Source organism: Nonomuraea monospora (assembly GCF_039531895.1).
Classification (GTDB): Bacteria; Actinomycetota; Actinomycetes; order Streptosporangiales; family Streptosporangiaceae; genus Nonomuraea; species Nonomuraea monospora.
On record NZ_BAAAQX010000017.1, the window covers coordinates 1 to 55,372 of the forward strand.

The window sequence follows — 55,372 nt, forward strand, 5'->3', positions numbered from 1 at the left end:
CAGGATCCGGGCCTTGTAGGCGGCGGAGTAGGAACGCGGACGTCCCCGTTCCCGCACCTGAGGATCAGGGACCTCCGGATCCGGCTTGCTTGCTCCCACGAAGGGATGTCTCCTTCCCCACCCTCAGCACAGAGTTTCATGCCTGTTTGCTACCTCTGTCCATTTTGACAGGGAGGGAAGCGTCTCCCTGGCTAGAACCATGCTGCCCGGACCTGCACAATCCCTCTGGACAACTCGCAGGTCCACCTGATCAACTTCGAAACCCTGAACGCAGCGAGCCGAAAGACGCCCCCGCGAGCCCATGACTCTGATCACTTTGCGGCAAGCCGCCGTCCGCTTCGGCCTCTCCTTGGACGCCCTCCAGAGGATCGCGGCCGCGAATCTGCTTCCGGCGGCCAGTCAACACGGCGGCAAGCTGATCATCCCTACGGACGTGGCGCAACGGATCCACGCCCGCTCCGCCGCAGACCTACGTCACCTGCTCCCGACGGCAACCGGCGCCTCCACGATGGCCGTGTTACGCGTCGATGTGGCGAAGCGAGTCTCGAACGAAGATCGCCCGTATATCGGCTTTCACGCTGACCTGCCGCCTGCGGACCTGTTGGAGGCGCTGCGCGGATGGTGGGTGGGCAAACCGGAGAAGATAGCCCAGTCCGGCATTCTCCCGATCACGCTTGGCGGATTCGTCGTCGCCGTACTGACGGGACTGAGCGACTGGGACACCAAAGTGACCGACACTGGCGTGACCCGTCATCGATTCGACGCGAGGCTGGCCGGCTATATCAGCGACCTCGAGGCGCCCACCAACATGATCACCACTGGCACGTCCGACGACCTGCGGATCGCCGAACTCCTTCTCGGCCAACGGCTTACGTCCACGGCCGGTGGCCCGATCGCCTATTTGAGCGCTCCACCCCTCGAACATCGTTGAAGATGTGACAGGAGCACTCCAGGGAGCTTTCGCCCCGGCTCGCGGATCGTCTTCGTCGTCGATCCGGACGAGCCAGCCCACACCGCGAAGTTGGAGGACGAAATGTGCTCAGGACGCAACTGGCGTGAGGTCAAGGCCGAAGCACACCGGTTGTACCCCGAACTGGCCAACCCACAGCGGCAGGCCGCCGCCGATGCGCAACTGGATGCCTACGTCGCCGACCACCGCCCCGAGGACCTGCGCGAGTCTGTCGGTAAGACACAATCCGAGGTTGACGTGGAGAGAAGTTGCTTTCCGGTCTAGCCGTTGACAAAACTGCACCTGCTGCTGATCTCGCCAGGCGAGATGGTGGGCCTACCGTACGTGGCCCTGTAGTAATGCCTGCCAGAGGATGTTTCCTTCGCGGATGCGCATGCGATGGGTCTCGTGAACCTCGTCGGCGGCACGGTCTGTGCGGCGCAAGAAGGACTGTCCTCCCACGGCGCATAGTTCGTGGACGATCACGTCGCAGTGGCAGGTCCAGGCGAGCGTTCGCCGTCGTGAATCCTTGCAGTCTTTGAACCATGTCAGCCGCGTGTGGTTCGGCTGTGGCTCGGGAAGGTGCGGGGACAGGCAGTCGCTCATGCGGTCCGGCCGAGCGGAATGAGCGCCCATACGGTGCGCCCGCTCTCGTCGCCGTGGACGCCCCACCGAGTCGTCAGGCTCTCCACCAGGTGCAGCCCTCGTCCGCTTTGGTCTGTGTTCTCGGCTTGGCATAGGCGCGGAGTGGAGGGGCCGCCTTCGTCGTGGACGGCGAGGATGAGCAGGGTGGTGCCTGCATGGAGGGTGACGCCGAATCGGCCAGCGGCCTGGCCGCTGTGGGTGTGGCGGATGGCGTTGGTGGCGAGTTCGGAGATGACGACTTCGGCGGTGTAGGTCTCGGGGCGGTCGCCGAGGTAACTGGCGACGAATCGGCGCGCTTCGCTGATCTGGGCCTTGGTGCCAGGAAAGTTGCGACACCACCGGTGAATATCCAGGCGACTGTTCAGCATGGGGCACATCGCCGTTCCCTTGCGTTCATGCAGGTCAACGCCCTGCAATCCGCTATCGGTACTTAAAGTACTAGCGCTATACTCTGAGTACAAGCGACTTGACGTACTTGTGCCGCACAATAAGTACTGGTCAAGCGAAGACACCCCCAGCCCATCACGGTGACCCAGGAGGCGCGCATGTTCGGACTAATGGTGCGATTCACCTGCAAGGACGAGGACAGCGCTACGGCGTTCGACACCCTCGTCGGTGAGACAATCGAGGCCATCCGCCGGCACGAGCCGGGAACGATCGTGTACGCCTCACACCGAGTGGACGGTCAGCCGCTCCAGCGGATCTTCTACGAGCTGTACCGGGACCGCGACGCCTTCGACGCCCACGAGCAGACCGAGCACACCAGGCGCTTCCTGGCCGTCCGGGAAGAGCTGCTGGCCTCGGTTGAGGTCGACTGGCTGGATCTGCAGAGCGGAAAGGGCACGACGTCGTGAGCATGGAGTATCAACGGGCACTCGGACGGCGCATCGCCCAGGAACGCAAACGCCGCGGCCTGTCCCAGGCGGAGCTGGCCCGGCTGGTGGACCGGTCGGTCGCCTGGATCTCGCAGGTGGAGCGGGGCGTGCGCAAGGTCGATCGCATGTCCGTGCTGGAGAAGGTCGCCGAGACACTGGACGTACCGCTGTCGGAGCTGGCCGCCGAAGCGCCGGTGGTGGCGGCCACCACTGAGGAGATGCCGGGAGCGGCCGGGCTGCGGCTGGTGCTGTCCGGGGCACACTCGCTGCAGGCCATGTTGCAGGCCGCGCCGGCGCCGCCGGCCGACCAGCTCAAGCCGCGCGTGGATCACGCCTGGGAGCTGACGCATCAGAGCCGCTACGTCGAGCTGACGGAGCTGCTGCAGGGTCTCGTCCCGACGCTGGAGAACGCGATACGGTCCGCGCCCGCCGAGCACCAAGCCGAGTTGTTCGAACTGCTGGCCATCATCTATCAGGCGTGTTCAGCGTCGCTGGCGAAACTGGGCGAGCCAGAAGCGGCGTGGATCGCGGCGGACCGGGCCATCAACGCGGCCGAGCGCGCCGGGAACCCGTTGATGATGGCGGCCGGGATCTTCCGGCTGGGCTTCGTCTTCCTCGGAGCACGTCAGTTCGATCAGGTGGAGGAGTCGGCTCGCACCGCCGCCGAGGCACTGGGCTCACTGATCGACGCCGGCGAGGTGGGAGCGATGTCGCTGCAGGGCGGGCTCACCCTGCAGCGAGCAGTGGCCGCCGCGCAGCTCAACCAGGCAGAGACCGCCTACGAGCACCTCTCACGAGCCCGCGAGATGGCGGCGCGGGTCGGTGAGGGCCGCAACGACTACAACACCGAGTTCGGGCCGGCCAACGTGGCGCTGCACGAAGTGGCCGTGGCGGTGGAGGTCGGCGATGCCGGGCACGCGTTGCGAGCCGGGACCACGGTGGACGCCTCCACGCTGTCGACGGAACGGCGAGCGCGGCTGGCGGTGGATCTCGCCAGGGCGCATGCGCAGCGTCGCCAGGTGAACGAGGCGGTGGCGCGGCTGCTGGAGGCCGAGAGCATCACTCCGGAGCAGATCCGCAACCACCGGGTGGTGCGGCAACTCGTCTCCGACCTGCTCTCGATGCAGGATCCCGCCTCGGCTGAGCTGCGAGGGCTGGCCGATCGAGTGGGGTGTTAGGTGATTACTTGGCCCACGAGACGGCGCCAGCGGGGTTTGAGCTGGGGGTTTGGGGGGCCGCGCCCCCCAATGTCACAGCCCGAACCGCATGGCGCGAAGCGCCCGAAGCGGGAGGACCTCGCTTTTGGATTGGGGGCTTGGGGGGCGGTGCCCCCCAATCGTCACAGCCTGAGCTTCCCTGCGCGAAGCGCCTCCCTTGCGAAGACCATGCGTCTCCCCCGGACCCCCTAGGACTACTTGAGGAGCTGGCGGGCCATGACCATGCGCTGGATCTGGTTGGTGCCCTCGTAGATCTGGGTGATCTTGGCGTCGCGCATCATGCGTTCCACCGGGAAGTCCTTCGTGTAGCCGTAGCCGCCCAGCAGCTGCACCGCATCCGTAGTGATCTCCATGGCCGCGTCGGAAGCCGCGCACTTGGCCGCGCTCGACAGGAACGTGAGGTCCTTCTGCGGCTCGCCGTGCATGGCAAGCTCCGACTTCGCAGCCGCGTGGTACGTGAGCTGCCGCGCCGCCTCGAGCTTCATCGCCATGTCGGCGATCATGAACTGCAGGCCCTGGAAGTCGGCCACGGCGCGGCCGAACTGCTTGCGTTCCTTGACGTAGCCGATGGCGTAGTCGAGGGCGCCCTGGGCGATGCCGAGGGCCTGGGCGGCGATGGTGATGCGGGTGTGGTCGAGGGTGGCGAGGGCTGTTTTGAAGCCGGTGCCGGGGGCGCCGATCATGCGGGAGGCCGGGATGCGGACGTTGTCGAGGATGACCTGGCGGGTGGGCGAGCCCTTGATGCCGAGTTTCTTCTCCTTGGGGCCGAACGAGACGCCTTCGTCCGACTTCTCGACGACGAAGGCGGAGATGCCGCGCGCGCCGGCCGAGGGGTCGGTGACGGCCATCAGGGTGTAGTACTCGGAGACGCCGGCGTTGGTGATCCACATCTTGACGCCGTTGAGGACGTACGAGTCGCCGTCCGCCACCGCGCGGGTCTTCATGGCGGCGGCGTCGGAGCCCGCTTCGGGCTCGGACAGCGCGTACGAGAACATCGCCTCACCCCTGGCGACCGGCGCGAGGTAGCGGGACTTGAGCTCCTCGGAGGCGGAGAGCAGGAGCGGCACCGTGCCGAGCTTGTTGACGGCCGGGATGAGGGAGGAGGACGCGCAGGCGCGGGCCACCTCCTCGATGACGATGACCGTGGCCAGAGCGTCCGCCCCGGCTCCGCCGTACTGTTCTGGCACGTGTACGGCGTGCAGGTCAGCCGCGACGAGCGCCTTGTAGACGTCCCAGGAGAACTCCTCGGTCTCGTCGATCTCGGCGGCGTGCGGTGCGATCTTCTCGTCGGCCAGGGCGCGGACCGTCTCCCTGAGCATGTCGTGCTCTTCGGCGGGCGCGTACAGAGGGAAGCTCATGGAATAGATACTAGGACGTCCGACCATCTTGTTACCAGTCAGTACGGTTTGCGGGGAGATGCAGGTGGCACGTAGGAGGTAGCGGGGGCCGGTAGCATGCCTGCGCGATCGAAAGGAGCTCCCTCGTGCCATATCGCCTCACGGTGATCGGGACCGGATATCTGGGTGTCACCCATGCGGCCTGCATGGCTGATCTCGGGTTCGAGGTCCTGGGCCTGGACGTCGACGCGGACAAGATCAACCGGCTCAACGCGGGCGAGCTCCCCATCCACGAACCCGGCATGGAGCCCGTGCTCCGCCGCGGCCTCGACTCCGGCAGGCTCCGCTTCACCACCTCCTACGAGGAGGTCGCCGCCTTCGGCGACGTGCACTTCGTCTGCGTCGGCACCCCGCAGAAGCGCGGCGAGTACGCCGCCGATGTGACGTACGTGGACGCCGCCATCGAATCCCTCGCCCCGCTCCTCGATCGCGAGTGCCTGATCGTCGGCAAGTCCACGGTGCCCGTCGGCACGGCCGAGCGGCTCGCCGACAAGCTGGCCAGGCTCGCCCCCGCCGGCGCCGAGGCCGAGCTGGCCTGGAACCCCGAGTTCCTGCGCGAGGGCTTCGCCGTCCAGGACACCCTGCACCCCGACCGCATCGTCCTCGGCGTGCGCAGCGAGCGGGCGGAAAAGATGCTGCGCGAGGTGTACGAGCCGCTGGGCGAGGTGCCGATCGTGGTCACCGACTTCGCCACGGCCGAGCTGGTCAAGACGGCCGCCAACGCGTTCCTGGCCACCAAGATCTCCTTCATCAACGCCATGGCCGAGGTCTGCGAGGCCGCGCACGCCGACGTGGAGCTGCTGTCGGAGGCGCTGTCGTACGACGACCGCATCGGCGGCCGGTACCTCAACGCCGGGCTCGGGTTCGGCGGCGGCTGCCTGCCCAAGGACATCAGGGCGTTCATGGCGCGGGCCGGCGAGCTGGGCGCCGACCAGGCGCTGACGTTCCTGCGCGAGGTGGACGCGATCAACATGCGGCGCCGCGCCCGCATGGTGGACCTGGCCAGAGAGCTGGCCGGCGGCTCCTTCCACGGGTGCACCGTGGGCGTGCTGGGGGCGGCCTTCAAGCCGAACTCCGACGACATCCGCGACTCGCCCGCCCTCGACGTCGCCGTCACGATCGGGCATCAAGGCGGGCAGGTCACCGTGTACGACCCGATCGCCCTCGACAACGCCCGTAAGGCGCATCCGGAGCTGAACTACGGCACGTCGGCCATCGAGGCGGTTCGTGGGGCGCATGTGGTGTTGCTGCTTACGGAGTGGCAGGAGTTTCTGCAGCTCGATCCGGTGGAGCTGGGGGGTGTGGTGGCTACGCGGCGCATCGTGGACGGCAGGAACGCGCTCAACGCCGAGATGTGGCGCTCCGCCGGATGGCACTACCGCGCCCTCGGCCGTCCATGACGGCTGCTCATGACGGCTGCTCACGACGACTGCTCATGACGGCTGTTGCAGGTGGCGGACCCACTGCGTCATGAGCGGGCGGTAGCCGCGCCGCGCCCAGAAGGGCGTCGAGAGCGGGTTCGGCAGTGCGTGGTGCAGCAGCATGGTGGTCGCGCCCTGCGCCGCCGCCGCGGCGTGCGCGGCGTCCGTGAGCGCCGCGCCGACGCCGCGTCCCCGTACTGACGGCTCCACGTACATGACCCCCAGGTACGTCACCGGCGCGTCGTTCACGGCGTGCGAGATCCATCCGGAACGGCCCGGCGGCTCCACGATGACGCACCCCACGGGATGCCCCTCCGCCTCGGCCACCCAGCACCAGTTCAGCGGCAGGACCTCGCGCTCCACCGACTCCCTGAGCCGCTCGCTGGTGGATGATCGCACGGTCACCCAGCCCCACTGCGCGTCGTACGCCACCAGGCGCTCGTACATCGCCGTCACCACGTCCACGTCGTCCGGCCGGGCTCGACGGATGGCCACGCCGTCGCCGGGAGCGGCACCTGGACGGCCGTGGCGGGCGGCAGACGAAGCGTCGGGCGCGAGCCGGTCGGCGGCCGGTGACACAACGGGAGCGACCCCGCCGAAGGCCGGTGACGCGACAGGAGCGCGCCCGGCGGTAGGTGCGAGCCCGCCGACGGGAGCGAGCCCCCGGACGGCCAGCGAGGTGATGGGTGCGAAGCCGCGTACGGCCAGTGCCCGGACCGGGGCGGTGTCGCGGCTCGGCCACAGCACGCTGAGCGCCTGCCCCGGCTGCCCGCCGCGCGGCATCGCCAGCCACCGGTCGAGCAGCGCCCCCAGTGCCGCCTCAGGGTCGGGTCCGGCGGCGCGGGCGCGCAGCCGGTGGACGACCAGGGGGGACCAGCAGGCCGGCAAGGTGTCGGGGTGCAGCCGGTCCACGGCGGCCAGGCCGATGGCGTCGGCCGTTTCGAGCCACTCCTCGCCCCGCTTGGCGGTCAGCTCGTCCTGGCCGGACAGGAGGGGGTCGGCGGCGTACACGCGGGCCGCGTGCGCCTTGCTCGGGTCGTCCATGGCCGCACCCTAGCCGCCTGGATCCCCAGGAAAAAAGCTTTGCCCGCAACTCGGCCGCTTCCACCCGAAGCCATCGGACAATCGCGCCCAGCTCCACCGAAGGCACCGGCAATCGCACCCAAACGACGCGCGAAGCCACCGGCAATCGCACCCAAACGACGCGCGAAGCCACCGGCAATCGCACCTGAACGACGCGCGAAGCCACCGGACAACCGCGCCTAAATTCCGCGCGCAGCCGCCGCAAAAACCCTCGCCTACAGCTCGGCGGCCTCCGCGCGGAGCCGCTCGCCCTTGGCGTACGCCTGCTCCTTCAACTCCCCCTGAAACCGCACCATCTTCTCCCGCAACCCAGCATCAGAGGCGCCAAGAATCCGCACGGCGAGCAGCCCGGCGTTGCGAGCCCCACCAACGGCCACGGTGGCGACCGGCACCCCGGCGGGCATCTGCACGATCGACAGCAGCGAGTCCATGCCGTCGAGGTACTTCAGCGGCACCGGCACCCCGATCACAGGCAGCGGGGTGACGGAGGCGAGCATGCCGGGCAGGTGGGCGGCCCCGCCCGCGCCGGCGATGATCACCTGGATGCCCCGGCCGGCGGCCTCGCGGCCGTAGTCGATCATCTCGGTGGGCATGCGGTGCGCGGAGACCACGTCGGCCTCGAAGGGCACCCCGAACTCGGCGACCGCTTCGGCGGCGGCCTTCATGACCGGCCAGTCGGAGTCGCTGCCCATGACAATGCCGATCATGTGTACTCCCCGGTCATGAGGTAGACGGCGGCGTGGCGGGCGCGGGCGCGGACCTCGTCGAGGTTGGAGCCGAGGGCGGTCACGTGGCCGATCTTGCGCCCCGGCCGCACCTCCTTGCCGTAGAAGTGCAGCTTGATGCCGGGGTCGTGGGCCAGCACGTGCTCGTACCGCTTGAACAGGTCGGGGTCGTCGCCGCCGAGCAGGTTGGCCATGACGACGTGCTGGGCGGTCATCCTGGGCGTGCCGAGCGGCAGGTCGAGCACGGCCCTCAGGTGCTGCTCGAACTGGGAGGTGGTGGAGCCCTCGATCGTCCAGTGGCCGCTGTTGTGGGGGCGCATGGCCAGCTCGTTGACGATCATCCCGGTCTCGGTCTGGAACAGCTCCACCGCCAGCAGCCCGGTCACGCCGAGCTCGTTGGCGATCGTCAGGGCGATGCGCTGGGCCTGCGCGGACTGTTCCTGGTCGAGGCCGGACGCCGGGGCGATGACCTCGACGCAGATGCCGTCCTGCTGCACGGTCTCCACGACGGGGTAGCTCACGCCCTGCCCGTGCGGCGAGCGGGCGACGAGGACCGCGAGTTCCCGTTCGAACGGCACGAAGGCCTCGGCCATGAGTTCGACCCCGGTCGCGAAGGCCTCGGCGACGTCCTCGGGGGTGCGGCAGACCCACACGCCGCGGCCGTCGTAGCCGCCGCGTACGGCCTTCAGCACGACGGGCCAGCCGTGCTCGGCGGCGAAGCGGGCGGCGTCGTCGGCGGTGGGGACCCGGGCCCAGGCGGGGCAGGGGGCGCCGATCCTGGTCAGGCTCTCGCGCATGACGGCCTTGTCCTGGGCGTGCACGAGGGCGTCGGCGCCGGGGTGCACGACGTAGCCGTTGGCGGCCAGGGCGCGGATGTGCTCGGTGGGCACGTGCTCGTGGTCGAAGGTGATGACGTCGCAGCCCTTGGCGAACTCGCGCAGATCACCGAGATCTCGGTAGTCTCCGATGCGCGTGTCGACGATGACCCGGGCGGCGCTCTCCTCGGGGTTGTTGGCCAGCACCCGCAGCTCCACGCCGAGCGCGATGGCGGGCGGCTGCGACATCCTGGCCAGCTGGCCCGCGCCGACGATGCCGACGACCGGTCCGATGGGGCTGTAGGAACTCACGCCAGGTGAGCTTACCGGGACGGAACGACTGTTCAGAAAGCCGCCCACCCCGTGACGAGGGCTGGACGGCCGTTCCGGGTCGCCCGGCGGGCAATGCCGCCCGGCGGGCACGACCGCCCAGCGTTCGCGTGCCCTCGAACTGGTCAGCAGCGTAAACCCTTCAAAGCGGGTATGTCGGATATCAGATGAAGTTTCTGAAAGCCTATTTTCTGGGCTTTGTTCATCCCTCTGACACCCGTGCTCCAACATGGCCGGTACGCTGGGGGCGCAAGCTCGACTAGGGAAGGGACCGAGCAGAGACGTGGATTTCGCCAGGCGCCTCTACCAGCGGTTCTCGTCCCTCGTGCACGAGCTGGCCAAGTTCGGCAGCATCGGCGCCGTCGCCTTCCTCCTCGACACGGGCCTGCTCAACCTCTTCAACGTGGTCTTCGGCTTCGGCCCCCTGACCTCGAAGGTCATCGCGACGACGATCTCCACCACGTTCGCGTACGCGGGTAACAGGTTCTGGACGTTCCGGCACCGCGAGCAGAGCGGCCTGCGCCGGGAATACTTCCTGTTCTTCCTGCTCAACGGCATCGCCCTACTGTTCGGCATGCTGACGATCGGCTTCGCCACCTACACGCTCAACCTGCACGACGCGCTCAGCTTCAACATCGCCAACATCGTGGGCGTGGGGCTCGGCACGCTGTTCAGGTACTGGTCGTACAAGAAGTGGGTGTTCCTGGAGGCCACCGACCCGATCCCGGTCGAGCTGCCCGAGGGCGGCGTCAAGCAGGACCGCTGACCACCCGGTTCCTGCCCTCGTCCTCCGCCGGGCGCAGGAAGATGGCGAACGTCGCCGGGCGGCGCCGTACCAGCTCCAACCGGCCGCCGTCGGCGGCGGCCAGCGCGCGGGCCAGCGTCAGCCCGAGCCCGGTGCCTCCGCCGCCGCTGACGTTCCTGTCGAAGATCTTGGGGGCGATCTCGTCGGCGATGCCGGGGCCCTCGTCCGCGACCTCGACCACCACGTAGTTGTCGCCGCACGTGGTGGACACGGTGACGGCGCCGCCGCCGTGCCGCAGCGAGTTCTCCAGCAGCGAGGCGACCACCTGGCCGAACCCGCCCGTGGTGGCCATCGCCTTCAGCCCGCGCGTGCCTTCGAGCTGCAGCGTGCGGCCCGCGTCCCGGAAGACCGGCTCCCACTCGGTGATCTGCTGGACGAGCACCTCGTCGATCGCGACCGGCTCGGCCTGGGCGTGCCGCTGGCGGCGGGCGGCGGCCAGCAGCTCGTCGATCACGGCGGTGAGCCGCTCGGCCTGGACGATCGCCGCCTCCCCCTCCTCGCGCACCACCTCGGGCTCGGCCGCGGAGGCCACGATCTCCTCCAGGCGCATGGTGAGCCCGGTCAGCGGGGTGCGGAGCTGGTGCGAGGCGTCGGTGGCGAACTCGCGTTCGCGCGTGAGCAGGTCGGAGATGCGGGTGGCGCTGCGGTCGAGCACCTGTGCCACGCGGTCCAGCTCGGGGATGCCGTAGCGGTGCTTGCTCGGCCGCGCGTCGCCCGAGCCCAGCCGTTCGGCGATCTTCGCCAGATCCTGCAGGGGCAGCGTCAGGCGGCGTGACTGCACGACGGCCAGGCTCACGGCCACCGCCAGGGCGGCGCCGGCCAGGGCCACGATGAGCAGCAGGCGGGCCCGTACGTCCTGCTCGACCTGATCGCGGTCGCGGCTGATCCGCACGTAGACGCCGGTGTTGGTCTGGGCGTCCTCGGTCATCAGGTGACCGGACGGCGGGGGGTCGCCGACGACGGTCACCCTCAGGGGGGTTCCGCGCTCCCAGATCTGGATGAACCTGCCCGGGTACTTCTGCTCCAGTTGCTGGGGGTCGAGCGGCGTCTCCTGGACGCGGGCGTACTCCACCTCTCCCACGAGACGCTTGGCTTCCGCCCCGAGCTCCTGAGCCGCCTCATCGACGATCAGACGGCTGACGACGACGCCCAGGGGGACCCCCAGCAGCAGGACCGCGATGACCGCGACGACCAGGGTGGAGGAGAGCAGTCGGCGGCGCATCCCTACTCGCGCTCGAACCGGAAGCCGACTCCCCGGACGGTCGTGATGTAGCGCGGCTTGGCCGCGTCGTCGCCGAGCTTGCGGCGCAGCCAGGAGATGTGCATGTCGAGGGTCTTGGTGGAACCCCACCAGTTGGTGTCCCACACCTCGCGCATGATCTGCTCTCGGGTGACGACCTTGCCCGCGTCGCGGACCAGGACGCGCAGCAGGTCGAACTCCTTGGTGGTCAGATGCAGCTCCTTCTCTCCCATCCAGGCGCGCCGCGAGTCCGCGTCGATGCGCACACCCTGGACGACCGGTGTCTCGGAGGTGCCGCGGCGCAGCAGCGCCCGCACCCGGGCCAGCAGCTCTGCCAGCCGGAACGGTTTGGTCACGTAGTCGTCCGCGCCGGCGTCGAGGCCGACGACTGTGTCGACCTCGTCGACGCGGGCGGTGAGTATCAGCACAGGAGTGCCGTGGCCCTCAGCCCTTATCCGGCGGGCGACCTCAAGGCCGTCCATCTCCGGCAGCCCAAGGTCAAGAACGATCAGATCGATGCCGCCCGACAGTGCCCTCTCCAGGGCCTGCGGGCCGTCGGGGCTCACCTCGACCTGATAGCCCTCGCGGCGCAACGCACGCGCGAGTGGCTCTGAGATCGAGGTGTCATCCTCGGCGAGAAGTACGCAGGTCATGAAGCGATCGTAGGACCTTAGGCGATCGTTTCCCGGGCACAGCGCGCGGTTTGACTCGTCGTTGACCTATCCATTGACCTGGGCAAACACGGCTAAAATACGGTAGGTCGTGATTAAAGCACCGCCGTTTTCGGCCGGGAATTCATCGGACGATCATGCGGCGGCGCGTTACCCCCGCCGCGCCTCCCCGAAGTAAAGGCGTCCGGAAATGGAGAAAGGTGAGCCCCTGGCCCACCTCATCCCCTGCGTTCCCGCCCGGATCAGTCGTCGTGCGACGCCGGCTCGGCGTACCGGGCCAGGTAGAGCTGGATCCCCAGGCTGTTGATCAGCCCCAGCTCCGTCTCCAGGTAGTCGATGTGCTCTTCCTCGTCCTTCAGAATGTCCTCGAAGATGTTCGCCGAGGTGATGTCACCCTTCTCACGCATGAGCTGGATGGCCGGCCGCAGCCGCTGCACCACCGACATCTCCACTTCGAGGTCGGCCTTGAGCTGCTCCTCGACGGTCTGGCCGATGTGCAGGGTGCCCAAACGCTGATAGTTGGGCAGGCCCTCCAAGAAGAGGATGCGATCGGTGAGGCGCTCCGCGTGGCGCATCTCGTCGATCGACTCGTAGCGGGTGTGCTCGGCGAGCTTGGTGTACCCCCAGTTCTCCTGCATCTTGGCGTGCAGGAAGTACTGGTTGATCGCGGTCAGCTCCGCGGTCAGTTGTTCGTTGAGCAATTCGATGATCTGTTTGTCGCCCTGCATGGCGGGCCCCTCATCGCTATCCGGCTATGCGGTCGTCAGTTCTTCAGACCGTTTCAGGATCGCACAGATCTTCCGAACGCAACGGGCACAGTCCCCACCAGCACCGGTGGTGTCGCGGATCTGCTTGGCGCTCGTCGCCCCGGCGGCGATGCAGTCGTGGACCTCATTCTCGGTCACAGCACGACAAATGCATACGTACATCCAGGGACAGGCCTTCCGCGAGGGGGTGGGCGCCATAAGGTTAGGCACACCTAAGATAACCCACTTTGGTTAGGCTTGCCTACGTTGGGTGGGTCACAAAAGCCTGTCCCCTGCTGTCAGTGACCTCGGGAGATCCACTCCTCCAGGTGCGGAGCCTCCGCTCCGATCGCGGTCGAGTCGCCGTGCCCGGTGTGCACGACCGTCTCCGGCGGAAGCGTCAGCAGCCGCTCCCTGATCGACTCGATGATCGTCTCGAACGAGCTGTAGGACCGCCCGGTCGCGCCAGGGCCGCCCTTGAACAGGGTGTCGCCGCTGAACAGCGCGCCCAGCTCGGGCGCGTACACGCAGACGGCGCCCGGCGAGTGGCCCGGCGTGTGCAGGATCTGCAGGGCCACGCCGCCCACCACCAGCTTCTGCCCGTCGGCCAGCGGCTCGTACGCCACCTCCGGCCCGTACACCTGCTCCCACAGCACCTGGTCGTCGGGGTGCAGCCGGATCGGCGCCCCCGTCAGCGCGGCCAGGTCGCGGGCGGCGTTGATGTGGTCGTTGTGCGCGTGCGTGCAGACGACGGCCTTGACCGCGCGCCCGCCGATCCGCTCCGCGATCGGCGCCGCGTCGTGCGCGGCGTCGATCACCACGACCTCGCGCGCGTCGCCGACCAGCCAGACGTTGTTGTCGACGTCCCACGTCCCGCCGTCCAGCGAGAACGTCCCGGACGTGATGACCCGGTCGATCATTTAGAGGACCACCACCGAACGCAGCACCTCGCCCCGGTGCATCTTCCCGAACGCCTCCTCGACCTGGTCCAGCCCGATCGTCTCCGACACGAACTTGTCGAGCGGCAGCCGGTTCTGCAGGAACAGGTCGATCAGCATGGGGAAGTCGCGGCTCGGCAGGCAGTCGCCGTACCAGGAGGACTTCAGCGCGCCGCCGCGGCCGAACACGTCCAGCAGCGGCAGGTCGATGCGCATGTCGGGGGTGGGCACGCCGACCAGCACGACCGTGCCGGCCAGGTCGCGGGCGTAGAAGGCCTGCTCGTACGTCTCCGGCCGGCCGACCGCCTCGATCACCACGTCGGCGCCGTTGCCGCCGGTCAGGTCGCGGATCGCCTCCACCGGATCCGCGGAACGGGAGTTGATCGTGTGCGTGGCGCCGAACCCGCGCGCCCACTCCAGCTTGCGGTCGTCCACGTCCACCGCGATGACCTTCACGGCGCCCGCCAGCGAGGCGCCCAGGACCGCCGCGTCGCCGACGCCGCCGCAGCCGATCACCGCCACGCTGTCGCCGCGGGTGACCCCGCCGGTGTTGACCGCCGCGCCGATGCCCGCCATCACGCCGCAGCCGAGCAGGCCCGCGACCTGGGCGGGAGCGTCGGCCGACACCTTCGTGCACTGCCCGGCGGCCACCAGCGTCTTCTCCAGGAACGCGCCGATGCCGAGCGCGGGCGACAGCTCGGTGCCGTCCTTGAGCGTCATCTTCTGCTTGGCGTTGTGGGTGGCGAAGCAGTACCAGGGACGGCCGCGCAGGCAGGCGCGGCACTGGCCGCACACCGCACGCCAGTTGAGGATGACGAAGTCGCCCGGCCGCACCTCGGTGACGCCCTCGCCGACCGCCTCCACCGTGCCCGCCGCCTCGTGGCCCAGCAGGAACGGGTAGTCGTCGCTGATCCCGCCCTCCCGGTAGTGCAGGTCGGTGTGGCACACGCCGCAGGCCTGCACGTTCACCACCGCCTCGCCCGGTCCCGGGTCCGGCACGAGCACCGTCTCGAGGGAAACTTCCTGACCCTTGCCCTGGGCTACCACGCCCTGCACTTCGTACGGCATGCCAGTCATCTTGTGTCAGGAGGATGATCTCCGCAAGACATAGGGCTGCACCACGCCGAGGCCTCTCGCCGGACGGCGCCTGATCCGGTGCGCCTCGTACGGCTCACCGTCGAGCCCGCCCGCCAGCGCCTCGTCCACCAGGATCGTGCCGGGCCTGGCGATCGCGGTGAGCCGGGCGGCGAGGTTGACCGTCGTGCCGAAGACGTCGCCCATCATCGGCACCACCGGCCCGTACGCCATCCCGATGCGCAGCTCCTCCGTCTCCACCAGGTCGAGGGCGATCGCCGCGGCCTGCTCAGGGCCCTGCGCGGTGAACAGCACCTCGTCGCCCAGCGTCTTGACCAGCCGGGCGCCGTGCGTGGCCACCACGTCGGAGGCCCGCGACTCGAACCCCTCCACCAGCCCGGCCAGCTCCTTCTCGTCCAGCTCGCGGCTGCGCCTGGTGAACGACACCAGGTCCGCGAACCCCACCGCCATCGTCACCCTGGTCGGCACCAGCTCGTCGTTGCCGTCGGCGATCGCCAGCAGGCGGGTGCCCGCGGCGGCGAGCTGGGCCCGCCAGACGTGGATGAGCACGTGCTCGAAGTCGGGCATCAGCCCCTGGGCGGCGTCGAGCACCGCCGCCACGTCGTCCTCGGAGAAGTCGGGCGGCAGCATCGTGCCGATCATGATCTCGGCCTGCCACTGCGCCAGCCTGGCCGTGGTCTGGCCGAGCGCGCGGGCCATGCGGATCACCGTCTGCTCGTCGAGCAGGCCGCCGTCCAGCATGCTGCGCACCCGGCGCAGCGCGTCCACGTCCGCCTCGGTGAACGCCACGGCGTCGTCGGCCCGCTGCGCGAAGCCGAGCGCGCGCCAGATGCGCTCGGCCAGCTCCCTGGGCACCCCGCTCCTGGCGGCGACCTCCACCCGCGTGTACCGGGGCGGCAGGCCGACCAGCAGTCGCTCGATCTCCTCGGCGCTCGGGCGGCCGGGACGGGCTTCGCTCACCCGAGCGAGGCTACTTCACCGCCCGTCCACCTCGCCGTCGGAGGCGTCCTCGACGAGCCTGAACAGGTCGGTGCGCACGTCCTGGATGCGCGGGATGTCCTTCAGCACGATCTCCCCACGGTCACCGGCCGACTCGACCGTGAGCGTGCCGCAGCCGAGCAGCCGCTCGGGGAAGGTCTGGTCGGAGCTCACCGTGTTGACCTTGGTGATCGGGATCTCGTCGGTCGACTTGTTGAGCACGCCCGTGCTGATCGTGAAGCGGTGGGTGGTGAGCACGTAGCCGGTGTTCTTCCACTGCAGGTACGGCACGAACGACCAGATCGTCAGCAGGATGAGCCCGATGACGACGACCGCGATCCTGGCGTAGGACACGTACTCGAAGTCCGGGATGAAGTACAGCGCCGCGCCCGTGGCCGCGGCGATGAGGACCAACGCGATGAAGGGGACGACGAGCCGCTTCCAATGGGGATGGAAGGATCGCACGCGCCGCTCACCCTGCGTCAGATGATGGTCGGGAAGGGTCATGGGCAGCATCGTGCCACCATCGGGAGGCCGGGGCCATGCCCATGACGGATCGGGCAGCTCAGTCCTCCGCTCGTACGTGCACTCAGTCCTCCGCTCGTACGTGCACTCAGTCCTCCGCGCGCACGTGCACGACATCGCCCGCGCTGAGCGTGTACCGCTCGCCGCCGGACTCCACCTGCAGATGGCCCGAGCCGTCGACCCCGGTCGCGAGCCCGGTCAGCGCCTGCCCGCCCGGCAGCTCCACCCTGACCCGGCGGCCCACCGTGGCGCTGACCGCCAGGTACGCCGCGCGCAGGCCGGAGGCGTCGGCGTCGCCCTTGGCCTCGCCCCACTCGCGGTAGTGGATCTCGACCTCCCTGAGCACAGCGCGCAGCAGCGGGTCGCGGTCGAGGCAGGCGCCCTCCGCGATGCTCAGCGACGTGGCCGTCTCGGTGGGCAGCTCGTCGGGACGCAGCGTCACGTTCAGGCCCATGCCGATGACGACGGCGTCGTCCACCCGCTCGGCCAGCACGCCGGCCAGCTTGCGCTCGCCGATCAGCAGGTCGTTGGGCCACTTGAGGCCCACCTCGACCTCCGCCAGCCGGCGCACGGCGGAGGCGGCAGCGACGCCGTACAGCAGCGACAGCCAGCCCTGCGCGAGCGGCGGCGCCTCGGGCCGCAGCAGGATCGAGAACGTGAGCCCCGATCGGGGCGGCGCCGACCAGGTGCGGCCCAGCCGCCCGCGGCCCGCCTGCTGCGCCTCCGCGATCAGCACCGTGCCCTCCGGCGCGCCGTCCCTGGCGGCCTGGGCCAGGTCGGCGTTGGTGGAGCCGGTGCTGTCGACGACGGTGACAGCCGTCCACAGCGAGCCGGGGCGGACCAGTGCCCGGTTGAGCGCCGCCTCGGACAGCGGAGGGCGGTCGAGGTCGGAGTAGCGTGAGTCGGCCATCCCCCCATCTTCCCTGATGGCAGGCTCCATGGAGGGGAGGAGGCAAGATGGTGGGGTGAGCGAGCGCCCCGGGCCGACCACCCGGATCAGAGTCACGGAGCTGTCCGGCCCGTCCGTCCGGCAGCGGCGCGACGACCTGGCCACGGAGGAGCCGCTGGAGATCCGCCTCACCGCGCCCGACGGCACGCGCAGGACCGTGGCCATCACCATGCGCACGCCGGGCCACGACTTCGAGCTGGCCGCCGGGTTCCTGCACGGCGAGGGGCTGGCGCGGCACGGCGACATCGCCTCGATCGCGTACTGCACCGACGAGGACCTGCCGCCCGAGGCCCGCTACAACACGGTCACGGTGCGCCTGCGCGTCCCGGTGCCCGAGCTGCCCGCCCTCGACCGGCACTTCCTGACCTCCAGCGCCTGCGGCGTCTGCGGCTCGGCGAGCCTCGACGCGCTGCGCGACCGGTGCGCGCCCGTCCCGTCCGGCTCGCTCAAGCTCACCCCCGACCTGCTGTACGGGCTGCCGGACGCGTTGCGCGCGGCCCAGGGCGTGTTCGGCAAGACGGGCGGCCTGCACGCCGCGGGGCTGTTCTCCTCCGACGGCGCCCTGGCGGCGGTCCGGGAGGACGTGGGCCGTCACAACGCGGTGGACAAGCTCGTCGGCTGGTCGTCCATGGCGGGGCGGCTGCCGCTGTCGGAGCACGTGCTCATGGTGAGCGGACGGGCCAGCTACGAGATCATGCAGAAGGCGCTGGCGGCGGGCATCCCGGTGGTGTGCGCGGTGTCGGCGCCGTCGTCGCTGGCGGTGGAGCTGGCCAGGGAGTTCGGGCTGACGCTGGTGGGCTTCCTGCGCGGGGAGCGCTGCAACGTGTACGCGGGCGCGGAAAGGATCACCGGCTAACAGTGGAATGAAGCATTCCGTTCTGCTATTCTGGGAACAGAACGAAACATTCCGTTCCTCTCGGAGGTCAGACCATGAGCACCATCTCCCCCTTCCGCGTCGAGATCCCCCAGGCCGACCTCGACGACCTCCAGGCCCGCCTCCGCCTGACCCGCTTCGCCGACGAGATCCCCGGCGCCGACCAGGGCGTCGGCGTCGAGCGGGTCAAGCGCCTGGTCGCCCACTGGCGCGAGAGCTTCGACTGGCGCGCCGTCGAGGCCACCCTCAACGCCCACCCGCAGTTCACCACCGAGATCGACGGGCAGAACATTCACTTCCTGCACGTCCGCTCCGACAACCCCGACGCGCTCGCCCTCATCCTCACCCACGGCTGGCCCGGCTCCATCGCCGAGTACCTGCGCGCCATCGAGCCCCTGTCGCGCCACTTCCACCTGGTCATCCCGTCCCTGCCCGGCTACGGCTTCTCCGGCCCGACCCGCGAGCTCGGCTGGAACAACCTGCGCATCGCCAAGGCCTGGGCCGAGCTGATGGCCCGCCTCGGCTACGAGCGCTACGGCGCCGTCGGCAACGACGCCGGCTCGATGGTCTCCCCCGAGATCGGCAGGATCGACCCCGAGCACGTCGTCGGCGTGCACGTCACCCAGCTCTTCTCCTTCCCCTCGGGCGACCCGGCCGAGTTCGCCGAGCTGAGCGAGGAGGAGCAGGCGGGGCTGGCGGTGCTCGACTGGTTCTGGAAGGAGAAGGGCGCGTTCAACGTGCTGCAGTCACAGCAGCCGCAGACCCTCGCCCACGCCATCACCGACTCCCCCGCCGGGCTGATCGGCTGGCTGGCCCAGCTCCTCGACGACGACCTCGACGACGACTTCGTCGTGACCCACGCGGCCATCTACTGGTTCACCGGCACCGCCGCCTCGGCGCTGCGCCTGTACTGGGAGAACGCCCGCGCCGAGCACCCCAAGGAGCCGACGACCGTGCCCACGGCGCTGGCCATGGGCGAGGGCGACTTCAAGTCGATCCGCCGCTTCGCCGACCGCGACCACGCCAGGATCGTCTCCTGGAAGACCCTCCCGGCCCCGGCCCGCGGCCACTACACGGCCCACACCGCCACGCAGGCGCTCACCTCGGACGTCATCGCCTTCTTCCAGAGCCTGTAGACCACAAGTCGAGTGCCGGATCAGCGAGGGCTTCGACCACCTCCGGGCCGTCCAGGACGAGCTCGGCCCGCGGGTGGTGGCGGACTCGCAGCATCGTGTAGAGCACGTCGATGAAGGGCTGGTCGAACAGGGACTTCGCCAGCCGGTCCGCCCTGATGGCGTCGCCCGCCTGGAGCAGCCTTCTGCGGTCGCGTAAGACGGAGCACATGCAGTCGAAGGCGGCGATCCGGGCGTTCACCAGATCCTGGCGGTTGAGGCCGAAGACATCGATCGTGACCGTGCCCCGGCGTGTCAGCGCCGTCCGCGTCGAGGGGGAAACGGTCACGCTTCTCGTGGCTGTTGCAGTGGGAGCAGGCCAGGAAGTGGTTGAGCCAGTCGAAGGCTCGCAGCGGCGCCTCAGCGAGGGGTTCGAAGTGGTCGATGTCCGCGCTCAAGTGGTCGCCGCAGTACATGCAGGACTTGATGCCCACCACCATGCTGGCGAGCTGCGAGCGCACCTGCTGCTGGATGGTCCTGGCCGCCTTCCACCTGGCCCGGGCCAGCTTCGTGCCCGCCGCGTCCGCACGCAGCTTCTCGGTGGCGACGCGCAGGCACTCCCCCAGCGCTGCGGGCGGTGCGTGGCGGTGGACGCGGATCACGAGGACTCCACGATGCGCGCGGCGACCTCGCTCACCCTAGTCGTCATGGTGCTCTTGAGCTGCTCGCGCAGGATCCGGTACTCCTGCTCCTCTTCGGGGGTCGCGCGGTTGCCCATGATCGCCCGTTCCAGCACGACGAGCCGGTGCCGGCTTCGCTCCGCCTCGTCCGAGTAGAGCGAGTCCACGCCGAAGAGGTCGGTGAGCAACGCGTCGTCGCCGCTGCCGTTGACGATCCGCCGGTAAAGGTCCTCCTCGACCACTCTGGGTGGTGCGTCCTCATCCAGCCCCGCCAGCCGGATCAGGCCGCCTGGGTCGGCGCTCTGGCAGACGTACGGGCTGTGGGAGGTCACGATGAACTGGATCCGCGGGAAGTGCTCGGTCAGCCAGCCGCCGATCTTCTTCTGCCAGCTCACGTGAAGATGCGCGTCGATCTCGTCGATGAGCACCACTCCGGGCGCGTCCACCGTGGTCCCGCTCGCTCCGGTCATGGGGTAGACGTGATCGATCCTGCGCACCAGGTCGAGAACGAGCGCCGTGACCGTGCGGTAGCCGTCGCTCAGTTCGCGCAACGCCATGGACCGGCCATCTCTGGTCACCCAGAGGCCGTCGCTGTCGACGTCCTCGATCCGGAAGCCATCGGGCAGCAACCCGTCGTTGAGCAGCCCGAGCACGAACCGCAGCAGGTCCGTCGCGCCCGGCCGATCCTCCAAACGCCGCAGATGGAGCTCGATCAGCCAGCTCACGCACTCGGCCAGCGAGGCGTCCTCGTGGAACAGACTCGCCAGGTGGGAGACGCGTCCGGTGCTCTGCATGAGACGCCGGCTGTCCATCGAGCCTCCGGACAACCGGCGGAAGGGCCCGTATCCGGCGACGAACCAGCCGTGGGGCTTGCTCCTCCACATCTCCTTCATCGCCTGACCGGCGACGACCACCTCATCGGCCTCGCTGGACCAACGCATCTCGGCGACGTGAGCTCCGTTCGTCGACTCCCTGTCCCAGGCCGGGTCGGAGAGCACCTCCGCTGCCACGAGCCCTTCCTCCGCGCCAACGGACAGCCAGCCGGGGAAGCCTGGGACGAGATTCTGGGCGACGGAGGGCCCGCACACCGCCATCGCGATCGCACGCAGCAGCGTCGTCTTCCCGGACCCGTTGCGTCCCGCCAGGACGGTCCATCCGGCGTGCGAGCCATCCGGCCGGGTCAGCCGCAGATCAACTGAGCGTTTCCCGGAGAATCCACGGATGCCGGAGACCTCGATCCTGCTGACGTACATGGATGCCTCCGAGTCGGGCCGGTCTCACTCGAAGCCATCATGCCAAGAGCGGGAGGCGGCGCATGGCCACCTCCCGCTCTCCCGCTCGAAGCCGAACCTCAGCCGGTGTTCTGCAGGCCCGCCGCCACCCCGTTCACCGAAAGCAGCAGCAGCGTGGAGAGCCGGTCGCGCTCCTGGTCCGACAGGGTCTCTGTGCGCAGCGCGCGCAAGGCCCGCAACTGCAGGTGCGACAGCGCGTCCACGTACGGGTCGCGGAGCTGGACGGCGCGGGAGAGCACCTTGCGGTTCTCCAGCAGCCGCGTGTGCCCCGTGACCCGCAGCACCAGCTCCCGCGTCCTGTCGTACTCCTCCATCACCTGCTGGGCGAAGTCCTCTCTGCCGCCCAGCGCCAGGTAGCGCTTGGCGATGGAGCGGTCGGTCTTGGCCAGCGACATCTCGGCGTTGTCCAGCATCACGTTGAACAGCGGCCATTCCGCGTACGCAGCCCGCAGCTCGTCGAGGGAGTCGACGGCGGCCAGGCCGGTGCCGAGGCCGTACCAGCCGGGGAGGTTGACGCGGGTCTGGGCCCAGGCGAAGACCCAGGGGATGGCGCGCAGGTCGTCGAGGGAGCGGGGGGCGCCCAGGCCGCGGCGGGCCGGGCGGGAGCCGAGGCGGAGGGTGCCGATCTCCTCCAGGGGGCTGACCAGGCCGAACCACTCGGGGAAGCCGGGGGCTTCCGTGAGTGCGCGGTAGGCCTGCTCGGAGGCCGTGGCCACCTGCTCCGCCAGGCCGCGGAAGCGTTCGGCGGCGGTCGCGGTGCGGGCGCCGACGGTGGGCGAGGAGGCCAGCAGGACGGCGTTGGCCACCTGCTCCAGGTGGCGGCGGGCGATGGCGATGTGGCCGTAGCGGGCGAAGATGACCTCGCCCTGCTCGGTGACCTTGAAGCGGCCCGCGACCGAGCCGGGGGCCTGGGCGAGGACCGCGCGGTTGGCCGGGCCGCCGCCGCGGCCGAGCGCGCCGCCGCGGCCGTGGAACATGCGCAGCTGGACGTCGTGCTCGGCGGCCCAGGTGGTCAGCTCCTCCTGCGCCTCGTAGAGGCGGAGCGTGGCGGCGGCGGGGCCGAGCTCCTTGGCCGAGTCGGAGTAGCCGAGCATGATCTCCATCCGCCGGCCGGTGTCGGCCAGCCGCCGCTGCACCTCGGGGATGTCGAGCATGCCGGACAGCACCAGCGGCGAGTTGGCCAGGTCCTGGCCCGACTCGAACAGCGGCACCACGTCGAGCACCGGCGCGCGGTCGCCGAGCGCGTGCCTGGCCAGCTCGTACACCGCCGCGATGTCTTCGGCGGAGCGGGTGAAGGAGACGACGTAGCGGGAGCAGGCGGTGACGCCGAAGCGCTCCTGGATCCAGCCGATCACCCGGATCGTGGCCAGGACCTCCTCGGTGCGCTCCGACAGCTCGCCGCCGGCCCGCAGCTCCTCCAGAGCGGCGGCGTGCACCTGCGAGTGCTGGCGCACCTCCAGCTCGGCCAGGTGGAAGCCGAACGTCTCCACCTGCCAGATGAGGTGCTGCAGCTCCCCGTACGCCTGCCGCGGCGCCGAGGCGGCCAGCGACTCCTGGGCCAGCCGCAGGTCGGCCAGCAGCTCGGCGGGCGAACGGTAGGCCAGGTCGGCGTCGCGGCGGCGGGTGGCGGCGATGCGCGCGCCCGCGAACAGCAGCCACTGCCGGTGCGGCTCCCGCGGCGAGCGGGTGGCCAGCTCGGACACCACGTCGGGGTGCGCGTCCACGGCCGTCGCCAGCGCGGTCTTGAGCGCCGGCGAGCAGGGCGCGAACTGGGCGGACTCGGTGAGCGTGCGGGCGATGCGCGTGCAGGCGGTCTCCAGGGCCGTCAGCACGTGCTCGGACTGGATCTGGATGGTCTCGCGGGTGACCTTGGAGGTCACGTTGGGGTTGCCGTCGCGGTCGCCGCCGATCCAGCTCCCGTACCGGATGAAGGGTCTGGCCAGCGGCGGACGGGTGCCGGTGCGCTCGTCGAGCGCGGCGTCGAGCGAGCGGTAGACCTGCGGCACCATGCGGAACAGCGTCTCGTCGAAGGCGGCCATGGCTGTGCGCACCTCGTCGAGCGGGTCCAGCTTGGTGGAGCGGAGCTGGGCCGTCCGCCACAGGGTGTCGATCTCCTCCAGCATGCGCCGCTTGCTCTCGGCGCGCTCGGAGGCGCCGCGGCCGGGCGCGTTGTACTCGGTGAGCTGGCCGCTGATGCGCTGGATCGCGGTGACGACGGCGCGCCTGCGCGCCTCCGTCGGGTGCGCGGTGAGCACCGGATGCAGCTCCAGGCCCTCCAGCAGTTCGGTGACGCGCTCGTGCCCGAGCTCGTGCACGGCCTGTGCCAGCGACTCGCGCTGCACCCTGCCCTCGGCGTCCCGCTCCCGCAGGGTGCGGATGCGGTAATGCTCCTCGGCCAGGTTGGCCAGGTGGAAGTAACAGGTGAACGCGCGGGCCACGGCCACGGCCCGCTCGATCTCCCATCCGGCGACCATCTCGGTGATCACGTCAGCCGAGATCTCGCCTCTGCGTGCCGCGATGACGGCTTTGCGCAAACGTTCGACGTCGGCCAGCAGGTCCTCGCCACCCTGTTCGGCGAGCACCTGGCCGAGCAGTTTGCCCAGCAGACGCACATCGTGGCGTAGCTCGTCCGGCATCTCGGTTACGGCGGCACTGCGACGCTCGAGCCCCTGGTCAATCATGTTTCGAAGGGTATCGACTCGATTCGGGACGACGTAGACCGGTCTCAGTTATTGGACTAGACCACTGGTCAGGTGGGCTTCGAGACGGCCGCGAGCAGCTCGGGGGTGCGGGCGAAGCCGATGCGGGCGGCCAGCCGCCGGCCGAGCACCTCGGCCAGCAGACCGTAGAGCGGCGCCAGGGCGGACACCCACAGGAGCCCGAACAGGAGCGGCACCACGAACGGCAGCACGAGCAGCCCGATGCCGACCGTGGCGCCCATCGCGGAGGCGAACGCCAGCCCGCCCTGGCCCGGCGCGGCGCCGCTGAAGGCGTTCATCCGCTCGGGCGCCGTGTACGGCAGCACCACGCTCGTCACGGAGCCGACGCCGAGGCCGACCCCGAGCGCGCCCCAGCCGGTCAGCATGCCGGGCACGATCGCGCCCGGCTGGCCGGTGAGCAGGCCGGTCACGACCGCGATCACGGCGATCACGGGCACCGCGATCAGGGCGTTGGCCAGGTGACGGCCCGCCAGGTCGACCTTCAGGCCGCGCTCCGACCCGAAGGCGACGGCGTTCATCCACAGCGACCGGCCGTCGATGCCGAACGCGTTGATCGACTGCAGTGCGATCATCAGGGCGCCCATGCAGGACAGGGTGATCGGCAGCCCTGCGCCCGATCCGGCCGTCCTGGTCAGGGAGAACGACAGCACGACCGTCACCAGGATCGCGCTGAACCAGCCCACCCGGTAGCGGGGGTCGCGCCTGATGTACTTCAGCTCCTTGGTCACCACCGCGGCCAGCGGCCCGTCCGGCAGGAACCGGTCGGCGAGGCCGATCTCCCTGCGCACGGAGGCGGCCTGGGTGGAGACGTCCGGCGTGACCAGGGCGCGCGCGAGCGCCTTGATCCACAGCCAGGCCAGCGCCACGGTGAACAGCGCCACCAGCACCACCTCGGCCAGCCCGATCAGGCCGCCGTCGGCGATGGCGTGGGCCAGCATGCCGGGCGGCGACCAGCGCAGCACGCCCGCCATCGCGTGCAACATCGTGGTGGGATCGCCGAAGCCGCCGTTCATCAGCAGGTTGGGCAGTTGCGCGAGCAGCACCACGAGCAGCGCGGCCACCGCGAGCACGTCGCGCCCGCGCCGGGTGCGCAGCGCGCTCGACAGCGCGGTGGTGATCAGCCGGGACGCCACCACGCACAGCGCGAACTGCACCAGCACCGCCGGCACCCCGAGCAGCCAGCCGCCGGCGCTGGAGGCCAGCCCGACCAGGGCGCCGAACGTCACGATCAGCATCGCCGCCGGCCAGGCGCCCGTGACGGAGGCGGTGAACAGGCCGATCGCCAGCCGCCGCGTGCCCAGCGGGAACAGCGACAGCTTGGCCGGGTCGAGCGTGTCGTCCAGGCCGAACGCCATCAGCGGTACGACCATCCAGCCGAACAGGAACGCGGCGAACGCCATGATGACCAGCGAGGCCGCGATGTCCGGGGGCGCCAGCCGCAGCAGGCTCATCAGGAAGAAGCCCAGCACGGCCAGGCCGGCGGCGGCCAGGAGGGTGAAGACGAAGCCGAGCTTGCGCTGGAGGTCGCCGCGCAGGTTTCCCGCCATCAGGCGCAGCTTGAGCTGGGCGAAGAGGGCGACGGTGGTCATGGGGAGGCCTGCTGCTGGGCGTCGCCTGGCGCTTGTTCGCGCGCTCTGCCGCCGAGCCAGCCCAGGCCCTGCTCGCCGCCCTGGGGCGCGCCGCCGACCAGTTCGAGGAACGCCTGGTTGAGTGAGGGACGATCACCGCGTACGTCCGCCAGCGCCCCCTGCGCCACGATGTGCCCCGCGCTCATCACCGACACCCAGTCGCACAGCCGCTCCACCAGGTCCATCACGTGGCTGGAGAAGATGACGGTGGAGCCTGAGGCGGTGAAGCGCCGTAACACCTCGGTGAGCGTGTTCGCGCTGACGGGGTCGACGCCTTCGAACGGCTCGTCGAGGAAGAGCACGGACGGGTTGTGCAGCAGCGCCGCGGCCAGGCCGATCTTCTTGCGCATGCCGGTGGAGTAGTCGACGACGAGCTTGTCGGCGGCGTCGGCCAGGTCCATCACGGCCAGCAGCTCGGCCGCGCGCTGCTCGACGTCCGCCTTGGGCAGGCCGCGCAGCCTGCCGTTGTAGAGGAGCAGCTCGCGCCCCGACAGCCGCTCGAACAGCCGCAGCCCCTCGGGCAACACGCCGATGCGCGCCTTCACCTCGACGGGGTCGCGCCAGACGTGGAACCCGTCCACCTCGGCGGAGCCCCCGTCGGGACGCAGCAGCCCGGTGATCATGCTCAGGGTGGTCGTCTTGCCTGCTCCGTTGGGCCCGACCAGGCCGGCGAAGCTCCCGGCGGGGACCACGAGGTCCACCCCCGCGACGGCGATCTGCTGCCCGTAGCGCTTGAACAGGGCGTGCGTGCGAACCGCGTCCGACATGGCTTCACTCTAGGAGGAGGACTAGCCTTGCGCGCATGAGCACTGCGGAGGCGATGCCGGAGGAGCCGGATATCCACACCACCGCCGGGAAGATCGCCGACCTGGAGCGGCGACTCGACGAGGCCGTGCATGCGGGCTCGTCGGCGGCGGTGGACAAGCAGCACGCCAAGGGCAAGATGACGGCCAGGGAGCGGGTGCTGGCGCTGCTGGACGAGGGCTCGTTCGTGGAGTTCGACGAGTTCGCCAGGCACAGGTCCACTATGTTCGGAATGGAAGAGCGCCGGCCGTACGGCGACGGCGTGATCACCGGGCACGGCACGGTCGACGGCCGCCAGGTGTGCGTGTTCTCGCAGGACGTGACGGTGTTCGGCGGCTCGCTCGGCGAGGTGTACGGCGAGAAGATCGTCAAGGTGCTCGATCTGGCGATCAAGACCGGCTGCCCGATCATCGGCATCAACGAGGGTGGCGGCGCGCGCATCCAGGAGGGTGTGGTCGCGCTCGGCCTGTACGCGGAGATCTTCAAGCGCAACGTGCACGCCTCCGGCGTGATCCCGCAGATCTCGCTCATCATGGGCGCGGCGGCCGGCGGCCACGTCTACTCCCCCGCGCTGACCGACTTCGTGGTGATGGTGGACCAGACGTCGCAGATGTTCATCACGGGTCCCGACGTGATCAAGACGGTGACCGGCGAGGAGGTCACGTTCGAGGAGCTCGGCGGGGCCCGCACGCACAACACCAAGTCGGGGGTGGCGCACTACCAGGCGGCCGACGAGGAGGACGCGCTCGAGTACGTCAAGGCGCTGCTGTCGTACCTGCCGTCGAACAACCTGGACGAGGCTCCGGCGTACGAACCGGCCGCCGATCTCGACCCGGATCCCGACCTGGACGAGGTGATCCCCGACTCGCCGAACCAGCCGTACGACATGCACCGGGTGATCGAGCACGTGCTGGACGACGGGGAGTTCCTGGAGGTCCACGCGCTGTTCGCGCCGAACGTGGTGGTCGGGTACGGCCGGGTGGACGGCCAGCCGGTGGGCGTGGTGGCCAACCAGCCCATGCATTTCGCGGGATGTCTGGATATCAACGCATCCGAGAAGGCCGCCCGATTTATTCGAACATGTGATGCGTTTAATATTCCGATCCTGACTTTTGTTGATGTACCGGGTTTCCTTCCCGGCACCGATCAGGAATGGAACGGAATCATCCGCCGCGGGGCCAAGCTCCTGTACGCCTACGCCGAGGCGACCGTCCCGCTCATCACCGTCATCACCCGCAAGGCGTACGGCGGCGCGTACGACGTCATGGGCTCCAAGCACCTCGGCGCGGACGTCAACCTGGCCTGGCCCACCGCGCAGATCGCCGTCATGGGCGCGCAGGGCGCGGTCAACATCCTGCACCGGCGCAGGCTCGCCGCAGCCGCCGACCCCGAGGCCGAGCGGGCCGCCCTCGTCACCGAGTACGAGGACACGTTGGCCAACCCGTACATCGCGGCGGAGCGCGGCTATGTGGACGCGGTGATCCGGCCATCCGAAACCCGGCCCCAGGTTGTCAGGGCGCTGCGGGCACTCAGGAACAAGCGGATGACGCTGCCGCCCAAGAAGCATGGGAACATTCCGCTGTGACGACTGACCTGCGCATTGTCCGGGGCGACGCCACGCCTGAGGAGATCGCCGCGCTGGCGGCCGTCCTGGCGTCCCGGCGCGCCGAACGGCAGGCGCCACCCGCACCGGGAAGACAAACGTGGCGAAACCCGGCTAGAGCTATGCGTAAGCCTGTGGCGCCAGGGAAGTCGGCATGGCGGATGAGCGCACTACCCTAGATAGATCCTGGGAATCGGGTGTCAAGTTCCCCGGGAGTTGGGACTATCTAGAGAAAGTAGGCGTATATAGTCGGCCGATCAACTAACACCGCGGCCTGGAGGACGACATGGCCATCCCAGACCTCATGCCGCATCCTGTGGCAGCCAAGTACGCCGTCCTAGTGGATGTCGGTTATCTGTACGCTGCGGCAGGCGAAGTGCTGCTCGGCGCGAAGGAGCGCAAGGAATATCGGGTGGCCGCCGATGAGCTCATCCAGAGTCTACAGAAACATGCAGAGGAACGCATTTCGGGCGAACTTCTGCGGATCTATTGGTATGACGCAGCCCGTGATCGCGTGCCTACCGTCGACCAGCGTGTCATCGCTCAGCTTCCGTGGGTCAAGGTGCGACTCGGCAACCTGAACGCCCGTGGCCAGCAGAAGGGTGTGGACGCACAGATCCGGAGCGATCTGGAGGCACTGGCCAGGCATCATGCGGTCACTGACACGATCCTGCTGGCCGGTGACGAGGACATGGTCCCGGCGGTGGAGGCGGCGCAGGCGTACGGGGTGCGCATCCACCTGTGGGGCGTCGAACCGCCGTACGGCACCAACCAGGCCGAACGGCTGGTGTGGGAGTCCGACACCGTCGAAGTGATCAGCGCCGATTTCCTAAGACCGTTTTTCAGCCGCGCTCCCCAGCCCGTCCCCGTCACCCCACCCGCCGCCGCGCCCTCGCCCGCCCAGGTCTTCGCCGGGCGCGCCCCCGTCAAACCGCACGCCAAACCGGGCCAGGTCGCCAAACTCGGGCCGAGCAGACCTCGGGTGGAGGACGTGGGTGAGCATGTCGCGCAGAAGTGGATACTGACGCGCGGGCGCGACAACATCCGCGATCTGCTTCCCGGGCCGATCCTGCCCACCGTCATCGACACCGAGCTGCTGATCGAGGCCGAGAAGGAGCTCGGGCACTCGTTGCGGCCCTACCCGGAGGCGCGGGTCTGGCTGCGCGACGGCTTCTGGGCCAGGGTCTACCGGGAGTTCGACCTGGGGGTGGGCGTCTCCTCCAAGTAGCCGCCCCGGCGGGCTGACGGTGGTGTCTGATTTCCGCCAGTCAGTCCCCTTGGGGAGCGCATACTGTCGGAGGCATGTCACCAGTAGAGCTCGACTTCGACTCCTGTTACCGGGCCGTCTCCGCCAGAGACGCCCGGTTCGACGGGCGCTTCTACACGGCGGTGACCACCACCCGCATCTACTGCCGGCCGATCTGCCCCGCCCGCACCCCGTCCGCGCGCAACGTGCGCTTCTACCGGCACGCGGCCTCGGCGGAGGCCGCCGGGTTCCGCCCCTGCAAGCGCTGCCGCCCCGAACTGTCCCCCGGCGACCCCGGCTGGGACGTGCGCGGCGACCTCATCGGACGGGCGCTGCGGCTCATCGACGACGGCGCGGCCGACGAGCAGGGCGTCGCCGGGCTCGCCCAGCGGCTGCACATCACCGAACGGCACCTGCACCGGCTGTTCGTGGCCGAACTGGGCGTCGGACCGCTGGCGGTGGCGCGGACCAAGCGGCTGCTGCTGGCCAAGCAGCTTCTGACCGAGACGGGGCTGCCGGTGACCGAGGTGGCGTTCGCGGCCGGGTTCGGGAGTGTGCGGCAGTTCAACGCGACCATGCGGGAGACGTACGGGTTCACGCCCAGCGAACTGCGCGCCACGGCGGGGCCGCGAGCGGTGGTGGCCAACGGGAAGGCGCCGGCCGGGAAAGCGACGGCCGGGACGGCGGCGGCCGGGGTCGGCGCGATCACGCCGGCCGGGACGGCGGCGGCCGGGGTCGGCGCGATCACGCCGGCCGGGACGGCGGCGGCCGGGGTCGGCGCGATCACCGCCGGACCCGACGGGGTGGTGGCGGGTGGGGGTGCGACGTTGCGGCTGCGGCTGCACCGGCGGGAGCCGTACGACGCGGAGGGCGTGCTCGCCTTCCTGACCTCCCGCGCCATCCCCGGCCTGGAGGCGGCCGACCACACGTCCTACACCAGGGCGGTGCCAGGCGGCACGATCACCCTCACCCCCAGACGCGACCACATCGCCCTGGACGTGACCGTAGACGACACCCGCCAGCTCGCCCGCCTGGTGGCCCGCTGCCGCCGTCTCCTGGACCTGGACGCCGACCCCGACGCCATCACTGAGGTCCTCGGCCAGACCTCGCTCTCCCCGCTGGTCGCGGCCAGGCCAGGGTTGCGGGTGCCGGGGGCGTTCGACGGGTTCGAACTGGCCGTACGCGCGGTCGTCGGCCAGCAGATCTCGGTGGCGGGCGCCCGCACGCTGCTCGGCCGCATCGTCGCCAAGGCCGCCGCGCCCGGCGGGCTCTTCCCTGCCCCGGCCCAACTGCTGGACACCGACCTGACCGGTCTGGGCCTGACCAACCGCCGGATCGACACCCTCAAGGACCTCGCCGCCCGCCTGACGGAGGGTCAGATCGACCTGGACGGCGGGCAGGACCCGGCCGAAGCGGTGGCGGCGCTGCTGGAGGTTCGCGGCATCGGCCCGTGGACGGCCAGCTACATCGCGCTGCGGGCGCTGCGTGACCCGGACGCGTGGCCCACGGGCGACCTCGTCCTGAACAAGCGCATGGCCGCCCTCGGCATCCCTCACGACCACATCGAGCGGTGGCGCCCGTGGCGGGCGTACGCCGCCCTGCACCTCTGGAGCTCCTCATGATCGCTGCCCAGCTCGTTGCGACGCCGGTGGGGCCGCTGGCCCTGCTCACCCGCGAGGGAGTGCTGGTCGCGGCCGGCTTCACCGCCGACCCGACGGAGATGTTCGTCCGGCTCACACCCGCGCTGCAGGCCGAGGGGCTGGAGGTCGTCCCCGACGTCGGCCTGGCCGCCGAGGCCACCCGCGCCTACTTCGACGGCGACCTGCACGCGCTGGACGCCGTCCCCGTCTCGCAGCCCGGCTCGCCCACGCGCAAGCGGCTGCACGCGGCGTTGCGGGAGGTGAAGGCGGGGACGACCGTTTCCTACGCGGAGCTGGCGGAGCGGGCGGGGCTGCCGAAGACGGCGGCCCGGGTGGCGGGGTCGGCCTGTTCGCAGAACCTGATCGCGCCGTTCGTGCCCTGTCATCGGGTGTTGCCCAGCTCGGGGGGATATGGCGGGTACTACTACGGCGTACCGGTGAAAGAGTGGCTGATCGCCTACGAAAGTGGAGGAATCGTTAACTCCCTGTAACGTACCCACTGCTCTAGGTAACGTCTCTGCCCATGGCAGTGACTTTAGAACATGAGTACCTCATCGAGCTCGTCCGCAACCGCCCGTCCCTGGTCCCGTTTCTGTTGACGGAGATGGGCATCGCCGTACCGGCCTTCGACCAGACGTCGCTGGGCAACACCGACTTCACCGACTGCCGGCCGACCGAGTATCGCGCCGACTCGGTGGTCGTCATGGCCCGGAGCGGGGAAACGGTGAACGCGGTGGTGCTGGAGATCCAGCGGGCACCCGACGAGCAGAAACATTGGTCCTGGCCGGTCTACCTGAGCACGCTGCGGGCACGTACCAAGTGCCCGGTACTGCTCGTGGTCTTCTGCCAGGACGCCGCGACAGCCAGGAACTGCGCCAAAGCCATCGACATGGGGCATCCCGGGTGGGTGCTGGTACCCATCGTCGTGGGCCCGGAGGAGGTGCCGCAGATCATCGACACGACACAGGCCGCCGCCAACTCCGAGCTCATCACCCTCTCTGTGATCGTGCACAGCACCCACGCGTCCGAGCTCCGAGACAAGATCGTGCAAACGTACGTCCAGGCCATAGCCGAGAGCCCGGAGGATCGGCCAAGCTATATTGAGCTGGTACTCAGCTCGGTGCCCCGGTCCGTCGCCAAGAAGATCTACGAGGAGCTGAAGATGACCGTGGACCACGACTACCTCAAGACCTTCGACTTCGTCCGCGAGTGGGTCGAAGTGGGCAAGGCCGAGGGCGAGGCCGAGGCCATCCTCCTGATTTTCGAGCGCCGAGACGTATCCGTACCGCAGGAAGCACGGGAACGCATCCTCGCCTGCACCGACGTGGCGACGCTGAGGACATGGATCAGCAGAGCGATCACAGCCACCACCGCCGACGAGTTGTTCGATTGATCCCCCCGCCATGGCCGGCGCCACGCAAGACGGCCGTAAACCGCGATTACCTCATGACCTTCGACTTCGTCCGCGAGTGGGTCGAAGTGGGCAAGGCGGAAGCCAAGGCGGAAGCCAAGGCGGAAGCCAAGGCGGAGGGCAAGGCTGAGGCCATCCTCCGCTTCCTCGAGAGCCGAAACGTACGCGTGCCGCAGGAAGCACGGGAACGCATCCTCGCCTGCACCGACGAGGCGACGCTGATGACATGGATCAGCAGAGCCGCCACCGTCACCACCGTCGACGAGCTGTTCGACTGATTCACCCCGTCAGGGCTGGCACCACGCCAGCCCTGACGGCGATCAAGCGGGAACCAGCCGCCGCCGGGCCTGCACCCCCGCGACCCCCGCCACACCGAGCCCCACCAGCCCGAGCAGGGCGGCGGTCCAGGCGGGGGCCGTGTAGCCGAGGCCGGCGTCGATGGTCAGGCCGGCCGCGAACGAGCCGATGGCGTTGCCCAGGTTGAAGGCGCCGATGTTGGCGGCCGAGGCCAGGGTCGGGGCGCCTGCCGCCGCGTCGAGAACGCGCGTCTGCAGGGGCGGGACGGTGGCGAAGGCGGCCACGCCGAACAGGGTGATCGTGACGATGAAGGCGATCTGGCTGGACGAGACGAGCGCCACCACGACGGCCAGCAGGGTGAGCAGGCCGACGGAGCCGTAGATGCTGGGCATGACGGCCCGGTCGGCGAGCTTGCCGCCGATGAGGTTTCCGGCGACGAGGCCGACGCCGAACACGGCCATCACCACCGGTACCGCCCCCGGCGAGAAGCCGCCGACGCCGGTCATGATCGGCGCGATGAACGTGATGACGGCGAAGACGGGGGCGAAGCCGAAGACGGTCATGGCCAGCGCCAGCCAGACTCCGGCCGAGCGGAAGGCGGCGAGTTCGCGCAGCAGGCCGCCGCCCGAGGGCCTGGGCTGGCGCGGTACGAGGGCCAGAACGCCCGCGAGGCCGGCCACGCCGATGGCGACCACGACCCAGAACGTGGCGCGCCAGCCGAACGCCTGCCCGATCCACGTGCCCAGCGGCACGCCGAGCACGTTGGCCAGGGTCAGCCCGGTGAACATCAGGGCGATCGCGCTGGCCCGCTTCTGCGGCGCCACCAGGTCGGCGGCCACGACGGAGCCGACGCCGAAGTAGGCGCCGTGCGCGAAGGCCGCCAGCACGCGTCCGATCATGAGCACGCCGTACGAGGGGGCGAGTGCGGACAGCAGGTTGCCCGCGATGAACAGCACCATCAGGGCCAGCAGCATGGTCTTGCGTGACAGGCGCCCGCCGAGCATGGTCAGCGGCGGCCCGCCGACGGCGACGCCGAGGGCGTAGCCGGAGACCAGCAGGCCGGCGGCGGGGATGGTCACGCCGAAGTCCGTGGCCAGATCGGGCAGCAGCCCGTTGATGATGAACTCCGTGGTCCCGATGCCGAAGGCGCTGATCGCGAGGGCGAACAGGGCGAGAGGCATAGAATTCTCCTCAGACGACGTTAGTGAGCGTAGACATTATTTGCACACGCCGACTAACTGACCATACAACCATGCCGGAGGAGGCTGTCCACATGCCCATAGCCGATGACGCCGCCGAGGCGCGCGCCCAGGGCTGGCGCACCCTCGCGGCGCTGCACGCCAAGATCGAGGATCGGCTGGAGAAGGCCCTGCAGAAGGCGCACGGGCTCAGCGTGAGCGAGTACACCGTGCTCGACGTGCTCGCCAGGCAGGACGGCTGGCACATGCGCATGCAGCAGCTCGCCAGGGCCGTGGTGCTCAGCCAGAGCGCGACCACGCGGCTGGTGACGCGGCTGGAGAACCGGGGGCTGCTGCACCGGTACCTGTGCGAGGACGATCGGCGCGGGATCTACTCCGAGGTGACGCCGGCCGGGCGTGAGCTGCTGGAGCAGGCGCAGCCGACGCACGACACCGTGTTGAAGGAGGTGCTGGCCGAGGCCGCGCAGGAGCCTGAGCTGGCCCCGCTAGCCGCCGTTCTGTCCTGACGGCGGGGTGACGTTGCTCTGGATCTCGCCGACGGGCACGTCACGCGAGGTCTCCAGCTCCACCGGGTCGAACTGGAACGGCACCACACCGCCCTGGGCCTGGATGTCCACCGGCCACAGGGTGGTCACGGTCAAGGTGTACTTCTCGCGCGGCTGGTCGATCGACGAGCGCAGGTACCGCACGCCGCACGAGAACTCCGCGCCCTTCGTGTACGGCTTCCCCGCCGCCCCGCAACCGCTCTCGGTGACCTCCGCCCGCTCACGCGTCGTCCCCGGGTCGATCTGGATGTCCTCAAGGGTCGCGACCAGGGTCACGCTCATGACGCCCGGCAGCTCGGCCGTGACGGTGCGGGTCTGCTCGCCGACGCCTTCGAGCCAGACCCAGGTGGGCAGGTTGACGTAGCTCTTGGCGTCGGGGTTCAGCTTGACGGCGGGCTCCGGCACGGTGAGCGCGGCGCGGGCGATCTGCGCGAGCTGCTCGATGGTGAGGCCGGAGGGCGGCGTCGTCCCGGTGGGGACGAAGATGAACTGCTCCAGGTTCGTCCAGCAGGCCACGCCGTTGGGGTCGGCCTCGTTCAGGCCGGGCAGCCACCAGCGGCCGTCCTTGCCGATCTTGTCCTTGAACTGCTGGATGAAGGCCTGGTGGCTCTCCTCGTCGATCCGCGCCCTGTTCGCCGCGTCGCGGCCCTCGCTGCGCTGGCGGAGCATCTCCTCCGGGGTGGGGCCAGGCTCGTACCAGCACGGTTGCGGGATGCGGTAGCCGTCGCCGCTGCCGCGGACGTCGCCGCTGACCCTGATGCTGGTGTGTTTCCCCCTCCACCCGACCGTGTTGCCGGTCTGCTCCTTCTCCTGGGTCGTGTTGTCGCCGGGGCCGGGGATGGGGTCGAGGAGCAGCGGTGCCACGAGCAGAGCCGCTAGCCAGGCTTTCATCGGGTGCATCTCTCTCTGGAGGGAACGTAGGTCCTGATGCGCCACACCCCGTCGTCGCCTCGGCGGGCGGCCACGCTCTGGCCGTAGGGGGTGCGCAACCACTCGGGCTGGGGGCTGACGGCCTTTCCCGTACGGGTGGAGACCATCCGGACCCCTGATTCGTCCACACAGGCGTCGATCTGAGCGCCTTTGCCCACGCGTGCGCTGACGCGCAGGTTGTACAGCCGTCCGACGCCGCGCATCGACCACTGCTCGTCGGCGAACGACTGCACCCACTTCGTCGCCTGCACGGCGGCGTCGAGCTCCATGCCGTCCTTGTAGACGCGCTCGTTCTCCGCGACGGCTCTGCGGGTGCCGACGTACTGGTCGACCATGACCTTCAGCAGCGGGTCGGGGTCCGCGGGCCACTCGATGCGGGCCTTCAGCCCGTCGGCGACCCGGACCAGCGCGGGGCCGGACGACGGCTGCTGCTTGGGGGTGGTGGCCCGCGCGGAGGCCGCCGGCGGCGGGGCGCCCTCCTGGGGACGGTACGGCCGCTCCGCCGCTCCGCAGCCCGCCACGAACAGCAAACCCGCCAAGATGGCCGCACGTTTCATGCCGACGACTCCCTCACCACATGAATGCGCCACGTGGGCAGCAGCTCCTCGATCAGCGCCTCGGTCTCGGGGGCCATCGCCCCGCCGTACGCGTGCGAGGCGGCCCGTCTGGTCAGGCCCTCGACGACGGCGCGCAGGCGTACCGTGTCCTCCGTCGCGTGCGTGGCCCGCAGCAGGTCGCGCCACAGGCCCTCGTCGTCGGGGGCCAGCAGCAGCGCCGCCCGGACGGCGGCCACCGCGGCGTCCGGCTGGCCGTGCGCCAGCCGCAGCTCGCAGAGCTGGTGCGCGGCGTCGGCCACGGCCGCGCTCACGTCGTACTCCAGGTCGTCGGCCGCCAGCCAGGCGTACCTGCCGGGGCCGCGCGCGGCCAGCAGCGGGCCCCTGACCAGGCCGAGCGCCTTCTCCAGCAGGACGGCCCTGGCCGTCGGGTCGTTCTGCGAGCGGCGGACCAGTTCGCGGAACAGCACCCAGTCCGTACGGACGTCGGGCCCCAGCCGCAGCCTGCCCGCCTCGTCGGTGAGCAGGTGGTCCGGCCCCAGCCACTCGGCGATTCTGGCGATCGTGGCGTCCCTGACCATGTCCTGCACGCCGCGCGGCCACAACACGCCGCCGAGCACCACCGGGTGCACACCGCCCACGTGCGTCGCCAGGTACACCAGCAGCTCCGTGGCCAGCTCCATCCGGCCCTCCTCCAGCGGAGGCAGGCCGGCGATCTCGACGGGGCCGAGGATCCTGATCTCGACGGCGGGCGGATGCAGCCCCGCCAGCGGCTCGGCCTCCGGGATCGCCTCGCCCTCCAGGCGGCCCGCGGTGCGGAACAGGTCGATCAGCGCCTGGTAGTGGCGGCGCGGCAGGAGCTGGGCGTCCACCTCGAAGCCCAGCTCGGCGATCCTGGCCCTGCCGTCGTCGCCGATCTGCAGGGTCCACGTGGCGTGCGGGACCTCGCCCGCCACCACGTACCCGGCTGTGTCCCTGCGGGCCAGCAGCGCCAGGCGGCGGGCCTCTTCGTGGGTGGGCGCCACCGCGGACAGCAGGTAGTGGGCGCTGCGCGGGCTGCCGGTGATGCGGCCGGTCAGCACCTCCCTGCGGGGTGCGGCGCTCGCCTCCAGCTCGGGCAGCACCTCGGCCAGGCTGCCCACCGCCCTGACCCGGCCCGGCGCGATGGCGGTCAGCTCGCCGCCGAAGCCGACGAGGGTGATGCGCATGCGGTCGGACCACAGGTTGGTGGCCAGCTCGACGGCCAGGGCGGCCAGGGCGGCGGTGGTCTGGGCGCCGCGCACGTTGATCAGGCCTTGGGCGGCTTCCAGGTCGATCAGGACGCGGCCCGCGGCGTCCGTGCCGATGGAGACCAGCCCGGGATACGGCGCCCCGCCGGGTCGCAGCCCGGCGTCAGGGCCGAGGCCGCTGTCGGGGTGCGGCTCCCCACCGGCGCGCGCATGAGCGTCGGGCTGCGCTGCCCTGACCGGGCGACCGCGCGCGTCGAGCTGCGGCCTGCTGTCCGCGTACGGTGCCCGCCCCGACGGCGTCTGCCCCCCGGACGAGGACGCCCGGCCTTCCTGGTCGCCGGACGAGCGCGCCCGGCCAGCCTGGATCCCGGACGAGGACGCCCACCCCGACGACACCTGGCCGCCGGAAGCAGCGGTCTGGGTCCTGGGGTCGGGCAGGTGGCGGCCCTCGTGGGCGGGCAGCCGCCAGATCTGCCCACCGTCCGCCGCCGTCCAAGGCGCGGGCGGGTCGTCGTCGGCCGGATGAATCCACAGGTCGAGCGACCGCGCCGACAGATGAGCCCCGTACACGACAGGCGGGGTGCGCCGCTGGGCGGCCAGCTCGGCGCCGAGCATGCGCAGCCCGACGTCCAGAATCCGGGCCCCGGGCGCGTCGCTCCCGAGCCGCAGCGCGATCTCGGCCTGGGCGGCGTCGTCGCGTGGCCGGACGATCCGGCGGCCGAACAGCCGCCGCCAGAGCTGCTCCCTGCGCCGCCTGGCCAGCACGATCAGCAGCCCGGCCGCGGCCAGCGAGGCGGCGGCGAGGTACTGGGTCAGGTCGCCGCCCTGCGGCTCGGAGATGACGACGGGCTGCCGGTCCGTTGGCGTCTCGTCCTCCTGGTCGGCCCGCTTGCCCTCCTGCTGGGCGTGCTTGCCTTCCTGCCGGTCGGCGTGCTTGCCCGGCCGCTCCGTCTCCTGTTCGGGCTGGCGGTGCTTGGCCTCGCCCCGCTCGCCTGGCTCGGGCCGGTCCACGTGCGCCCGGCCAGGATGTTCGCGCAGCGTCTGCTCGCGCGCCTGGTCGGCGGGGACGATGTGGACGTTGCGCGCGTCGTCCGGCATGTCGAGCACCCAGCCGGGCCTGATCAGGTCGGCCATCCGCAGGCGGGTGCCGTCGGGCTGCTCCCTGGCCTGGTTGAGCCGGTAGATCTCGGGGTATCGGCGGCCGTCTCCGAGGCACTTCTCCGCGATCTCCCACAGGCTCTCGTGGTGGCGGCCGTGCGGCGGCTGCACCACGTACACCTTCTTGGTCTTGGGCGTCTCCAGCGTCTGCTCGACGAGCGGCGCCGAGTACGCGACCGCCGTCACCGGCGGGGCGGCGGGCGTGGGCGCCAGCTTGACCAGCGGCACCACCATCGCCCCCGCGGTGAACAGCAGCAGCACGGCCGAGACGAGCTTGTTGGCGAGGAACTGCATCCCGCCGGAGAGCGGCACGCGGGCGGGCATGCCGACCCGGCGGACCCCGGCGTACACCTCGACCATGACGCACACGAAGAGCTGGAACCAGGCGCCCCACACCATCAGCACCAGCACGGCCATGATGGTGCTGTAGCCGACCTTGCCGGTCCACACGTCGAGGTCGAGCAGCTCGGGTCTGACGGGCGGGCCGACGTAGCTGAGCAGCGCGTACGGCACGCCGCCCACCAGCGCCACCAGCACGGCCAGCGCCCCGATCCCGGCGAGCACGTCGCCGAAGCTGCGCCTGGCCGGCACGCGTACGGGAACGTGACGTCCGGGTGGACGCGCGGGCTCTCGCGTCGGCATCGCCTCTCCTTTCCCCGGTCCAGGGTCGTGCCTGGTGGTGTCCCGCTTCCATCGAGTGGCGGGATTCGGTCTATCTCGCTTCGGGCGCCGCCGTGGCCTCGCCGGTCATCTCGGAGCCGGGGAAGCCGATCGCGCCGAGGAAGAACGCCTCCCACCGCACCGCCACGGTGACGGTCACGGTGGCCTGGCCCTGGCCGATCGCGCACTCGCCCGACGACACGTCGTCGCCGCCCTGGGCCGCGACGATCTCGTCGGCCCTGGCGCACACCTGCGCCTCGCCGAGCAGCCGCGCCTCCCCCGTCGCGCGGAGGTGGTCCACGTCGAGCTCGTCGGCGCCGGCGCGGGCGGCCTGCTCGGCCACGTCGGCGGCGCGCAGCCGGGCGTTGATCGCGGAGCCGCCGTCCACCAGCAGCCCGGCCAGCAGGAACACGACCACGGAGAACAGCACGGTGAACACCGACATGGAGCCCCGCTCGCCGGCTCTCATTCGACCCTCCTGAACTGCTCGATCGGCACCACCGCCGTGCCCGTGAGCCGCTTGGTGCCGCCGAAGCCGAGGAAGGCCAGGTCCAGCTCGCACGACACCTCGGCCTGCACCTGGCCGCCCTGCTCCCACTCGGAGCCGTCCAGGGTGACCGCGGCCGACTGGCAGCGGCCCTCCAGCACGCTCGTGGTGATGCCCTCCGCCGCGGCCTCCGCGTCGTCGAGCGTGCGCTGCACGGACGCGGCGCGGGCGGCGTCGCGCGCGGCCCCGTTCACCCGTCCCTGCGACTCCACCAGCACCCCGGCGCCGGCCAGGAACATCAGGAACAGCAGGAAGACCGGGGCCAGCATGACGGTCTCCACGGCCATCGAACCCCGCTCGTTCATGCGCAGTCCTCGCCGCCGTTGTCGGGGCGGAAGCACTCGACGGGGCCGCCCGCGGTGGCGGTGATGGTGAACGCGAGGTCGGGCAGCAGCGGGATGACCTGCACGGCGCTGCCGGTCACCGTGACGAAGCGCTCGTCGGGCTCCCTCTCCGAGGTCGTGGCGGTGGCCTCCTGGAGCAGCCGGGGCCCGACGGCCTGGATGATCTCGGTGGCCTTGCCGGTGGCCTCGCCCTGCCAGGCGGCCGAGTCGAACGGGGCGGCCCTGGCCACGCGCGCGCCCTCCCTGGCCGCCGCCTCGGCCACCTCGCGGGCGTGGAACCAGAGGGCGACCTGCACGATGAGCAGCACGGTCGCGAGGATGACCGGCATCAGCAGGGCCAGCTCGATCACTGTCGCGCCGCGCTCGTCCCGAGGCGGCCTGACTCTCACGGCTGGCCGCCGCCCCCACCGCCGTCTCCGCCGCCGCCGAAGGTCTGTTCGAGGTTGCCCTGCTGCTGCTCCACCAGGGTTCTGATCAAGGTGGCCAGGCCGAGCGCGACGCCGGCGATGATCGCGGTGATGATCACCCATTCGACGGCGGAGGCGCCCCTGGTGGGCGCGGTGCGGGCGCGGCGGACGCGCTCGCCCAGGTAGGCGTTCAGATAGACGATCCACGGGTGGTTCATCAGACTCCCAACATTTTCATCGCGGCGGGATAGCTGAGGAAGATCACGAAACCGGCGCAGAGCAGGAGCTGGGCCACCAGCATCGACTGGGAGCGCTCGCCCGCCCGGCCCTCGATCTCGGCCAGCTCACGGCGGCGCAGCGTGGCGGCCCTGGCCGTGAGCGAGGCACGTACTTTGGCGCCGTCGTCGGCCACCAGGCCGAGCGCGGCGGACAGGTCGCGCAGCTCGTCGACGTTGATCTCCTCGCCGAGCTGGCCGAGCGCCTGCCAGGGCGTGATGCCGACGATCCTGGCGCCGCTGAGGGCGTCGCGGATGCGGCCCATCGCCCAGTTGGGCTGCTCGCCGCTGACGGAGACGGCCATCATGAGGGCCTCGGGGACACCCCGGCCGCCCGCCAGGTTCATGGAGACGAGGTCGAGGAAGGCGCCGACGACGTGGCGGAAGTCGCGCCGCTTGGCCGCCGCGTCCCGCTTGACCTGCAAGTCGGGCAGGAAGAAGAAGACGGCGGCGACGAGCACGGCCGTCCAGAACGGGATGGCCAGGGAGACGCCCCACTCCATGAGCACCAGCCAGGCCAGCAGCAGCGGGAAGGCCAGCAGGCCGCTGGCCGCCAGCAGCACCTTGGTGGCCAGGAACGCCTCGAACGAGCGGCCGACCAGGGCCAGGTCCGACTTGACCGACCTGGCCTCCCAGCCGCGCGCGCCGTACAGGGCGGCCAGGCGGGCGCCGAGGCCGCGCCGGAACGCGCTGACCTCCTCGTCGGGCAGCACGAGCTGGATGCGGGGCGCGCCCGTGTCCTCGCGGACGGCGTCGAGCGCGAGCAGCCGCGCCACCAGCCCGGGACGGGCCGGGAACAGCGCCCTCAGCAGCACGAACAGGCCGAGCCCGAGCACGGCGCCGGCAAGCGCGCTCTCAACCATCGCCGCCTCCTCCCATGAGCAGCCGCGTGGGCTTGTCGAACCTGGCCAGCCGCCGCATCCAGGCGAACCCCGCGCCGAACAGCCCCGCGACGACCACCAGGACGGCCTGGCCCAGGTAGCCCTCGTACTCCTTGACGTACTCGGGGTTGAACAGCACGAGGATCCCGGCGAACACCAGCGCCGTGATCACTACGATCTGCACGCTGCGCCTGGTGGCGCGGCGCTCGGCCTCGACGCGGCGGCGCATGTCCAGCTCCTCGCGGGCCGAGACGGCCAGCGCGCCGAGCACGTCGCGCAGGCCGGGGCCGCGCAGCTTGGAGTTGAGTATGAGCGCGGCGACGACCAGGTCGGCCGAGGGGTCGTCGAGCTCGTCGGCGAAGCGGGCCAGCGCCTCCGGCAGCGCCATCCTGGTGTGCAGCCGGTCGATCAGCGCGCGCAGGTGGGGCCTGAGCATGGGCGCGGCGGCTCTGATGGAGGAGGGGATGGCCTGTTCGAGGCCGGCGGCTCCGGCGATCGTGTCGCGCAGCGACTCCGTCCAGGCGGCCAGGCCCTCCAGGCGGCGCATGGCGGCGCGCTCCTCGGCGGCGCCGCCCGCCAGGCCGCGCCAGGCGAACACGAGCAGCACCGTGCCGACCGCCATGACCGGCCAGTGGGTGATGATCAGGACCAGGGTGGCGGCCACCGCCGCGACGGCGCCGCGGGTGGTGAGCGCCTTGACCAGGTTGCTCTTGGGCCGGGTGGGGCGGGGGCGCAGGCCGTACAGGGACAGGAGGAACAGGAACAGGCCGCCGCCCGCGGTCGCGCCGGCGAGCAGCGCCAGCGGGGAGATCGTGATCGGCATGTCTCACCAGCCTCCCGGGGTGTAGCCGTGGGCGGCGAGTTCCTCCAGGCAGGAGAGCGGGGCGTGCGGGACGGCGGCGCCGTCGGGGCCAGGCACGAACACCTCGCTGGACAGCACGCGGCCGTCGCAGCCGTTGACCTCGCGGATGCTGGAGACGTAGCGGCGCAGCCGGCCGCCCACGTGGTAGTCGTTGCGCTTCTCGATGAAGACCACGAAGTCGATGGCGCCGGCGATGAGCATGTGGGTGGCGTCGATGGGCAGCCGCTCGCGGGCCTGCAACGCGTAGGTGGAGATGCGGTTGAAGACCTCCATGCTGGAGTTGGCGTGGATGGTCGACAGGGAGCCGTCGTTGCCCTGGGTCATCGCGTTGAGCATGGTGACGATCTCGTCGCCGAGCACCTCGCCGACGATGACGCGGCTGGGGTTCATCCGCAGCGAGCGGCGGACCAGCTCGGCCATGGAGATCTCGCCCTGGCCCTCGGAGTTGGGCAGGCGCTGCTCGAAGGCGACGACGTTGGGGTGCAGCTCGGGGAACTGGTCGAGGCCCAGCTCCAGGGCGCGTTCGACGGTGATGAGGCGCTCGGCGGGCGGGATCTCGTTGGCCAGGGCGCGCAGCAGGGTCGTCTTGCCCGCGTTGGTGGACCCGGCGATCATGATGTTCTTGCGGGCGCCGACCGCCGCCTTCATGAACCTCGCTATGTCCTGACTTATCGTGCCGTTGCCTACGAGATCGGACATGAAGACCTTGCCCAGGCGGGCGCGGCGGATCGACACGGACGGCCTGACCGTGACGTCCATGACCGCGCTCAGCCGGGAGCCGTCGGGCAGGCGCAGGTCGAGCTGTGGGTTGGCGGTGTCGAACGGCCTGCTCGACAGCCCCGAGTACGCCGCCAGGATCTGGATCAGCTCGATCAGCTCGTCGTCGGACTCGGCGACCGGGTCGTGCATCAGCTCCTGGCCGTCGGCGTAGCTCACGAACACCCTGTCGCAACCGTTGATGTCGATGTTCTCGACCTCGGCGTCGTCGAGCAGCGGCTGCAGCCGCCCCACCCCGAACAGCGCCGCGTGGATGCCGGCCGCGAGCGCCTCTTCCTCCTCCACGGTCGGCGGCGTGCGGCCCAGGCCGATCTCGCCGCGCGCGTGCTCCTCCAGCACCTGCGAGATCAGCGCCCTGGCGAACTGGCGCTCGTCCTCGCCGGTCATCGGGGGCAGGCCGTTGGCCTGGTCGAGCCGGCGCTGGTGGGCCAGGCGGTCGCCGACCTCCTGGCGGAAGCGTTTGACGAGGGAGTGGTCGATCATCGGTGGCTCACCAGCCTCGCCGCCAGGTCTCGGGCCGTACGGATGAGCAGCGAGCGGTCCAGCCGGCCGCCCCACTGGCCGCGCAGCAATTCGGCGCCCTTGGGGTCGTAGGCCAGGCCGTGCACGAACTGCACGCTGGGGCCGACGATCCTGCGCACGTCCTCGATGGAGCCGCGGTAGTTGCGCGGGTCGGCGATCACCACGACGCCGTGCGCCTTGGTGATCTGGAGTCGCTCGCGCAGGTGGGCCACGTGGTCGAGGGTGGCCCTGGTGAGCAGCACGACCTGCTCGGACTCGGCCATCAGGTCGGCGATCTGCGGGTGCGCGCCCAGACGTCCGCAGTCGGCGATCACGTCGGCGTTCGGGACGGCCGCGAGCGACCTGCCCAGCGGGCCCCACAGCCAGGTGAGCCCGGCGGCCTGCTCGCCGTGCGTGAGCCCGACCAGCACGTCGAGCCCGCCGACGATCTTCTGGGTGTGCTGGTGGATCTGCGCGGCCTCCAGCCCGCGCCGCGCGGTGGCGCCCAGCGTGAGCAGCCCCCTGCCGGGGTTCAGCACGCCTCCGCCCGCGGCGGGCAGGCGGTAGGCGAGGTCGCCGCCCGCCGGGTCACATTCGGCCAGCAGCACGGGACGGGGCCAGACCGCCGCGAGCGCCGTGGCGGCGGTGGTCACCCCCGGCGCGCCCTTGTCGGCCGCCAGTACGATCAGCGCCACGTCAGCGTGCCCCCGGAAGCTCGGCCACCGCGATCTGCCCGCTGGAGGCGGCGGCCACGACCTCCGGCGCCGCGGGAGCCTCCACGACCACGGTGATCTGGCCGGAATTCCCCGTTCTGGACTTGTCGCCGACGGCGAAGACGAGTGCGCTCGCGGCGAGCACGCGGCTTTCTCCCTCACTCGACCGGCTCGGTACGAATATCACCTGAACGCGATCACCCGGCTGCACGTCTGCCGGTATTTGACCGGGTTTGAGGGCCAGCCCGACGGTGGCCTTTCCCTCCCCCAGCTCAGTGGTCGTCTTCGCCCCCATCTCGTTGATGAACAGCGTGCCAGGCAGGATGGTGACGGTCGCGAAGCTGTTGAGCACTTCGTCCCGCTCCGACCAGGAGACGTAGTCGACGCCATCATTAGCGATCTTGACTTCCTCGATCGCGGCCTTGGTGAACTTCTGCCCGGCGCCGACCTGCTGGACGACGCGGATGGCGGAGACGCGGTTGCCGCTGTTCAGCACGAGCAGGGTCGTGGCCAGCGCGCCGCCCAGGATGAGCAGGACGGCCAGCGCGGCCAGCGCCGGCTTGCGTTCCCTGGGCGGGACGGGGAGCTTGCGCGAGGCCGGCCCGGACAACCCCGCCGCCGCGTTGGCGGCAGGCTGCTTTTCACTGGTCCTCATGGGTGGGGGGCTCCCGGAAAGGTGAATTGCGGAATTCACGCCATTATGTGGGGATCATCCGAGCGGCGGAGGCGGAATTCGAAGACCCATGCTTGTTTCGCAGGTGACATGATGTCAAGCGCAGATAATCAATGCCTATTGTTTCTACCGAGTTGACGGATACCGATTTATTGGGTTAGTCGCCTCTTCAATAACTTCTGTCACATCCATCACCGGGCCATGCCATTGGCGTCAATCGGCGCACCCCGCCACGTTCCGGACGCTACTTTGGCGCCCGAAGTCGACCGAGGAGAGACGGCACCATGCGGATCATGCTCACCGTGATCGGCGGGCAGGGCGACCGTGACGTCGTGATCGACGGCGACGACGGCGCCACGGTGGGACGGCTCAGCGCGGAGCTGAGCGACCACGGCCCGCTGGCGGAGGTCGTCCGGCTGCCCAAGGCCAGAGCCCCCTACAACATGACGGCGGGCGGCATGACGGCGGGCGGCGGAGGCCCCCGGGTGCCGCGGCCGCGCAGGCCCGAGCGGTCCGACATGGGGCCGCCCACGCTGTGGCGCGACGGCCGCCCGCTCGACCCGCTCGCCCCGGTCACCGCCGTGCTGCGCGACGGCGACAAGGTGACCATGGAGGCCCACCTGGCCCGCGCCACCATCGTCGCGGAGCCCGGCGGCGTCGCCGAGGTGCGGGTCGTGGGCGGGCCCGCCGCCGGGGCGGTGCACCGGCTCGGGCTGGGCGCGCACGTCATCGGCGCCGACCCCATGTGCGCGGTGGCGGTGGGCGATCCCGCGCTGGCTCCCGAGGCGGTCACCGTACGCGTGACGCCGGAGGCCATCACCGTGGAGCGCACCTGGCAGCCGCCGGCCGACGCGCCCAAGCTCAAGCTCAAGGGCCGCTGGGCCGAGGAGGTCGCCGAGCTCACCGCCCGCACGGCCGAGCGGGAGGCCGCCGCGCTCGCCGCCGGCTACGGCGAGGTGCCCGAGCTCGACGGCCGGCCGCTCACCGAGCCGGTCGAATGGCCCGACCAGGCCGTGCTGACCTGCGGCTCCTCGGTGTTCACGCTGACCTCCATCGAGCCGAGGGACGCCCACCTCGCGCCGCGCAAGGAGGGCGGCGTCGCCTACAACCGGCCGCCCAGGCTGCGGCGGCCCGAGCCCCGGCGCACGTTCGTCCGGCCCAAGGAGCCGACGAGGAACGAGGGGATGCGCCTGCAACTGCTGGCCGCGCTCCTGCCCGCCGTGCTCGGCGTCACCCTGGCGTTCGCGCTCAAGCAGCCGTTCTACCTGCTCGTCGCCCTCATGACGCCGGTCATCATGATCGGCCAGTGGTGGAGCGACCGCCGCCACGGCAAGAAGCAGCACAAGAAGGCGCTCAAGGAGCACAAGGAGAAGCTGCGCGCCTACGACGAGGAGGTGGAGCAGGCCCGCGTCGCCGACGAGGCCGCGCGCAGGGACGACGCGCCCGACCCCGCCCGCGTGCTGCTGACCGCCACCGGGCCGCGCAGGCGGCTGTGGGAGCGCAGGATCCACGACACCGACACGCTCCGGCTGCGCATCGGCCTCGCCGACCTGCCCGCCGACCTGGAGCTTTCCGAGGAGCAGGGCGGCCGCATCGACCCCCCGATCTGCCGCTCCGTGCCGGTCGCGCTGCCCATGCGGCGGCTCGGGGTGGCGGGCGTCACCGGTGACCGTACGGCCGCCGCCGGGCTGGCGAGCTGGCTCATAGCCCAGGCCGCCACCCTGCACAGCCCTCGCGACCTGGCCGTCGTCATCGTGTCCGCGCACCCCGACGCCGAGCGGCAGTGGGGCTGGATGCGCTGGCTGCCGCACTGCGCGCCCCGGGCGGGCGAGGAGTGCGTGGCGCTCGTCGGCGCCGACCCCGACTCCGCCGCCCGCCGGGTCGCCGAGCTGGCCGCCCTCATCGACGAACGCCAGAACACCGCCATCCCCGAGCTGGGCAAGGTCCCCACCGGCTGGGACGACCTCGGCGGCCCCGAGAAGCCCACCTTCTCCTCCTACGACGTGCGCCCCTACGACGTGCTGGTGATCCTCGACGGCGCCCAGGTGCTGCGCGGCCTGCCCGGCATGCCGCAGGTGCTGCGCCAGGGGCCGCGCTGCGGCGTGTTCACCCTCGCCATCGACGACGACCAGCGGCTGCTGCCCGAGGAGTGCCAGACCGTGGCCGACTGCGGCCCCGACGGGCTGGTCCGCCTGCGCGGCGGCGGCCTCGACGTCCTCGGGCCCCTCCTCGGCGACCTCGTCTCCCCCGCCTGGTGCGACCGCCTCGCCAGGGCGCTGGCCCCCATCCGCGACGTCAGCAGGGACGACCCAGGCGGCAACCTGCCCGACGCCGCCCGCCTGCTCGACCTCATGGGCCTGACCGTGCCCACCGGCGCCGAGCTGGCCTCCCGGTGGACCGCGCACGGCAGCACCGAGGCGCTGATCGGCGTCGGGCCCGACGGGCCGTTCACCGTGGACCTCCGGCTCGACGGCCCGCACGGGCTCATCGCCGGCACCACAGGCGCGGGCAAGTCAGAGCTGCTGCAGACCATGATCTGCTCGCTGGCGGTGGCGAACCGGCCCGACCAGCTCACGTTCGTGCTGATCGACTACAAGGGCGGGGCGGCCTTCAAGGAGTGCGTACGGCTGCCGCACACCGTCGGCATGGTCAGCGACCTCGACGGCCACCTCACGCAGCGGGCCCTCGACTCGCTCGCGGCCGAGATCCGGCGCAGGGAGCGGCTGCTGGCGGCGGCGGGGGCCAAGGACATCGAGGACTACACCGGGGCGGGGATGCCCCGGCTGGTGTTGATCATCGACGAGTTCGCCGCGCTCGTGGCCGAGTTGCCTGACTTCGTGACCGGGCTCGTGGACATCGCGCGGCGCGGGCGGTCTCTCGGGATTCATCTCATCCTGGCCACGCAGCGGCCCGCCGGGGTGGTGACGGCCGACATCCAGGCGAACACGTCGCTGCGGATCGCGTTGCGGGTGACCGAGCCCGCCGAGTCGGCGGACGTGATCGATGTGCCGGACGCCGCGCACATCTCCAAGTCGACGCCTGGGCGGTGTTACGTGCGGTCGGGGGTGGGGGCGGCGGTCGCGGTGCAGACGGCCCGCGTCGGGGGTCGCAGCCCGGTCCTGCCCGTGCCGGGCGGGAACGGGGCGAGCGGCACTGGTGGCGGCCCGGCGGGCGGCGGCCTGGCGGGCGGCGGCCTGGCGGGCGGCGGCCTGGCGGGCGGCGGCCTGGCGGGCGGTTTGGCGGGGGGTGGGAGTCTGCGAGTGCTTGAGGTGGAGTGGCGTGCGCTGGGCAAGGCGCTGCCGCCGCCTCCGCGTGCGGACGACGAGGAGTCCACGATCACGGACCTCACGCTCGTCGCCGACGCCCTCATCGAGGCCGCCGAACTGGCGGAAGTGCCCGCGCAGCCGAGCCCCTGGCTGGACCCCCTGCCCTCGCACCTCGTCCTCGACCTCCCCGAGAGCAGCCCCCCGGAGGCCGCCGGCGGGTTCGCGGAAGTGGAGCCGCTGCCGTTCGGGATCACCGACCGGCCGTGGGCGCAGGACAGGCGCCCGCTGGCGCTCGACGTCGCGCACGGCGGACACCTGCTCATCGCGGGCGCCGCTCGCAGCGGAAGATCGACGGCGCTGCGGACCATCGCGGGCTCCATCGCCGCCCACGCCTCCCCCGAGGACGTGCACCTGCACGCCGTGGACTGCGGCTCCGGCGCGCTGCTGCCGCTGATGGCCATGCCGCACTGCGGCGCCGTCGTGACGCGCGACCAGCTCGACCGGGTGGAGCGGCTGCTCACCCGGCTGCGGGCGGAGGTCGGGCGCAGGCAGCAGCTTCTCGCGGAGGCCGGGCACGCGTCGCTGGCCGAGTACCGGCTGGCCGGGCATCGGCTGCCGTGGCTGGTGTTCATGCTCGACCGGTGGGAGGGCTTCGTCGCGGCCTTCGAGGGCTACGACTACGGGCGGCTGATCGAGGCGGTGCTGCAGCTTCTGCGGGAAGGGCCCGCGGTGGGGTTGAGGGGGGTCGTGAGCAGCGATCGGTCGGGGTTGCTCGGGCAGGTGTCAACCGTGTTCGATGATCGGCTGTTGTTGCGGTTGTCCGACAGCACGGACTACGGGCTGGCGGGCTTCCCGCTCAAGGGGCTGCCGGCCGTCATGCCTGCGGGGCGGGCGCTGTCCATGGGTGAGCACGGGATCGTGGAGCATCACGTCGCGCTGCTGGCCGCCGACCCGGCGGGCCCCGCGCAGGTCGCGGCGCTCCAGGCGCTGGCCCGCACGGCGTCGGCGCCTCCGGGATGGCGCGCCTCCCAGCAGGAGGCCGACAGGCTCGGGGCCGGGGCTGACGGGCACGAGGCCGACGAGCATGGGGCCGACGAGCATGGGGCCGACGAGCATGGGGCCGACGAGCACGGGGCCGGGGGTGGCGCGGTGAGGCGGCCGAGCCCCTCGCATGCCCTGGGCGTCGGCAGGGGCCCCTGGCGCTGGGGCGGGTCGCCGCCGTTGCGGGTGGACGCGCTCCCGATGCGCATCACCACCACCCAGACGATGGCCCTGGACCCGGCGTTCACCCCACCGTCACCGCTGTGGGCCCTGGTGGGCGCGGGCGGCGACGCGCTGGCGCCGCTCGGGTTCGACCTTCAGGCCCAGGGCCCCGGCGCGGTGATCGCCGGCCCGTCCCGCTCGGGCCGCTCCTCGGCGCTGCTGACGGCCGCTCACTCGCTGATCGCCCAGGGCACCCCGGTGGTGGCGGTCGCGCCCAGGCGCAGCCCGCTGCGTGAGCTGGAGGGCGCGCTGGCCGTGCTGAACGGCGACGCCACGGACCTGCGGGAGCTGGTGGCCGAGCACGAGCACTACGTGGTGCTGGTGGACGACGCCGAGCTGGTGAACCCGGACGGCCCGCTGGGCACGGCCCTGGAGGAGGTGATCCGGTCGGGCCGCGACGGCGACCACGGCCTGCTGATCGCGGGCACGACGGGCGACCTGACGGTGGCCTACCGGGGGTTCGTGGCGGAGGCGCGCAAGTCGCGTACCGGACTGTTGCTGGCGGTGCAGGGGCAGACCGACGGCGATCTGTTCTCGATCCGGCTGCCGCGCGGAGCGGGCGGCGGGCCGTCCGGGCGGGGCCTGCTCGTGACGACCGGCACCATCACCCAGATTCAGGCGGCTTTGCCGGACAACGACTGATATTCACCGGATGACCGAAACTCGACCCAAGTGTGCGCTCTATGCTGATGCCTGCGACACGTGGGGAGAGAGATGCAGACCCGGAAGGACCTCTACCAGGCGCACAAGCTGATGCAGCAGCGCCTGGGGATGGCACTGCTGCAGGCGGAGCCGGACGTGCCCGAGTCCCCGATGCGGCGGCACAACGTGGCCATGTTCTGCGGGATCATCGTCGCGCTGCTGGTCACGGCGGCGTTCGGGATCTGGGGGCTGCTCAAGCCCGGCGCGGCGACGAACCTGGAGGCGGCCGGGCAGCTCCTCGTGGAGGAGGAGACCGGCGCCAAGTACGTCTACAGCCAGGAACAGAAGCGGATGCTGCCGGTCGCGAACTACGTCTCCGCGCTGCTGGTGCTGGACTCCACCAACTTCGAGGTCAGGAACGTCTCCGCGGCCTCGCTCGCCAAGTACCCGCGCGGCCCGCTCGTGGGCATCGCCGGCGCCCCCGACTCGCTGCCGCCCAGGGAGAAGCTGGTCAAGGGCCCGTGGTCGGTCTGCGTGACGGAGGCTCCGGACGCGACGGGCACGGCGGTCCCGTTCGTGACGCTCGTGGGCGGCAGCGAGGTCGGCGGGACGCCGATCGGCACCGGCGCGCTGGTCGTCACGGACGGCCAGGAGAGCTGGGTGATCTGGAACGACCAGCGGATGAAGACGAGCGACGCCGGGGTGCGGGTGCTCAACGCGCGTCCCAAGAAGGTGCCCGCCACGTGGATCAACGCGATCCCGTCCGGGCCCGACTTCAAGGCGCCGGGCATCCCCGGCATCGGGAAGAAGAAGCGCGGCCCCGACGGCCGCAACGCCGCCATCGGGCGCGTCTACATCGTGAAGGGCGTCGGCGGCGCCCCCGACCGCTGGTACGTGCTGCTCGCCGACGGCCTGGCCGGGCTCAACGTCACGCAGGCCACGCTGCTGCTGGAGGAGCCGGGGCTCAAGCGCGCGTACGGCGGGAAGGCGGCCATGCCGCTGGAGCTCGACGCGGCCACGGCCAACTCCGCGAGCAGCGGCCGCAGCCTCATCGTGGGCGGCATGCCGACCAGCCTGCCCAAGGCGGTCGCGTCCTCGGCGTCGCCGCTGTGCTCCGTGTACGCCGACACGCAGAACGGCTCGGCCAAGGCGAAGCTGACGGTCGGCGGCACCATGGCGATCCCCGCGCCCAGCGTGCGGGGCGATCAGGAGCACTTCGACCAGGTGCTGATGCCGTCGGGCTCGGCGGCGCTCGGCGGGCTGCTGCCGGGCGACGGGCAGAAGGCGTCCGTGCAGACCTACTTCCTGATCAGCGACCAGGGCAGGCGCTTCCAGTTGCAGTCAGGGGATCAGATCAACAAGCTGGGATACGGGGCCGAGGACGTGGCGCCGATCCCCGGCAACCTCGTCCACCTGCTGCCCGAGGGGCCTGCGCTGGATCCGCAGGTGGCGCGTTCGCCGTTGCAGGTCACCGCCCAGTGACCGCGCCGGGGGCTGACAGGCCCCCGGCGGTCCCGATCAGATGAAGGCGCTCATGCCGCCCGCGCCGGTGGTGGAAATGCTCGGCATGCCGCCGTTCTTGGGCTGCAGGGTGCCCACGCCGGTGGTCTCGTCGCCGACGTACTCCAGGTCGGCCGGCGCGAAGTCCGGCCGGGGGCGGCTCTGCTCCATGAACTGGCCCAGCGACATGCACATGAGGTTGACGCCGGCCACGACGGCGGTGAGCATCGCCACGGACTTCATCTGCTTGCCCAGCATGCCCCTGACCACCATGCCCATGCGGGTCAGCGCGACGAAGATCGCCACAGCCATGGCCGCCTGGAACCCGGGCCAGGGAGTGAAGAGGGGGAGGAGCTTCTTCCAGCCGGCGAGCAGCAACATGACGCTGGCCACGGTCACCACCACGTCCGCGGCGAGGTCGTAGGCGTTGGCGAGGCTGTGCACGCCCTGCCCCACACCCTGGTGGTACTTCTCGGCCGTGTCCATCTGCTCCAGGAACGTGTCCACCGAGTCGTTGAACGCCTCGCAGGCGGGCCCCTTCCACCACTCCTTCTCGTTGCACTCCTCGCGCAGGGTGCGCACCGCCTGCTTGATGCCCTCGAAGTCCATCTCGCCGCCGCCCTCGGGGGCGCTCCACCGTTCGGCGGCCAGCTGCATGCTTGGCGGGTTGGACACCATCGTGCCGATCATCAGCGCGATGTTCCTGGCCATCGGGTACTCGTACAACATGGCGGCGGCGGCGGTCGCCGTGGTGGCCGCGTAGATGAACTTGCCGCGACCGGCTCCTGTAGCGGACATGTGGTTCCTCTCAGGCCTCGCCGATCACGGGTGGGGCGATGTCGATGTCGTCCACCCAGTCGGCTTCGTCGCCGCGTACGTAGTCGGGCTTGTCCCGCTCGCTGTTCTGGTCGCCGCCTCCGCCGCCCATGGGCGGCATGAACGGCATGCCCATGCCGTTCATGCCGTTCAGGCCGCGCGCCGCGGCGGCGCCTGCCGCGGCGGGCTGCTGCATGCCCCCGGACGAGACGCCCGTGGGCGAGCCGGTGGACAGGCCGGGGCCGAGCGAGGTGGTGGTGCCCGGGATGGTCGGGGTGGTGGGCGTGGCGCCCAGTTTGGTGGGGTCGTAGCCGGCCAGCCCGGTCTTGGTGGGGTCGGTCGGCAGGGTGGTGCTGGGGTCCGGGACGTTGTGGTTGAGCTGGTCCTCGATGGACGGCGTGGTGGGGAGCGAGGCGTTGGCGTCCGGGATGTTCGCCTCGGGGATGTTCGTGTCCGGGACCTGCGTGTCCGGGACCTCGGGGACCTGGGTGTCAGGGAGGTCCGTGTCGGGGACGTTCGAGTCGGGGAGGTCGGTGTCGGGCAGCTCGGAGTCGGGGAGCTGGGAGTCCGGCAGCTCGGAGTCGGGCAGTTCGGAGGACGGCAGGTCGCCCGCGCCCAGGTCGCCCGCGCCGAGGTCGCCCGCGCCGGGGATGCCGCCGGTGTCCGGAATGCCGCCGCCGAGCGAGGACGGGTCGATGCCGCCGCCTCCGCCGCCTCCGTCGAGCCCGTAGGGGTCGGTCTGGATGACGCCGTCGTTGTCGTCGTCGGCCTTCTGGTAGTTCGCCTCGAGCTTCGTCAGCGCCGTCCGGTAGTCCGACAGGACGTCCCTGGCGGTCTTGAGCGTGTTGTGGGCGTTGTCCTTGAGCTGGTCGTGGGCGTAGTTGAGGCCGATGCCGATGACGCCGAAGGCGGGCGGCTCGACGCGGATGCCGCCGACGTTCTGGGCGATGGCGTCCATGTTGGGCGCCTGCTCGCCCAGCCCCTCGCCGACCTGCTTGATGCGGCCGTCCTTGAACTGGATCGTGGCGCCGGAGAGCGACGACCCGCCAGCGTACTGAGCGCCCCCGGTGTCGGTGGCCATGCACACCCCTCCCAGTCCATAAATCACGTTATGTCCGGACCTGGCTACGATATCGACAAAAATCAACTTCTAGCGTGAACAGTTGGCCAATGATCTAGACGCCTGTATGATCCGGATGGCAGCCTTTCCGCATGCGGATCAAGACCCTGATAGCAGGCGCGTGCGGCTTGGCCGTACTGCCTCTCACCGGCGTGGGCACGGCGGATGCCGCAACGGCCGCCTCCACGCTGCAACTGCCGTTCCCGTGTGGCGAGACCTGGGTGGGCAGCAGCAAGAGCTCCGCCCACACCGCGGGCTACGAGATCGACTTCAACGGCAGCGCGAACGACGGCAACGCCGACCTCGGCAGGACGGTCGTGGCAGCAGGCGCCGGCACGGTCGTCATGTCGGAGTACCGGAAGACGGACGGCCTCGGCAACGTCGTCAAGATCCGGCACTCGGACGGCACCGTGACCCTGTACGGCCACCTGAACGCCCGCTCGGTCTCCAACGGCGCCACCGTCCGCCAGGGCCAGAAGATCGGCACCGTCGGCAAGTCGTCCGCCAAGTACAACCTGATCGCCCACCTGCACTACGAGCAGCGCACGTCGTCCGGCAGCATCGTGCCCGCCAAGTTCAACGGCGCCACCTTCGCCTACCCCAACCAGAAGGTGACCTCGCGCAACTGCGGCGGCGGCACGCCGCCGCCGACCGGCGACAACAACGGCGGCGGCAGCGGCAACCCGTACTCGGCCACGAAGGTCTGCGGCTCCGGCTTCAAGCAGATCGACTCGCAGAGCCTCGGCTCCGCGGGCAAGGTGGTGCTGCTCTACTCGGCCGCCACCGGCCAGAACTGCGTCACGACGCTGCGCAACAGCGGCTCCGGCAAGGCGGCCGTGCTGGCCTACCTCCAGGTCGAGGGCAAGGCGCGCAAGAAGGACGCCGGCAGCTACCAGTACTACGCGGGCCCGGTGAAGGACACCGCCCGCAAGACCTGCGTGAAGTGGGGCGGAGCCATCGGCTCCGCCAAGTACGACAGCCCGCTCGAACACTGCGACTAACTCAGGCCAGCGTCGATGGGGTGGTGCCTTCCGGCCCACCCCATACGTCGTCGTCCTCGTAGAGGTCCGTGGAGATCTCCCCGGTCGCGTTGTCCTCCTTGCGGCTGGTGGAGAGCGGCGCGCCCATCATCGGCACGCCCATGCCGCCCATCCCGGCCCGGCCGGCCGCCGAGGCGGCGTTCGCCGCCGTGCCGCCGCCGGAGACCGCCCCCGCGTTGCCCGTCACGCCGCCGCCGGGGTTGCCGGTGCCGCCCGTCCCCGGGCCGTTGCCCGTGTAGGTGGTGCCGTTCGGGCTGCCGGGCCCGCCCGGCACTGTGGGGTCGTAACCCGCCAGGTTCGTGGAGCCGTAGTCGCCGGGCGAGCCCGCGCCCGCCGACGGCGTGGCGGGCGCCGAAGGAACGGACGGCACGCCGGGCGTGGCGCCGAGCGTGGTGTCGGTGAGCCCGTTCGGGTCGGCGCCGCCGTAGGCGTCGCTGTCGCCCACCCCGGGGACGCCGCCCACGCCGCCCACGCCGCCGGTGCCGTCGCCGGGGTTGAGCCCGCCGTTGCCGTAGCCGCCGGGGTACTGGCCGGCGGACGACGGGTAGTCGCCGTTGACGCCGGACGGGCCGCCGGGGATCGAGCCGGTGTTGAACGGGGTGGTCTGGTAGGCGGGCACGTCCCCCGAGCCGAGGCTGGCGACCTGCGGGCCGGTCAGGCCGCTGTTGCCGAAGTCGGGCATCTCGGGGTCGACCACGATCGGCAGCGCCTGCTGCACGTCCACCGGCAGGTCCTCGTAGTGCTGCGCGATCCGCTCGT

The 55,372-nt window shown here is 70.8% G+C and carries 54 protein-coding genes and 1 pseudogene (1 of these 55 cut by a window edge); 19 read left to right on the forward strand and 36 right to left on the reverse strand.

Annotated features, from left to right (window positions below; translation table 11 throughout):
- Positions 1-301 precede the first annotated feature (301 nt).
- Both ABD331_RS29745 and ABD331_RS29750 read left to right on the forward strand, forming a co-directional pair.
- Positions 302-931: a hypothetical protein gene (locus tag ABD331_RS29745; RefSeq protein ID WP_344481547.1), complete on the forward strand. Its 630-nt coding sequence runs from the start codon at positions 302-304 to the stop codon at positions 929-931.
- 90 nt (positions 932-1,021) lie between these two features.
- Complete coding sequence (locus tag ABD331_RS29750) at positions 1,022-1,234, forward strand: hypothetical protein (protein WP_344481549.1); 213 nt, start codon at positions 1,022-1,024, stop codon at positions 1,232-1,234.
- Positions 1,235-1,551: 317 nt separating this feature from the next.
- Here the strand turns inward: ABD331_RS29750 and ABD331_RS29755 are convergent, their stop codons facing one another.
- Positions 1,552-2,010 (reverse strand): ATP-binding protein, encoded by a 459-nt coding sequence (locus tag ABD331_RS29755; RefSeq protein ID WP_344481552.1) that lies wholly within the window; start codon positions 2,008-2,010, stop codon positions 1,552-1,554.
- 129 nt (positions 2,011-2,139) lie between these two features.
- On the opposite strand from ABD331_RS29755, the gene ABD331_RS29760 reads away from it, so the two are divergent.
- Positions 2,140-2,448, forward strand: coding sequence for a putative quinol monooxygenase (locus ABD331_RS29760; RefSeq protein ID WP_344481554.1), 309 nt, complete (start codon positions 2,140-2,142; stop codon positions 2,446-2,448).
- Between the two features lie 2 nt (positions 2,449-2,450).
- Complete coding sequence (locus tag ABD331_RS29765; protein ID WP_344481556.1) at positions 2,451-3,647, forward strand: helix-turn-helix domain-containing protein; 1,197 nt, start codon at positions 2,451-2,453, stop codon at positions 3,645-3,647.
- 233 nt (positions 3,648-3,880) lie between these two features.
- Here ABD331_RS29765 and ABD331_RS29770 read toward each other — a convergent pair whose 3' ends face one another.
- The gene (locus tag ABD331_RS29770; RefSeq protein WP_344481559.1) at positions 3,881-5,044 is read right to left on the reverse strand and encodes an acyl-CoA dehydrogenase family protein; all 1,164 of its coding nucleotides are present in this window, start codon (positions 5,042-5,044) and stop codon (positions 3,881-3,883) included.
- 125 nt (positions 5,045-5,169) lie between these two features.
- Here ABD331_RS29770 and ABD331_RS29775 point away from each other — a divergent pair, with 125 nt between their 5' ends.
- The gene (locus tag ABD331_RS29775) at positions 5,170-6,483 is read left to right on the forward strand and encodes a UDP-glucose dehydrogenase family protein (RefSeq protein WP_344481561.1); all 1,314 of its coding nucleotides are present in this window, start codon (positions 5,170-5,172) and stop codon (positions 6,481-6,483) included.
- 33 nt (positions 6,484-6,516) lie between these two features.
- On the opposite strand, the gene ABD331_RS29780 is transcribed toward ABD331_RS29775, so the two are convergent.
- The 3 genes from ABD331_RS29780 to ABD331_RS29790 form a co-directional block, all read right to left on the reverse strand.
- Positions 6,517-7,548: a GNAT family N-acetyltransferase gene (locus ABD331_RS29780; protein ID WP_344481563.1), complete on the reverse strand. Its 1,032-nt coding sequence runs from the start codon at positions 7,546-7,548 to the stop codon at positions 6,517-6,519.
- A gap of 254 nt (positions 7,549-7,802) precedes the next feature.
- Positions 7,803-8,294: a 5-(carboxyamino)imidazole ribonucleotide mutase gene (gene purE / locus ABD331_RS29785; RefSeq protein WP_344481566.1), complete on the reverse strand. Its 492-nt coding sequence runs from the start codon at positions 8,292-8,294 to the stop codon at positions 7,803-7,805.
- Complete coding sequence (locus ABD331_RS29790) at positions 8,291-9,439, reverse strand: 5-(carboxyamino)imidazole ribonucleotide synthase (protein ID WP_344481568.1); 1,149 nt, start codon at positions 9,437-9,439, stop codon at positions 8,291-8,293. Before ABD331_RS29790 ends, purE begins: the two co-directional genes overlap by 4 nt.
- A gap of 301 nt (positions 9,440-9,740) precedes the next feature.
- On the opposite strand from ABD331_RS29790, the gene ABD331_RS29795 reads away from it, so the two are divergent.
- Positions 9,741-10,223, forward strand: coding sequence for a GtrA family protein (locus tag ABD331_RS29795; RefSeq protein WP_344481570.1), 483 nt, complete (start codon positions 9,741-9,743; stop codon positions 10,221-10,223).
- Here the strand turns inward: ABD331_RS29795 and ABD331_RS29800 are convergent.
- The 9 genes from ABD331_RS29800 to ABD331_RS29840 form a co-directional block, all read right to left on the reverse strand.
- The gene (locus tag ABD331_RS29800) at positions 10,207-11,484 is read right to left on the reverse strand and encodes an ATP-binding protein (protein WP_344481573.1); all 1,278 of its coding nucleotides are present in this window, start codon (positions 11,482-11,484) and stop codon (positions 10,207-10,209) included. The genes ABD331_RS29795 and ABD331_RS29800 overlap by 17 nt on opposite strands.
- 2 nt (positions 11,485-11,486) lie before the next feature.
- The gene (locus tag ABD331_RS29805; RefSeq protein ID WP_043620820.1) at positions 11,487-12,155 is read right to left on the reverse strand and encodes a response regulator transcription factor; all 669 of its coding nucleotides are present in this window, start codon (positions 12,153-12,155) and stop codon (positions 11,487-11,489) included.
- Between the two features lie 260 nt (positions 12,156-12,415).
- Entirely contained in the window at positions 12,416-12,901 is a 486-nt protein-coding gene (gene bfr / locus ABD331_RS29810) for a bacterioferritin (RefSeq protein ID WP_344481588.1), read from the reverse strand.
- 24 nt (positions 12,902-12,925) lie between these two features.
- Complete coding sequence (locus tag ABD331_RS29815) at positions 12,926-13,138, reverse strand: (2Fe-2S)-binding protein (protein WP_344481591.1); 213 nt, start codon at positions 13,136-13,138, stop codon at positions 12,926-12,928.
- 80 nt (positions 13,139-13,218) lie between these two features.
- Positions 13,219-13,839, reverse strand: a complete 621-nt coding sequence (locus ABD331_RS29820) for an MBL fold metallo-hydrolase (protein WP_344481594.1) — start codon at positions 13,837-13,839, stop codon at positions 13,219-13,221.
- Positions 13,840-14,925, reverse strand: coding sequence for an S-(hydroxymethyl)mycothiol dehydrogenase (locus ABD331_RS29825; RefSeq protein ID WP_344481596.1), 1,086 nt, complete (start codon positions 14,923-14,925; stop codon positions 13,840-13,842).
- A gap of 15 nt (positions 14,926-14,940) precedes the next feature.
- Positions 14,941-15,912 (reverse strand): adenylate/guanylate cyclase domain-containing protein, encoded by a 972-nt coding sequence (locus ABD331_RS29830; RefSeq protein WP_344481599.1) that lies wholly within the window; start codon positions 15,910-15,912, stop codon positions 14,941-14,943.
- Positions 15,913-15,927: 15 nt separating this feature from the next.
- Positions 15,928-16,437 (reverse strand): PH domain-containing protein, encoded by a 510-nt coding sequence (locus ABD331_RS29835; protein ID WP_148438526.1) that lies wholly within the window; start codon positions 16,435-16,437, stop codon positions 15,928-15,930.
- Between the two features lie 106 nt (positions 16,438-16,543).
- A complete protein-coding gene (locus ABD331_RS29840) occupies positions 16,544-17,365 on the reverse strand; it encodes a biotin--[acetyl-CoA-carboxylase] ligase (RefSeq protein ID WP_344481605.1) in 822 nt (273 codons plus the stop codon).
- A 55-nt stretch (positions 17,366-17,420) separates the two neighbouring features.
- Between ABD331_RS29840 and fdhD the strand changes: the two genes are divergently transcribed.
- Together fdhD and ABD331_RS29850 are read left to right on the forward strand one after the other, a co-directional pair.
- A complete protein-coding gene (gene fdhD, locus ABD331_RS29845) occupies positions 17,421-18,260 on the forward strand; it encodes a formate dehydrogenase accessory sulfurtransferase FdhD (protein ID WP_344481607.1) in 840 nt (279 codons plus the stop codon).
- A 74-nt stretch (positions 18,261-18,334) separates the two neighbouring features.
- Complete coding sequence (locus tag ABD331_RS29850) at positions 18,335-19,414, forward strand: epoxide hydrolase family protein (RefSeq protein ID WP_344481610.1); 1,080 nt, start codon at positions 18,335-18,337, stop codon at positions 19,412-19,414.
- Here ABD331_RS29850 and ABD331_RS29855 read toward each other — a convergent pair.
- The 6 genes and pseudogenes from ABD331_RS29855 to ABD331_RS29875 form a co-directional block, all read right to left on the reverse strand.
- The gene (locus tag ABD331_RS29855; RefSeq protein WP_344481613.1) at positions 19,389-19,739 is read right to left on the reverse strand and encodes a hypothetical protein; all 351 of its coding nucleotides are present in this window, start codon (positions 19,737-19,739) and stop codon (positions 19,389-19,391) included. The genes ABD331_RS29850 and ABD331_RS29855 overlap by 26 nt on opposite strands.
- Positions 19,740-19,800: 61 nt before the next feature.
- Positions 19,801-19,890, reverse strand: a pseudogene (locus tag ABD331_RS61030) (HNH endonuclease); the annotation flags it as partial.
- Positions 19,891-20,048: 158 nt separating this feature from the next.
- Complete coding sequence (locus tag ABD331_RS29860) at positions 20,049-21,323, reverse strand: AAA family ATPase (protein WP_344481616.1); 1,275 nt, start codon at positions 21,321-21,323, stop codon at positions 20,049-20,051.
- A 98-nt stretch (positions 21,324-21,421) separates the two neighbouring features.
- Positions 21,422-24,043, reverse strand: coding sequence for a phosphoenolpyruvate carboxylase (locus ABD331_RS29865; protein WP_344481619.1), 2,622 nt, complete (start codon positions 24,041-24,043; stop codon positions 21,422-21,424).
- A 68-nt stretch (positions 24,044-24,111) separates the two neighbouring features.
- Positions 24,112-25,671 carry a hypothetical protein gene (locus tag ABD331_RS29870; protein ID WP_344481622.1) on the reverse strand — a complete coding sequence of 520 codons (1,560 nt, stop codon included), beginning with the start codon at positions 25,669-25,671 and terminating at the stop codon, positions 24,112-24,114.
- On the reverse strand, positions 25,668-26,477 hold the full coding sequence (locus ABD331_RS29875; RefSeq protein WP_344481625.1) for an ABC transporter ATP-binding protein: 810 nt from the start codon (positions 26,475-26,477) through the stop codon (positions 25,668-25,670). Before ABD331_RS29875 ends, ABD331_RS29870 begins: the two co-directional genes overlap by 4 nt.
- A 35-nt stretch (positions 26,478-26,512) precedes the next feature.
- On the opposite strand from ABD331_RS29875, the gene ABD331_RS29880 reads away from it, so the two are divergent.
- The 7 genes from ABD331_RS29880 to ABD331_RS29910 all read left to right on the forward strand — a co-directional run bounded on the left by ABD331_RS29880 (position 26,513) and on the right by ABD331_RS29910 (position 32,692).
- Positions 26,513-28,099, forward strand: coding sequence for an acyl-CoA carboxylase subunit beta (locus ABD331_RS29880; RefSeq protein WP_344481627.1), 1,587 nt, complete (start codon positions 26,513-26,515; stop codon positions 28,097-28,099).
- The gene (locus tag ABD331_RS29885; protein WP_148438533.1) at positions 28,096-28,296 is read left to right on the forward strand and encodes an acyl-CoA carboxylase subunit epsilon; all 201 of its coding nucleotides are present in this window, start codon (positions 28,096-28,098) and stop codon (positions 28,294-28,296) included. The genes ABD331_RS29880 and ABD331_RS29885 overlap by 4 nt, the downstream gene beginning before the upstream one ends.
- A gap of 107 nt (positions 28,297-28,403) precedes the next feature.
- The gene (locus ABD331_RS29890; RefSeq protein ID WP_125632505.1) at positions 28,404-29,345 is read left to right on the forward strand and encodes an NYN domain-containing protein; all 942 of its coding nucleotides are present in this window, start codon (positions 28,404-28,406) and stop codon (positions 29,343-29,345) included.
- Positions 29,346-29,419: 74 nt separating this feature from the next.
- Positions 29,420-30,985: an AlkA N-terminal domain-containing protein gene (locus ABD331_RS29895; RefSeq protein ID WP_344481633.1), complete on the forward strand. Its 1,566-nt coding sequence runs from the start codon at positions 29,420-29,422 to the stop codon at positions 30,983-30,985.
- Complete coding sequence (locus ABD331_RS29900) at positions 30,982-31,494, forward strand: methylated-DNA--[protein]-cysteine S-methyltransferase (protein ID WP_344481636.1); 513 nt, start codon at positions 30,982-30,984, stop codon at positions 31,492-31,494. The genes ABD331_RS29895 and ABD331_RS29900 overlap by 4 nt, the downstream gene beginning before the upstream one ends.
- Positions 31,495-31,526: 32 nt before the next feature.
- A complete protein-coding gene (locus tag ABD331_RS29905) occupies positions 31,527-32,396 on the forward strand; it encodes a hypothetical protein (protein WP_344481639.1) in 870 nt (289 codons plus the stop codon).
- A 53-nt stretch (positions 32,397-32,449) separates the two neighbouring features.
- Positions 32,450-32,692 carry a hypothetical protein gene (locus ABD331_RS29910; protein ID WP_344481641.1) on the forward strand — a complete coding sequence of 81 codons (243 nt, stop codon included), beginning with the start codon at positions 32,450-32,452 and terminating at the stop codon, positions 32,690-32,692.
- Between the two features lie 42 nt (positions 32,693-32,734).
- Here ABD331_RS29910 and ABD331_RS29915 read toward each other — a convergent pair whose 3' ends face one another.
- Positions 32,735-33,892: an MFS transporter gene (locus tag ABD331_RS29915; RefSeq protein WP_344481644.1), complete on the reverse strand. Its 1,158-nt coding sequence runs from the start codon at positions 33,890-33,892 to the stop codon at positions 32,735-32,737.
- 92 nt (positions 33,893-33,984) lie between these two features.
- On the opposite strand from ABD331_RS29915, the gene ABD331_RS29920 reads away from it, so the two are divergent.
- The gene (locus tag ABD331_RS29920) at positions 33,985-34,416 is read left to right on the forward strand and encodes a MarR family winged helix-turn-helix transcriptional regulator (protein WP_344481647.1); all 432 of its coding nucleotides are present in this window, start codon (positions 33,985-33,987) and stop codon (positions 34,414-34,416) included.
- On the opposite strand, the gene ABD331_RS29925 is transcribed toward ABD331_RS29920, so the two are convergent.
- From ABD331_RS29925 to ABD331_RS29980, 12 genes are all read right to left on the reverse strand, one after another.
- Positions 34,396-35,346, reverse strand: a complete 951-nt coding sequence (locus tag ABD331_RS29925) for a hypothetical protein (RefSeq protein ID WP_344481650.1) — start codon at positions 35,344-35,346, stop codon at positions 34,396-34,398. The genes ABD331_RS29920 and ABD331_RS29925 overlap by 21 nt on opposite strands.
- Positions 35,343-35,942 (reverse strand): hypothetical protein, encoded by a 600-nt coding sequence (locus ABD331_RS29930; protein ID WP_344481652.1) that lies wholly within the window; start codon positions 35,940-35,942, stop codon positions 35,343-35,345. The genes ABD331_RS29925 and ABD331_RS29930 overlap by 4 nt, the downstream gene beginning before the upstream one ends.
- Positions 35,939-38,968, reverse strand: coding sequence for an AfsR/SARP family transcriptional regulator (locus ABD331_RS29935; protein ID WP_344481655.1), 3,030 nt, complete (start codon positions 38,966-38,968; stop codon positions 35,939-35,941). The genes ABD331_RS29930 and ABD331_RS29935 overlap by 4 nt, the downstream gene beginning before the upstream one ends.
- A gap of 70 nt (positions 38,969-39,038) precedes the next feature.
- Positions 39,039-39,455, reverse strand: coding sequence for a TadE/TadG family type IV pilus assembly protein (locus tag ABD331_RS29940; protein ID WP_262379997.1), 417 nt, complete (start codon positions 39,453-39,455; stop codon positions 39,039-39,041).
- Positions 39,452-39,838 (reverse strand): TadE/TadG family type IV pilus assembly protein, encoded by a 387-nt coding sequence (locus ABD331_RS29945; protein ID WP_344481659.1) that lies wholly within the window; start codon positions 39,836-39,838, stop codon positions 39,452-39,454. The genes ABD331_RS29940 and ABD331_RS29945 overlap by 4 nt, the downstream gene beginning before the upstream one ends.
- Entirely contained in the window at positions 39,835-40,266 is a 432-nt protein-coding gene (locus ABD331_RS29950) for a TadE/TadG family type IV pilus assembly protein (protein ID WP_344481662.1), read from the reverse strand. Before ABD331_RS29950 ends, ABD331_RS29945 begins: the two co-directional genes overlap by 4 nt.
- A complete protein-coding gene (locus ABD331_RS29955) occupies positions 40,263-40,502 on the reverse strand; it encodes a hypothetical protein (protein WP_344481663.1) in 240 nt (79 codons plus the stop codon). Before ABD331_RS29955 ends, ABD331_RS29950 begins: the two co-directional genes overlap by 4 nt.
- Positions 40,502-41,422: a type II secretion system F family protein gene (locus tag ABD331_RS29960; RefSeq protein ID WP_344481666.1), complete on the reverse strand. Its 921-nt coding sequence runs from the start codon at positions 41,420-41,422 to the stop codon at positions 40,502-40,504. The genes ABD331_RS29955 and ABD331_RS29960 overlap by 1 nt, the downstream gene beginning before the upstream one ends.
- Positions 41,415-42,263 (reverse strand): type II secretion system F family protein, encoded by an 849-nt coding sequence (locus tag ABD331_RS29965; RefSeq protein WP_344481669.1) that lies wholly within the window; start codon positions 42,261-42,263, stop codon positions 41,415-41,417. Before ABD331_RS29965 ends, ABD331_RS29960 begins: the two co-directional genes overlap by 8 nt.
- 3 nt (positions 42,264-42,266) lie before the next feature.
- On the reverse strand, positions 42,267-43,562 hold the full coding sequence (locus ABD331_RS29970; protein ID WP_148438545.1) for a TadA family conjugal transfer-associated ATPase: 1,296 nt from the start codon (positions 43,560-43,562) through the stop codon (positions 42,267-42,269).
- Entirely contained in the window at positions 43,559-44,275 is a 717-nt protein-coding gene (locus tag ABD331_RS29975) for a CpaE/TadZ family protein (protein ID WP_344481673.1), read from the reverse strand. Before ABD331_RS29975 ends, ABD331_RS29970 begins: the two co-directional genes overlap by 4 nt.
- A gap of 1 nt (position 44,276) precedes the next feature.
- A complete protein-coding gene (locus ABD331_RS29980; protein WP_344481675.1) occupies positions 44,277-44,948 on the reverse strand; it encodes a CpaB family protein in 672 nt (223 codons plus the stop codon).
- A gap of 302 nt (positions 44,949-45,250) precedes the next feature.
- Between ABD331_RS29980 and ABD331_RS29985 the strand changes: the two genes are divergently transcribed.
- On the forward strand, positions 45,251-50,137 hold the full coding sequence (locus ABD331_RS29985; RefSeq protein ID WP_344481678.1) for an FtsK/SpoIIIE domain-containing protein: 4,887 nt from the start codon (positions 45,251-45,253) through the stop codon (positions 50,135-50,137).
- A 72-nt stretch (positions 50,138-50,209) separates the two neighbouring features.
- Positions 50,210-51,619, forward strand: coding sequence for a type VII secretion protein EccB (gene eccB / locus ABD331_RS29990; RefSeq protein WP_344481680.1), 1,410 nt, complete (start codon positions 50,210-50,212; stop codon positions 51,617-51,619).
- A 36-nt stretch (positions 51,620-51,655) separates the two neighbouring features.
- On the opposite strand, the gene ABD331_RS29995 is transcribed toward eccB, so the two are convergent.
- Together ABD331_RS29995 and ABD331_RS30000 are read right to left on the reverse strand one after the other, a co-directional pair.
- A complete protein-coding gene (locus ABD331_RS29995; RefSeq protein WP_344481683.1) occupies positions 51,656-52,435 on the reverse strand; it encodes a hypothetical protein in 780 nt (259 codons plus the stop codon).
- A 10-nt stretch (positions 52,436-52,445) separates the two neighbouring features.
- Complete coding sequence (locus ABD331_RS30000) at positions 52,446-53,534, reverse strand: hypothetical protein (RefSeq protein ID WP_344481685.1); 1,089 nt, start codon at positions 53,532-53,534, stop codon at positions 52,446-52,448.
- 131 nt (positions 53,535-53,665) lie between these two features.
- Here ABD331_RS30000 and ABD331_RS30005 point away from each other — a divergent pair, with 131 nt between their 5' ends.
- Positions 53,666-54,574: a M23 family metallopeptidase gene (locus tag ABD331_RS30005; protein WP_344481688.1), complete on the forward strand. Its 909-nt coding sequence runs from the start codon at positions 53,666-53,668 to the stop codon at positions 54,572-54,574.
- Position 54,575: 1 nt separating this feature from the next.
- Here ABD331_RS30005 and ABD331_RS30010 read toward each other — a convergent pair whose 3' ends face one another.
- Positions 54,576-55,372, reverse strand: partial view of a hypothetical protein gene (locus tag ABD331_RS30010; RefSeq protein ID WP_344481690.1) — the 3' portion only. The gene runs 511 nt beyond the window's last position; only the last 797 of its 1,308 coding nucleotides appear in the window; the start codon falls outside the window, past its right edge — the gene reads right to left on this strand; the stop codon is at positions 54,576-54,578.

What these genes read in the sequence shown, in the direction of transcription:
- ABD331_RS29745 (WP_344481547.1), top strand. Translation starts at nt 302, where the DNA reads ATGACTCTGATCACTTTGCGGCAAGCCGCCGTCCGCTTCGGCCTCTCC.
- ABD331_RS29760 (WP_344481554.1), top strand. Translation starts at nt 2,140, where the DNA reads ATGTTCGGACTAATGGTGCGATTCACCTGCAAGGACGAGGACAGCGCT.
- ABD331_RS29765 (WP_344481556.1), top strand. Translation starts at nt 2,451, where the DNA reads ATGGAGTATCAACGGGCACTCGGACGGCGCATCGCCCAGGAACGCAAA.
- ABD331_RS29770 (WP_344481559.1), bottom strand. Translation starts at nt 5,044, where the DNA reads ATGAGCTTCCCTCTGTACGCGCCCGCCGAAGAGCACGACATGCTCAGG.
- ABD331_RS29780 (WP_344481563.1), bottom strand. Translation starts at nt 7,548, where the DNA reads ATGGACGACCCGAGCAAGGCGCACGCGGCCCGCGTGTACGCCGCCGAC.
- purE (WP_344481566.1), bottom strand. Translation starts at nt 8,294, where the DNA reads ATGATCGGCATTGTCATGGGCAGCGACTCCGACTGGCCGGTCATGAAG.
- ABD331_RS29800 (WP_344481573.1), bottom strand. Translation starts at nt 11,484, where the DNA reads ATGCGCCGCCGACTGCTCTCCTCCACCCTGGTCGTCGCGGTCATCGCG.
- ABD331_RS29805 (WP_043620820.1), bottom strand. Translation starts at nt 12,155, where the DNA reads ATGACCTGCGTACTTCTCGCCGAGGATGACACCTCGATCTCAGAGCCA.
- bfr (WP_344481588.1), bottom strand. Translation starts at nt 12,901, where the DNA reads ATGCAGGGCGACAAACAGATCATCGAATTGCTCAACGAACAACTGACC.
- ABD331_RS29815 (WP_344481591.1), bottom strand. Translation starts at nt 13,138, where the DNA reads ATGGCGCCCACCCCCTCGCGGAAGGCCTGTCCCTGGATGTACGTATGC.
- ABD331_RS29820 (WP_344481594.1), bottom strand. Translation starts at nt 13,839, where the DNA reads ATGATCGACCGGGTCATCACGTCCGGGACGTTCTCGCTGGACGGCGGG.
- ABD331_RS29825 (WP_344481596.1), bottom strand. Translation starts at nt 14,925, where the DNA reads ATGCCGTACGAAGTGCAGGGCGTGGTAGCCCAGGGCAAGGGTCAGGAA.
- ABD331_RS29835 (WP_148438526.1), bottom strand. Translation starts at nt 16,437, where the DNA reads ATGACCCTTCCCGACCATCATCTGACGCAGGGTGAGCGGCGCGTGCGA.
- ABD331_RS29840 (WP_344481605.1), bottom strand. Translation starts at nt 17,365, where the DNA reads ATGGCCGACTCACGCTACTCCGACCTCGACCGCCCTCCGCTGTCCGAG.
- ABD331_RS29850 (WP_344481610.1), top strand. Translation starts at nt 18,335, where the DNA reads ATGAGCACCATCTCCCCCTTCCGCGTCGAGATCCCCCAGGCCGACCTC.
- ABD331_RS29860 (WP_344481616.1), bottom strand. Translation starts at nt 21,323, where the DNA reads ATGTACGTCAGCAGGATCGAGGTCTCCGGCATCCGTGGATTCTCCGGG.
- ABD331_RS29865 (WP_344481619.1), bottom strand. Translation starts at nt 24,043, where the DNA reads ATGATTGACCAGGGGCTCGAGCGTCGCAGTGCCGCCGTAACCGAGATG.
- ABD331_RS29870 (WP_344481622.1), bottom strand. Translation starts at nt 25,671, where the DNA reads ATGACCACCGTCGCCCTCTTCGCCCAGCTCAAGCTGCGCCTGATGGCG.
- ABD331_RS29875 (WP_344481625.1), bottom strand. Translation starts at nt 26,477, where the DNA reads ATGTCGGACGCGGTTCGCACGCACGCCCTGTTCAAGCGCTACGGGCAG.
- ABD331_RS29880 (WP_344481627.1), top strand. Translation starts at nt 26,513, where the DNA reads ATGAGCACTGCGGAGGCGATGCCGGAGGAGCCGGATATCCACACCACC.
- ABD331_RS29890 (WP_125632505.1), top strand. Translation starts at nt 28,404, where the DNA reads ATGGCCATCCCAGACCTCATGCCGCATCCTGTGGCAGCCAAGTACGCC.
- ABD331_RS29895 (WP_344481633.1), top strand. Translation starts at nt 29,420, where the DNA reads ATGTCACCAGTAGAGCTCGACTTCGACTCCTGTTACCGGGCCGTCTCC.
- ABD331_RS29900 (WP_344481636.1), top strand. Translation starts at nt 30,982, where the DNA reads ATGATCGCTGCCCAGCTCGTTGCGACGCCGGTGGGGCCGCTGGCCCTG.
- ABD331_RS29905 (WP_344481639.1), top strand. Translation starts at nt 31,527, where the DNA reads ATGGCAGTGACTTTAGAACATGAGTACCTCATCGAGCTCGTCCGCAAC.
- ABD331_RS29910 (WP_344481641.1), top strand. Translation starts at nt 32,450, where the DNA reads ATGACCTTCGACTTCGTCCGCGAGTGGGTCGAAGTGGGCAAGGCGGAA.
- ABD331_RS29915 (WP_344481644.1), bottom strand. Translation starts at nt 33,892, where the DNA reads ATGCCTCTCGCCCTGTTCGCCCTCGCGATCAGCGCCTTCGGCATCGGG.
- ABD331_RS29920 (WP_344481647.1), top strand. Translation starts at nt 33,985, where the DNA reads ATGCCCATAGCCGATGACGCCGCCGAGGCGCGCGCCCAGGGCTGGCGC.
- ABD331_RS29925 (WP_344481650.1), bottom strand. Translation starts at nt 35,346, where the DNA reads ATGAAAGCCTGGCTAGCGGCTCTGCTCGTGGCACCGCTGCTCCTCGAC.
- ABD331_RS29930 (WP_344481652.1), bottom strand. Translation starts at nt 35,942, where the DNA reads ATGAAACGTGCGGCCATCTTGGCGGGTTTGCTGTTCGTGGCGGGCTGC.
- ABD331_RS29935 (WP_344481655.1), bottom strand. Translation starts at nt 38,968, where the DNA reads ATGCCGACGCGAGAGCCCGCGCGTCCACCCGGACGTCACGTTCCCGTA.
- ABD331_RS29940 (WP_262379997.1), bottom strand. Translation starts at nt 39,455, where the DNA reads ATGAGAGCCGGCGAGCGGGGCTCCATGTCGGTGTTCACCGTGCTGTTC.
- ABD331_RS29945 (WP_344481659.1), bottom strand. Translation starts at nt 39,838, where the DNA reads ATGAACGAGCGGGGTTCGATGGCCGTGGAGACCGTCATGCTGGCCCCG.
- ABD331_RS29955 (WP_344481663.1), bottom strand. Translation starts at nt 40,502, where the DNA reads ATGAACCACCCGTGGATCGTCTATCTGAACGCCTACCTGGGCGAGCGC.
- ABD331_RS29960 (WP_344481666.1), bottom strand. Translation starts at nt 41,422, where the DNA reads ATGGTTGAGAGCGCGCTTGCCGGCGCCGTGCTCGGGCTCGGCCTGTTC.
- ABD331_RS29965 (WP_344481669.1), bottom strand. Translation starts at nt 42,263, where the DNA reads ATGCCGATCACGATCTCCCCGCTGGCGCTGCTCGCCGGCGCGACCGCG.
- ABD331_RS29970 (WP_148438545.1), bottom strand. Translation starts at nt 43,562, where the DNA reads ATGATCGACCACTCCCTCGTCAAACGCTTCCGCCAGGAGGTCGGCGAC.
- ABD331_RS29980 (WP_344481675.1), bottom strand. Translation starts at nt 44,948, where the DNA reads ATGAGGACCAGTGAAAAGCAGCCTGCCGCCAACGCGGCGGCGGGGTTG.
- ABD331_RS29985 (WP_344481678.1), top strand. Translation starts at nt 45,251, where the DNA reads ATGCGGATCATGCTCACCGTGATCGGCGGGCAGGGCGACCGTGACGTC.
- eccB (WP_344481680.1), top strand. Translation starts at nt 50,210, where the DNA reads ATGCAGACCCGGAAGGACCTCTACCAGGCGCACAAGCTGATGCAGCAG.
- ABD331_RS29995 (WP_344481683.1), bottom strand. Translation starts at nt 52,435, where the DNA reads ATGTCCGCTACAGGAGCCGGTCGCGGCAAGTTCATCTACGCGGCCACC.
- ABD331_RS30000 (WP_344481685.1), bottom strand. Translation starts at nt 53,534, where the DNA reads ATGGCCACCGACACCGGGGGCGCTCAGTACGCTGGCGGGTCGTCGCTC.
- ABD331_RS30005 (WP_344481688.1), top strand. Translation starts at nt 53,666, where the DNA reads ATGCGGATCAAGACCCTGATAGCAGGCGCGTGCGGCTTGGCCGTACTG.